The sequence below is a fragment of the Planktothrix sp. PCC 11201 genome, assembly GCF_900009135.1.
Taxonomy (GTDB): domain Bacteria; phylum Cyanobacteriota; class Cyanobacteriia; order Cyanobacteriales; family Microcoleaceae; genus Planktothrix.
This window is the reverse complement of record NZ_LT797701.1, coordinates 530,195-587,865: the sequence shown is the minus strand read 5'-3', so window position 1 is coordinate 587,865 and position 57,671 is coordinate 530,195. Positions and strand designations below refer to the sequence as shown.

Here is a 57,671-nt window from a genome sequence, read left to right as displayed (position 1 = left end):
AATATTAGTGATTCGCTGAAACCTGATTTCTTGAAGAAATTGGGTTTCTTTTTATTGCTTATTATTGAGACGGGTGAAAGATGATGGAGTTAGTTTAATTATAAGCGATCGCACCCAATCCCGGTAAAAATGGTTAAACTAGAAAATAAATCTCTATCTGAGGGATTAATATTAACTAATGGATTTCCAACTGTTAGTAGAGAACAAATTATTGCCTTGCTAGAAGAAGCTAAAAAACAACTGTTCAGCAGGGTAGCCTAATATGAAGATTCTCTTGGATGAGTGTATAGATCGTAGGTTGGCTAGAGAATTTGTTGGTTATGAGGTCAAAACAGTTCCCCAAATGGGATGGTCAGGAATTAAAAATGGTCAACTCCTTGGTTTAGCAGAGACAGAGTTTGATGTTTTTATTACCGTTGATCGTAACTTGTCATTTCAGCAAAATTTGCCACAGTTCAATATTGCTAATGAAGAACTAGCTATACTTAGAGATTGAATATCAAAAGCATAAAACAGAACTTTATCCTCACCAAGAGCAATCCTTATTAAAACTGCATGACTTAGCAGTTAAAGGTGAATTAAACCCAAAACGTAGTCAAGGGAGAAAGTCAGCTTTTCTGTTAATTGGTGTTGGATGTGGTAAAACAGTAATTCTACAATCTGCACCTTATATTTTAGGTCAGCGTCATAGAATAAATGATTGAATTTGTAACTAATCTGGAATAAAATCAAACTAACAGAAAAAAAGGGTTGGGTTAAACTTCGAGAAACCCAACCGACAGAATCCTTGATTTTAAAATAGCAAAAATAGAATCATTCCCCCCGATAAAATCACGATATTTGCGATTAAAAACCATCGGTCAAGTTTCTTGACTCGGACAATGGATTCGGGATGTTCACTTTTGATCCAATCTGCGGTAATAATAGTTTCTAAAATCCCGGCAATAATTAAAACATAGACTAAGGCATAGATTTTATCTAATAAAACCAAATACCCAACATCAGGTAAAGCATCGGAATAGGACTGTTGCAGAAATACAATCGTTAATAAAGCGGTGACGGGAAGAATAATTCGAGAGTCAATATAGATGGGATAAAGTAATAAGGAACCCCAACTAGAAAACAAAACTACAAATAACGGGAGTAATAATTTCCAGGTAAAGAAACTCAGGGGACGGGAAATGTGCATTTCAAACCGCAGGGTAGAATAAATCGAGTTATTTTTTCCTTCGTCTAAATCACCAAAATTAGAGGGATAGGGATGGGATAAAGTCTTAATTGCAGAATTTCTAATTTTCCATCCGGGAACAGTTAAATCGGCGGCATAACCGGATTCTTTTGTATCTGCGACATAGACTAACTGATTTAATGGATAAACGGCATTTTCAATTGTTACCCCTAACCGTTGTTCATCTAGGGGATAACGGGAAAATTCAAAGGGTTCTCGAAATCGACTTTCTACCCGCATAATTTGATATAAACTGCCATCTTTGAGTTTTTTGGGTTCGGGATAGGCGGGCTCGATGATTCTTCCCCAGTCTTCAACACCGTTCATAAATTCTAAGTTAGCAATGGGGTCAATTTTGCCTTTCCAACGTAACCATAAATAGAAATCCATATAATAAGTATTGCTCGAAGCATTCAGTTCATAAATATTTTGAGCAAAAACCCCAACGGTGACTTTTTGGGCGGTGGCGGGAATTTCGGTTAGGGGTTGATAAACGGATGAGTTTTTGGGCGGGGTCGGGGTACGGAAATGTTTCCCGATCTGTAAAATCAAGATTAGGGCAACAATACCCAAAGCGGGGAATAGAAATTTACGACTATTTTTTTTAAGGTCAATCCAGTGGGATAGAATGGGTGATGGCATAATATTTCTGACGGTTTGAGTCGTTTTGAGGGGTGAATCGCCCATACAGCAAGTGTTGGCTAAAGTTTATCCCAAACAAATGACTCGGTTGTTGAAAAATAGCTTACAATCCATAGAGAAGTGTTTTGCATCAATAATGATCAAACTGCGTTTAAAGAGATTCGGAAAAAAGCGGGAAGCTAGTTACCGCATTGTGGCGATGAATAGTTTGTCTCGCCGAGATGGTCGTCCCCTAGAAGAACTGGGCTTCTACAATCCCAGAACCGACGAAGTTCGATTGGATAAGGCTGGCATTATCCGTCGCCTACAGCAAGGGGCACAACCGACTGATACTGTGCGTGACATCCTGAGAAAAGAAAATGTTTTTGAACTACTCAAGTCTGGAGTCCAACCCGAAGCCACTGTCGCAGAATCCGCAGTCTAGTCCCAGTTATGACGAACTGGTGCGGTTTTTACTCAAGCCGTTTTTGGAATTTCCAGAATCCCTGAAGGTCGATTGTGAACGTTTTTCTGGCCTACGCAGAACTTGGATTCGGTTAGCTGTAGAAGCCGAAGATAAGGGACGGGTTTATGGTCGCGGAGGACGCAATATTCAAGCGATTCGGATGGTTTTAACGGCCCTGGCTGCATCTTCTGGTGAAACGGTCTATTTGGATATCTACAACAATGGCGAGTCCGATGAGCCCGCGAGTCCTAGGGAACCCAGGGAGAGCTTTAATCAGCGCTCCCCTGGTCAATATTCGGATCAAGCTCGTCCAGTCCGTTCAGCCCCTTCTAAGCCTCGTTTGAACCGAAGATATGAAGAATGAGGTGATCTTAATTTTGTTCTTAGCAGTGAAGCCCTAACCATTGCTCAAGGCGGGTTAAGTCGTTGGATTAGTTTTCTCCTGTTGGGCAGAATTGGGTTTAACCAACCCTAACAATTTTGCCCAACGTCTTCTCTTGCGAATTACGAATTGCGAATGGGTAGTGGTAATTTGGTTTTCAATTTTTATAATAAAAGTCATCATATTTTAGCTATATTTATACTTTATACCTTTTTACCCAACTTTTAAGTCTTGAAAATTAGTACCAAAAAAACCAATTTTGTAATATCTAATGACTGAGCGATTCACCCTTGGGTTACCCAGTATGGAAAGTGCCATGGCGCTTTCTGGTTATCAAGAAGATAATCTTAAAGTTCTATCTCAACAAACGGGGGCTGAACTAGTTATGCGAGGACAGGAATTGCTAATCAGTGGTACCGCCAGTCAGATTCAATTGTGTCAAAAATTAGTTACATCTTTGAGCGAGTTATGGAAAGATGGAAAACCGATTAGTTCTGTGGATATCCTGACGGCGCGCCATGCAATTAATACTCATCAAGAGGATGTTTTTAAAGATATTCAGCGTGATGTTTTGGCGAAGACCAGGCGAGGAGTAGAAATTCGGGCAAAAACTTTTCGTCAACGCCAATATATCCAGGCGATGCGTAGCAATGATTTAGTCTTTTGTATTGGCCCGGCGGGAACAGGAAAGACCTATTTGGCGGCAATTTTAGCGTTACAAGCCCTATTATCTGATCAGTATGAACGGTTAATTTTAACTCGCCCGGCGGTGGAAGCTGGGGAAAGATTGGGGTTTTTACCTGGAGATTTACAACAAAAAGTTAATCCCTATTTACGACCATTATATGATGCGTTGTATGAATTAATTGACCCGGAAAAAACGGCAAATTTAATGGAACGCGGGGTAATTGAAGTGGCTCCCATTGCTTATATGCGGGGTCGGACGTTAAACAATTCCTTTGTGATTTTAGATGAAGCCCAAAATACTACCCCGGGTCAGATGAAAATGGTATTAACTCGCTTAGGGTTTGGTTCTCGAATGGTGGTCACCGGAGATATTACCCAAACGGATTTATTACCCAATCAAACATCGGGATTAACAACGGCTTTAAAAATATTAAAAAATGTTGAGGGAATTGCGTTTTGTGAATTTTCTCAAGCGGATGTGGTGCGTCATTCCTTGGTACAGAGGATTGTGGCGGCTTATGAAAAGCATGAAAAGCCTAAGTAAAAATATATCTCAAAAAGATTTAAGTTGAAGTTCCCAAAAATCTAGTAAAATTAAGTCTTAAAAACTAATTAAATTGGGAACTTGAACCATGGGTAATCTCAAAGCGTTTTTAGAAGATTGTGAAAGTTTAGGAACTTTACGGTTAATTGTAACCAGTAGTTCGGCTGTATTAGAAGTACGGGGAAAGATTGAAAAACTATTTTATGCAGAATTACCCAAAGGAAAATATGCGAATATGCACACCGAGGGTTTTGAATTTCATCTAAATATGGATCATATTAAACAGGTAAAATTTGAAACCGGAGAAGCGAAACGGGGCAATTTTACTACCTATGCTATTCGGTTCCTGAATGAACAAAATGAAGTAGCGTTAAGTGCCTTTTTACAATGGGGAAAACCCGGAGAATATGAGCCAGGACAGGTGGAAAATTGGCAAGGTTTAAAAGAACAATATGGGGAAGTTTGGGAACCAACTCCCCTGGAAAGTTTGTAGGATTAATCATCCAAATTTTGGGATGTTTAAAAACGGCTATGGTTTTGGGCGAGAAAACCTCGCCCCTACAGATTATATGTTTCCTATTCCTTATAAAAAAATGAAAAAATTAATTCTGATTCTTAGTTTAATTGTGGGTTTAATCGTTGGAGAAACCCAAGCTCAAGCGGGACAGTTGGCAGACCGTTTGTCGGCGTTTCCCAATTGGAATCATAAACCGATGGTACAAGCGGTGAAAGAAGATTTGTATTATCCCGCATGGATGGAGGGGGAATGGGAGGTGACGAGTACGTTAGTAGATAAAGTGGCTCCCCTCGCGCCTAAAATTACCACTCCTGGGTTTAAAAATGGTTCCGAATTTCTGAATCAACCGCTTCAGTTTCAGGTTCGGTTTAAACGGGTGGAATCCTTACCTAAGTTACAGATTTTTCCCCTAACTTTATTTTTTCCACAACTAGGTTTAGACTCAGAAAATAATGATAAAATCTCTCTTAAGATAGTGGGCGATCGCGCTTTTAATAGCTTTAATATTGGCAAGGCAACTTTGGGAGAAAATGGGATTTTATCGGTTAGGATCGATCCAACTAATCCTAATCGTCAACTTACGGTTTTACCTGGAAATCTGGAATTAACTTCAACGGTGACGGGTCGAAGTAGTGAAATTCCCAGTGAGGATCGGTTTATTGCAACAGAAATCAGTCAACAATTGTTTGAAAGTTCCTCTCAAATTTATTTGAATGAAGTCGAAACCACCACAGCTTATCAAGTAAAATCGGAAGTGGGATCAATTGTTGCAGATCAGGTAACGGCGGTTTATTTATCCCCTAAAGATCCCAATTTCTTTGAGGCAAGTGGTCATCCGGTGGCGTTATATCGATATCAACTTAAGTTAGTTAAGAGGTAGGGAAATATGAAATTTAAAGTGGGTTGTCAACTAGAGTATGAAGTCAGGGACTATAGTACATTTATTTTTAATATTAATGTTGCTAAAACCCGCAATCAACGGATATTAGAAGAATCTCTAAAGTTAGATCCCCATCTCTATTATGAGGAATATTTGAATCCGGTTTTAGGCAATCGTTATCTGCGGATTAATGTATCCTCGGGAACCTTTTGCCTATCCTATCAAGCCCTTGTTGATGTGATTTATGAAGAAACCAATCCCACAACGATTCATGAAGTTCCGATCGCTCAACTTCCCCTAGAAATCCTACAATATATTTATCCCAGCCGCTATTGTCAATCTGACCGATTAATGCGGTTAGCTCAATCGGAATTTGGCTATTTACTCCCCGATTATTCCCGAATTACGGCAATTTGTAATTGGATTTATGATAATGTTATTTATTTGTCAGGGAGTAGTGATCAACATACTTCTGCCTTTGATACGGTAACTGAACGGGCGGGGGTTTGTCGAGATTTTGCCCATTTAGGAATTGCCTTTTGTCGAGCTTTAAATATTCCGGCTCGGTTTTCCTCGGGTTATGCTTATAAACTGCAACCGCCGGATTTTCATGCTTATTTTGAAGCCTATTTAGGCGATCGCTGGTATTTATTTGACGCAACCCGTCTAGCACCCCGCAATGGATTAATTAAAATAGGGACGGGACGAGATGCGGCTGATACGGCTTTTGCGACGATTTTTGGAGATGTGGAAATGACACAAATGAATGTCAATGTTGAGTGTTTAGAAACACTTTCTGACCATGATTCTTCTGAATATACGACTCAAGCTATTAGCCATTAAGATCACTTTTCTAGTATAATATCTCCTGAATAAACTTAAAATACTGTCAAAAATAACCGAAAAAATTATGGCTAAAAAACGATTTGTGATTGAAATGGGAATGGGTGTGGATCAACACGGACAGGAGCCCACCGTTGCCGCGGCGAGGGCGGTAAGAAATGCGATCGCCCATAATGCTTTACCCGGAATTTGGGAAGTTGCCGGGTTAGATCATCCGAATCAAATGATTGTAGAAGTGCAAGTGGCCGTTCCCTATCCTGAACAAGTAAGAACCGAAGAAGTGTTAGCAGTTTTACCCTTTGGACAGAAAACTCTTACCGTTGAAAATGGGGGAATGGTGGTACAGGGACGGGCAATTGAAGAATTTCAAGACAAAAATGATGAAATGTTGATTGCTGTTGCTGCGGTTACGGTTTGGGTAGAAATAGAGGATTAATAATCAGTTATGGTGTTACCTAAAATCAAAGGATTTTGACCACAAATTAATCTTTTAAGGCAATTATAAGGTTTAGTTGATCAGGGTGCAAACCCTAAACTTTGGCTACACCCTAATCATTCAAACAACTCATAATTTAATATTCCTAGTGGTAGCAGGTTATCAGAAAAAAATGCGAGTATGATGTGATTATTTAGACAGGATAGTACAAACCATCGCCCCGTCTGTGCCAACCAATACCACTGGGATCTTTTTGTTGACTCCAATGACTAAAATGTTCTGCACCTTTAGAAAATTCTTTGGCAACATTTCCTGTATTTACCCCTAAGCGACGAGTGAGTTCTTCCTCTGTTTTTGGTGTTAACCTCAATAAACTTCTGGGATGATTACTATTCACAGAATTTGAGGATCGACGGTTAGTTTCGCTGGAGTTTTTTTTGTCTAATAACTGCTGCATTAAAGACATTTGATCTTTTAAAAGATCAATATCTTCTTTGAACAGTTTCAGTTGCTCTTGTACAATTTCTTCGACCTCAGTTTTTAATTCAGAATTGAATTGAGGTTGTTCCCCATCAAAGAACTGTTTAATCATCTGAACTAAAGCGGCACTTTCAGTTAAGTTGTGCCGTTTCATGTACTGACGCAGTTTTTTATGATAGTCCGGTGGAACGTAAGTAACGGCTCTGATATTCTTTGTTACCATGAGTATAATTAAATTATGCTACCTCAACATTAACACTACTTGTAAACAAGTACGCTACCATTAGCATACTATTAATATTAAACCGATTAGCTCTATTTGGAAAATATCAGATCCAACCTATGACTGAAACCCCGGATACCCAACCCTCTAATCAACCGACATCGGCTAATCTCCCTCGGATCAATGGGGGTTGGCGTCGGACAACCCAACAATTAAAAAGACTATTCCCCACTGACCGAATCGCTAAAACCTTTGTCCAATGGTTTAATGTCAATGAAACACAAATTGCTGAGATTTTAGAAACAATTCGGGCAGAACTCCCCACGACAGAAGCCCTATTAATTGGTAAACCTCAAGCGGGTAAAAGCTCAATTGTTCGGGGATTAACGGGAGTTTCAGCCGAAATTATTGGTCAAGGATTTCGGCCCCATACCCAAAATACAGAACGTTATGCTTATCCGTCTAATGATTTACCTTTACTCATTTTTAAAGATACCGTTGGTTTAGGAGATATCAACCAAGATACTTCCATCATAATTGAAGAATTAATCGGCGATTTGCAGAAAGAAAGTCAAGGGGCTAGGGTTCTAATTTTAACGGTTAAAATCAATGATTTTGCTACCGATACCCTCCGCACAATTGCCGAAAGCTTACGCAAAACCTATCCTAATATTCCCTGTCTATTAGTGGTTACTTGCCTCCATGAAATTTATCCGCCCCAAACTGAAAATCATCCGATTTATCCCCCGGATTTTGAGGATATTATTCGGGCTTTTGCAGCCTTAAAAATAGCGTTTAAAGGCTTGTATGATCAGGCGGTTTTAATTGATTTTACTCTGGAAGAAGATGGTTATAATCCTGTACTTTATGGCTTAGAATCTCTACGGGATACCTTAGCTGATTTGCTTCCTGAAGCCGAAGCTCGAACGATTCATGAATTATTAAATGGAGAGGTTAATAATCAACTGGGAAACATCTATCGAGATGTGGGACGACGGTATATTTTAGCCTTTAGTATTATGGCGGCGACCGTTGCAGCAGTTCCCCTTCCTTTTGCCACTATGCCTGTCTTAACAGCCTTACAAGTTTCTCTAGTGGTGTTATTAGGAAATCTCTATGGAAAAATCTTAAATATTTCTCAAGCTGGAGGTTTAGTTAGTGCGATCGCTGGAGGGTTTTTCGCCCAAATGATCGGTCGGGAACTAATTAAATTTATCCCCGGTTTTGGGAGTGTTATTGCTGCGTCTTGGGCTGCCGCCTATACTTGGGCATTAGGGGAAGGAGCTTGTGTTTATTTCGGGGATTTAATGGGAGGGAAAAAACCTGATTCGCAAAAAATTCAAGCGGTGATGAAAGAGGCTTTTAGCACAGCAAAAGAAAGGTTTAAAGGGATCAATTCATCAAAATAAAGGAGGAAATATGACGGATTTATATGAAACCGATTTTTATGGTTGGATTCAAAATCAAGTTAATTTGCTTAAAACTAAACAATGGCAACAGTTAGATCATCTAAATTTAATTGAGGAAATAGAAGCTTTGGGCAGGAAAGAACGGCAAGAACTTAGAAATAGATTAGGGATTCTCTTAGGACATTTATTAAAATGGCAATTTCAACCTAATAAACGAACCAATAGCTGGTTAGGAACAATTCGAGAACAACGAGTACAAATTAAGTTTTTATTACAAGATAGTCCCAGTTTAAAGCCCTATTTGAATCAAGTTTTACCCGATGCTTATGAATTAGGATTAGCCTTAGCTATTCGAGAAACAAAACTCGGTGAACAAATCTTTCCCGAAGTTTGTCCCTATACCTTAGAACAAACCTTAGATCTTCAATTTTTACCAATTTAATTTCCTTATATCCGCCCGCACAAATACCGACAGAGTTTCGATGCAACCCAGAAACCTGGTTTTGCAATAAATCTTAATTGCAGAAGTCAAGCTAACAACAAAAACCCGGTTTCTATTTCTAACTCCGTCTTATTTTCTCAATCATACTATTTTCCCTAAAACTTGATCAACGCTAATACTAAAATCAGGAAAAAATTGTCTGCTTTTCGGAACCGTGCTGCTTAACAGTGGAATTTTTGATATCTTCAATTCTACAAATATCCAAGCGGGAAATAATCGCAGAACTTAAATTTTGTTGATCATTTTGCCAACTCATGATTTTATTTCTAAAATGAATAGTTCCCTGGGTATAAGGATGCCAAATTTTTTCTATTTTCCTTAAATCTTCACAGGGAAGTTTAGCAATATCTCGTTTTTTTAACTTAATTGGATCAGAATATTTCGGATTTTTTCCTAAAACCAACAGCATGATTCTATAGGTTTGTAGTTCAGCTTTTGTAAATTGTTTTGCTAATAATAAATGCTCCAATCGCTGATAATCCGGTTTCACCATAGTTTTTTCCGATACCGTAGCTGTCCTTGCCATCCCAATTATCAAAGATGTAATTGATGCAATTACACCCAGTGAAACAATAACTTTTTCTCGATGACCCATTTTTCATTCAAATTAATTTGTTATTGGGCTTTAGCCCTAATTCCCCAAATTATAAACCTTCAATCCCTTGCTGACATATAACCCGCTCCATATCGAGTTAAAGTTCTTGTAACTTTTGATAACGACCTAATGCTAATAATGGAAAATAATGTTGATAGTAATGATATTTTATATAAAAATGTCCCGGAAATCCAGTTCCCGTAAATTCCGATTCATCCCAGCGACCATCGGAAAGTTGTGTTGAAATTAAATAGTTAATTCCTGCTGTAATTATCTCCATTTCATAGCTTCCTGTTACTTGTCCCGTTGCCATTAAACCAATTAATGCCCAAGCAGTTTGTGAGGCGGTACTAACCCCTTTTCCTTTCAATTTAGGATTATTATAACTGTGGCAGGTTTCTCCCCAACCTCCATCAATATTTTGACAACTAACTAACCAATTTGCCCCTCGTTTCATCAAGGGTTGAAGACAACCATGACCCCACTGTTTATAAATAGGATTAATTACCGCTAATGCTGATAATACCCCACTGGTTCCATAAATATAATTCACGCCCCAACGTCCGAACCAACTACCATCGGTTTCTTGTTCCTGTTTTAAATAGGAAATTGCCCGTTCAATTGATGGTTTCAACGATTGAATTTTCAATTGAAATTCTGAGGAATTAGGATCTAATTCTCCTAACATTTCAATCACTCTCGCTGTAACATCCGCCGTATTAGGATCAATCATGGCTTTTAAATCCCCATAGGGAACTGCATTAATCCAATCCTGATCATTATCCATATCAAAAGCTGCCCAACCTCCGGCTTTGCACTGCATTGAAATCATCCAATCAATCCCTCTAGTTATCGTTGCTGTTTTCAAGGATTCATCGGCAATTTTAGCTTGATTTAATGCCATAACGACCACAGCAGAATCATCTAAATCAGGATAAAATTGATTCATAAATTCAAACGCCCATCCCCCAGGTTTTCCCTGTTTATTTTTAATATTCCAATCTCCATAGTCTAAGATTTGTTGACGAATTAACCACTCTGAACTTTGAGTAATAGCAGGATGATCAGGGTTAATTCCTGATTCAATTAAAGCTCGAATAACCCAAGCCGTATCCCAAACAGGAGATACACAGGCTTGCATCCGATAAGTTTCTTCTGTTTCTATAGCAAAATTATCTATAGCTTCTAAACCCCGTTGAACAATTGGATCAGATACCGAATAATTCAAGCATTTTAACGCCAATAAAGAATTTAACATGGCTGGGATAATTCCCGCCCAATCCCCAGTTATTTCTTGTCGTTCTAAAATCCATTTTTCGGCTGCTTTTAACCCCTGTTCTCGTAAAGGAATAATATTAAATAATTCGGAAAATTTGAAAATATGATCTAACCCGATAAATATATCTGTCCAATCATTATTTTTAGACAGTTCAAAGATGGCATTTTGTCGTCCTTCAGTATATAATTCATCTAAATTTAGACTAGAATCAAACCGAAAAATAGGTTTTTTATCAAATACAATCAACAAAGGGACGGTACTACTTCTAGCCCAACTCGACATTTCATAAATCGTAAATGGAGAACCTTCGGGTAACAACATAATCCAAGGGGGAATTGAGGGAATTCCTCGCCATTCATAACACCCAATTAAGGCTAAATGTAGCTTAGTAAAAATCCTGGTTTTGGTGATTCCACCCCGTTCTAAAATAAATTTTTTAGCTTTAATTAAGGCGTGATCTGTTTCAGATACCCCTAATATTTTTAATGCCATATAGGCTTCAACGGTGGTACTGAGTTCCCCGCCATCTCCATAAAATAATTCCCAACCTCCATGATCTCGTTGTTGGGAACGTAAGTAGGTTTCGGCTTTAGATAAAGGGCGAGTTTGATCGATTCCCCAAATCTTGTATAAAAGGATAATTTCTGATATAATTGTTACATTAGATTCTAATTCTGCCCACCAATAACCGTCGGGATTTTGTTGAGAGAATAGAAAGTTTTGACTGGCTGCGATCGCATCTTTTAATTGAGTTACAGAGACTTGATTTTCTATTTTCATTGTTATCTGTTTAACTCCTGCTACTGTTTTTGAGAATATCATTTTTTAATTGGTTACAGATATTATATCATATTTTTTGTTGAATTAATCAGAGTTTTATTATATAATAAATTTTAAAGCTAATTTTGTAATTTTTTGTTTAGTGCCGATTTAATGTTGTTATCGAGAAGGTGTTTATGCCAGAAATTAGCCGATTTTTTGGGGCTGTAATTACATTAATTTTAAAATGGAAAATTTAATTTTAACTTTAACGCTATTCTCTTTAATAATATGGATAATATTATTAGGATTTAGAGGTCAATTTTGGCAAGGAGATCAACGGCTTTCTGAGGTTCAAGAACCGTTATTAAATTATCCTTCTGTTGCTATAATTGTTCCGGCTAGAAATGAAGCCGAGTTAATTTCTACGAGTTTGCGATCGCTTCTCAATCAAAACTATCCTGGTTCATTTTCTATTATTTTAGTTGATGATCAAAGTAATGATGAAACAGCAAATATTGCCCAGGAAACTGCTCAAAGTTTAAATCAAACAGACAGATTAAATATTATTACCTCTCAACCTTTACCTGCGGGATGGACTGGGAAACTTTGGGCGATGGAACAGGGAGTTAAATATATTTCTATGTTAAATTATATCCCCCAATATATTTTATTTACCGATGCTGATATTGAACATTCTCCCGATAATTTAAAGCAATTAGTTGAAAAAGCCGAAACCGAAAACTTACAATTGGTTTCCTTAATGGTTTTATTACGTTGTCAAAGTTTTTGGGAAAAATTATTAATTCCAGCTTTTGTATTTTTCTTTCAAAAATTATATCCTTTTCGTTGGGTAAATCACCCTCAAAGTCAACTGGCGGCGGCGGCGGGAGGATGTATTTTAATTCGTCAGGAAGCATTAACTCGCATTGGGGGTTTATCTATTTTAAAACAAGCATTAATTGATGATTGTTCCTTAGCGCAAGCGGTGAAGAATACCCCCCCAACTCTCCTTGGTAAAGGGGGAGAAGAAGGGGAATTACTAACACCCGTAAATCAGGGTTTTTCTATAGGGAGTTTTATCTTTCCTTTTACATCAAAATCCTATTATCCGATTTGGTTAGGGTTAACAGAAACAACCCACAGTTTAAGACCCTATCCTAATTTATCAAGTATTTGGGATATGGTAGCCAGAACAGCATTTAGTCAACTGAATTTTTCGACTCTGTTATTAGGATCAACCCTAGTCGGTATGGTTTTAATTTATTTCATATCACCTCTAAGTTTAATCTGGGGAATGGTTCAGGGAAATGGGTTAATTATAGTCTTAGCTTTATTAACGGGGTTATTGATGGAAACCGCCTATTATCCTACCCTAAAACTCTATCAGCTTTCTCCAATTTGGGGATTAACTTTACCATTTATTGGATTTTTATATGCCTTAATGACTTTAGATTCCGCCTTGAGATATTGGCGAGGAAAAGGAGGAAGTTGGAAGGGAAGAACTTATTAAAAAACCCGGTTTCTAGGTCAGGTTTTAGCTTCAAGAGAATCTTTATTCCCTTCTTTAGATTGCATTTCTTCAATATCTAATAAATTAACAATCACGCCCGCAATAGGAACGGATAGAAATACGCCTAAAATCCCAGCAATTCTAGCCCCAATCATCAAAGCAAAAAACAAAACTACAGGGTTAATATTCACAGAACTTTGCATAATTTTAGGGCCAATAAAATTATCCTGAATTTGCTGTAAAATCACACTGACAACGACTACTTGTAACATCACAAACCAACCACTTTGAATTAAAATAATTAAACTAATGATTAAAATTCCCAAAGTTGCCCCAATTCCTGGGATGAAATCAAATAAGCTAATAATAATCGCTAGAGACAAAGAAAAAGGTATTCCCAAGATACTATAGACTATAAAACTAGATACTCCTAAAAAAACTGATAGTAAAAGTTGACCTCGAAAGAAGCCCAGAAAACTTCTTTGAACAGCTAAAGAAAATTGGTTACGATAGCTATAAGGAACTGTTTTTAATAATAAAAACCATAGTCTTTCACCATCAATTAGCATAAAAAATGAAATAACAAAAATGATAACGAATGAAAGGAATGTATTCGGTAAAGAAGAAAAAGTACCGACAAGAATACTCGCGAGTGTGACTAAAGACTTATTAAATTCAGCTTCTAGGGGAGCGAGATTAATATTAACTTTCCGATTGGTAAAAAACTCTTGTAAATTGTCAAAAGGATTATCTGTTGAGGTTAAATTTTCAACAACAAGAGAGAGAAGCTGTTGAAACTGATTGAAAAACATCGTTCCCAGGGCTAATCCTGTTGCAACTACGATGAATAGACTCAAAAATAGAACAATTCCTAACGCAAACCCTCGACCCAAATAGCGTTCTAAATATCGCACAGGATAGTTGAGAAGAAACGCAAAAATGGCAGCTAAAACAAAGGTAAAAAAGATACTTTCAAAATAGTTAAAAATTAAAATTAATGCCCATCCAGAGGCAAAAAACAATAAAAATCGCACTAAACCATTCGTGCTAATCTGGTTCCAAAAAGCACTATCTTGAGAATCTGGGGGTAAATTATCCATTGGAACGACTCAATTTTAGCCAACCTTAACATTTTAGCGGATCTTGTTGACTTACAATCGCACTTTCTTAATCGGTTAAATTCTGATTGAATGATCTATCTTTAACAATAGTCTATGAATTTTGAGGAAGCAACGATGATTAGACTCAAACTATGGCAATGGATGGTATTGATCGCACCGATGGCAATGATTGTGATTTTTTTGCTAACGGCGGCGGGGGTCACGATTCATGATTGGGGAATGAATTGGATTTGGGCGGTATTTACCTTGATTTTTGTGGGTTGGCGTTGGTTATTAGTCCAATGGACTCAACCAATGCTGAAAGAGATGGAAACCGTCACAGCCAAATTTAATGAGGAACTAGAATTATCCTTGGATCAATCGAGATTACAACCTTCTATAAATTCCAATATTACTCAAGTTGAAACAGCCCTACAAGAAATTTTAAAAGCAGCCCAGAATGATCCGCCAATTTGGGAAGATAGTTCGATTTTTTGGAAACGCTGTCAAGATGTTGTGACAACCGTAGCTAATATTTATCATCCTGAAGTTCAATATCCTATTTTGAGTATTTATATTCCCCAAGCCTATCAATTAATGCGGGGAACTATGGATGATTTGGATCAATTAATCCAAAAGTTATCTCCAGCTTTAAATCAAGTAACCGTTGGACAAGCCTATCAAACCTATCAAGTTTATCAGAAGTTAGAACCCTCGGCTCGTAAATTTTTAAAAGTCTGGAATTGGGCGCAATGGCTGTTAAATCCAGTATCCGCTTTAGCGCGGGTTTCGACCCAAAAAACTACCAATCAAGCCACACAACAATTATTAGTTAATTTGAGTCAATCTTTACGAGAAGTGGCTTTAAGAAATTTGTGTTGTCAAGCGATCACCCTTTATAGTGGAGACACCTTACCCGTAACGGAATTTTCTGTTAATAATCTTTCCTTTCCTCAAGCAAAAACCCAAGCCCTCCGGGATATTTTAACAACGACAGAACCGATTAAAACCTTAGAACAAAAACCCGTTAATTTGCTCTTGGTTGGACGTACAGGGGCAGGAAAAAGTAGTTTGATTAATACCCTATTTCAAATGGATCAAGCCATCGTCGATGTCTTACCCAGTACCGATCAGATTCAAAATTATCAGTGGCAAACAGACACCGGAGAGAGCCTGAATTTATGGGATACTCCGGGTTATGAACAGGTGAATCGTCCTGAATTACGAGAACAGGTTTTAGACTATGCAACTAACGCAGATTTATTATTATTAGTCACCCCTGCCCTTGACCCAGCTTTGCAGATGGATGTGGATTTTTTACGCGAGATCAAACAGCAGGAATTAGAGTTACCCATTATTACAATTATTACCCAAGTTGATCGCTTACGTCCCATCCGCGAATGGCAACCGCCCTATGATTGGCAATGGGGAAATCGTCCCAAAGAAAAAGCGATTCGAGAGGCTACAGAATATCGGTTAGAACAGTTAGGAGAATATTGCGATCGCGTGTTACCAATTGTTACCCAGGATAGTCAAACCCAGCGCCAACCTTGGGGAGTAAATGGGTTATCTATTGCTATTTTAGAAACGATTAATCCCGCTAAACAAATGCGTTTAGCTCGATTTTTACAAAATCAAGAAGCTCGAATTGTTGCCACGGCTAAAATCATTGATCATTATACCTTTCAAATGGCAACAACTCAAGGATTAGCGGCGTTATTAAAAAGTCCAATTCTGAGTTTTATTTCTACCTTAGCCACAGGATCTCCGACTTTAGCCTTGTTACTCGCAGAAAAAATTCCCGTCGAACAATTACCCGTTGTCATTGGTAAATTACAGATGGCCTATGACTTATTTTTATTATTAAATTCAGGAGAGTCTGATCCGATGAATTTTGATTTACTAATTCTCTGGCCGTTGCTTTTAGAAAATCCCAATCCCCCGGAAAAAAATGCTTGGGCATTTGGTCATGCTTTGGTGGAATATTGGACACAAAAACTAACCATAGAACAAATGCAGCAACGGTTTCAATTTTATTTAAAGTAGGGAAAAGTTTAACGGGTTAAACTTCAGAGATATTTCTCTCAAATAATCTGGTTCTAAAAGATTAGGTCAGGTGGGAAAAATAGTGAGACAATAGGGAAAGGTTAAGGTGATCGGACACATATTATGCAATCTTTTGATTTAACAACATTAATCGCCAGTTGTTGTGAACTGCGGCAAAACTGGCTTCCGGCGCGGTTAGAACAGGTGTATCAACGCGATCGCTTTACGATTTCTTTGGGCTTACGCACCCTAAAAAGTCGAGGCTGGCTTGATATTTCTTGCCATCCCCAAGCGGCTAGAATTTGCATCGGTGATCCTCCTCCTCGCATTCCTGATACCTTTACTTTTAGTGATCAACTTCGTCATCAATTGGCGGGATTAGCATTAGTTGAAATTCGGCAAGTTGACCCCTGGGAAAGAATTTTAGATCTGCAATTTGCCCAACGTCCGGGGGATACTCCCCTCTGGCATTTGTATGTGGAAATTATGGGGAAATATAGTAATGTAATTTTAACGGGATCGGACAATATTATTGTGACGGCTGCCCATCAAGTGAATCTACAACAATCAAGTGTTCGACCGATTTTAACCAATCAATTCTATGAACTTCCCCCCAAATTAACCGAACCAATTCCGAGTTTAAATGAAGATCAATCCCGTTGGCAAGAGCGGGTTAGTTTGATTCCCAGTGCTTTAAAACAACAACTATTAAAAAACTATCGAGGTTTAAGTTCTGGGCTAGTTCAAGCCATGATTGAAACTGCGAGTTTAGATCCAACTCAACCCACTAATAGTTTAAATTCAGAAGACTGGAATCGATTATTTAAAAGTTGGCAAACTTGGCTAAAAACCCTAGAAAATCAAGATTTTATTCCCAATTATACTACAAAAGGCTATGATGTTATCCCTTGGAATTTAGAAAATATTTCTGAAGTTAAATCGGTTCAAATTTTACTCAATACTTATTATACAAATCAGTTAAATCAACAGGAATTTCAGCAACTGCGTCATCAAGTCAGTCAAAAACTTAATAGTGTTTTAACTAAATTACAAGTTAAAGCGGATCAATTTATTCAACGGTTACAACAATCCGATGAAGCTGACAATTATCGGGCAAAAGCGGATTTATTAATGGCTTTTCTGCACGAATGGAAACCAGGCATGAAAGAGATTCATTTACCGGATTTTGAGACGGGAAACCCGGTTAAAATACCCTTAAATCCCGAGAGTAATGCCGTCCAAAACGCTCAAAGTTTATATAAACGACATCAAAAGTTAAAACGGGCGAGAATTGCCGTTGAACCCCTATTAAATGAAGTTAAAACCGAAATTAACTATTTAGAACAAGTCGAGTCAGCAATTAGTTTAGTTGAAACCTATCAAACCGCCGAAGATTTACAAACCTTGGCCGAAATTCGAGAGGAGTTAATTCAACAAGGGTATATTAATATTCCTGATTATCGCAGTCCTAATGCTACTTTATCTACAGAATTTCATCGCTATCAAACCCCTAACGGAATTGAGGTTTTAATTGGCAGAAATAATCGTCAAAATGATCAGTTAACCTCTAAATTAGCGACGGACTATGATTTGTGGTTTCATACTCAAGAAATCCCCGGAAGTCATGTTTTATTACGGTTAAACCCCGGACAGGTTGCTGATGATATTGATTTACAATTTACGGCTAATTTAGCAGCCTATTATAGTCGAGCTAGAAATAGTGAACAAGTTCCGGTTATTTATACTAAACCTAAGCACGTTTATAAACCTAAAGGGGCTAAACCGGGGATGGTGATTTATAAACATGAAACCGTGATTTGGGGGAACCCTCACCAGGCAAAAATCCCATTGTGATATTAATATTTTTGTGATTGTTTTTAATTGGAGTTTAACCAATTTTCTACTTGTAAATTAGGAATATTTTCAAAATGTCGAATATTATCTGTGATCAGAATAAACTGACGAGAACGAGCGACTGCTGCAATTATAGCATCCAGTTCTCCGGTCGGTTTTCCAATTTTTCTTAATTCAGCCTGTATCTTCCCAAATTCTAAGGAAGCTGGTAAATCAAATTCAATAATTGGGATTAAACTGATAAATTCATTTAAGGTTTTTAAATTATCCTCAACTCGACGAGAACAATACACCCCTTTATATAATTCGGCAATCACAATTGTAGACAAGTAGGATGTCTCTGTTTTGACAGTAAACTCAGAAACAGCCAGAGGATTATTTTTTAATAAAGCAATACAAATATTAGTATCTAGTAAATACATAATTTTAATCAAAATCAATCATTTTTCTACCTTGATAGTGATGGCGTTCTTGATCTATTTCTGAAAAAATCTCATCGAGTTCGGGTTGATTTTGCCACGCTCCAAAAATAGCTCTTAAACGGTTCAGGCGTTCCGATAAACTTAAAATTGGTACTGTTTTAACTTCAACGGTAATTTCTACGCCGTCAGGTAGGTCAATATCTTGAAATAATTCAATGGTCTTGCCTCTTTTTATCCCTTTAACTTGCATAGTATCCTTAAAAAGTTTTGTGGTTCAAAATTAGCTGTTCTCTGTTCTCTGTTCTCTGTTCTCTGTTCCCTGTTCCCTGCTATAACTATTTTAATTCAGATAGGCAGATTGACAACTAATCATAATTTCCTGAGTCCGGGGTATTGATTGTAAATATTGCGAAAACAGTTGAGCATCAAAACTTCTAGGATCTCGCCTTTCTCCCGAACGGTCAACCGCCGCATGGGTTGTAATTCGGGCATCAGGAACTCCGGTTTTTGCTATTAACCAGGCTAAAGATTGATATTGTGCGGTGGTATAACCACTGTGAGAATTGGCATTATTTCGACCATCTACAGGGGTTTCTAAAGAAACATGATAGGCAAAATTATTCACCGAAGGCGGACGTTTAGGATGGGTTTTTACGGTTTCCGTTCCCGTTGAACTAGCAAACACCGAATTTCCCGCACCAAAAGCTCTTAAATCCGGGGGAACAATATAAACAATATCCCCGGTTAACATAATTAAAGTATGATAACTGGCTTGATTATCCTCCGAAGCTTGGGCATTTTGGAACAAATTTACCGCACTATAAACATCCGATACCGTTTCATGGATGACCACAATCGGGGCATTATTCACCGCTTGGCCGTTAATATCATATAAAAACCGTTGTCCGTAATTCGTCCCATTCGCCATGGCTTGATACTCATTCGGAGTGTAACCCGCCCCCCCTGGAAGATTGGCCGTTTGCACATCCGTTGGTCGGCGAAACCGATATAACGTTACTGGATTAACGGGTGGCCCAGGTCTACCATTAACTGGGGGGTTCGGGTCGGGTTGTAGGGCGCAGGTTCCCGGCACAGGAATATTATTAACATTAACCAGGGTTTCTGGTTGTGGCTCCTTCACCTTGGGCGGTTCTGGGGGTTTCTCATCCGCTACCAGTTTAGTCTCTGCGGGTTCCGGGGGTGGAGAGACCGTTTCCGCCATCACCCGCTCCAAGGGCAAAGGGGCAGGCTGTTGTTGCCATAATGTCATCCCCTGTGCCACAATCCAATCTCGATTTTTCAGTCCAATTGTCGCCCCCACCGCTAGTAAATAGAGGGTTAACAGTAGAATCGGAGTCCATTTTCTCATGGGTGAGTTTAGCCAGGTTTAAGTGCAGTGTTTTCCAGTGTACTACGACAAATAATCAAGCAAAAAAAATCCACTGGTGATGAGCCAGTGGTGAGGAACGAAACGTGATTTGGGTGTGAGGAGTTAACTTGCCTTTGATTTATAGATTATCGTCAGGATATGAAGTTAATGTGTCAATCCGATGACATTAATATGAAGTTTTGCCCATCTAAGCCGGACAATGAATGGGAGAAGTTTCTAATACTTGACGAATTATATCAGAAGTGACAATATCTGTTACCGTTGCGGCTCCGATGCGGGTCGGTAAAACAAATCGGACTTTTCCAGCTTTAACTTTTTTATCCGTTTGTAGACTCTCTAAAATTTCATCAATCTTGAGTCCGGGGGGGAGTTGGGTCGGTAATTTTGCCTTTTCAATGATCTCAAATTGACGGCGATCGCTATCTTCATCCCATAATCCTAATTTAAGCGCAATTTGACTGGCGGCGACCATACCAATTCCCACCGCCTCCCCATGAATTACCACGGTATATCCGGTTAAACTTTCAACGGCATGACCAATGGTATGACCATAATTCAAAATTGCTCTTAACCCCGATTCTTTTTCATCTTGACTCACCACATCAGCCTTACTTTGACAGGAACGGGTTAAAATTTCTTGTAACAATCCACTATCTAAAGATTGAATATTATCTAAGTTTTGGGATTGTTCCAATTTATCAAATAATTTATGATCCCAAATCACACCATATTTAATCACTTCTGCCATTCCCGCCCGAAATTCTCGCTCAGGAAGGGTTTGCAAAACATCGGGATCAATTAAGACTAATTTCGGCTGATGAAACGCCCCAATTAAATTTTTTCCTTGGGGATGATTTACCCCGGTTTTACCCCCAATAGACGCATCAACCATCGCTAATAAAGAGGTGGGAACCTGCACCACATTAATTCCGCGTAACCACGTCGCCGCCGCAAACCCGGTCATATCTCCAATAATTCCTCCCCCTAAAGCAAGCATCGTGGAGGAACGTTCTAGTCTATTTTTTAACGCTGCATCATAAATTGTTTGCAGGGTTTGGGGGGTTTTGTATTCCTCTCCGGCGGGAAGGGTACAAATAGCCAGATCAAACCCGGCTTTTTCTAAAGCTGTGCAGGTGCGTTCTCCATAATAATTAAAGATTTCCGGGTTAGAAACTAATAATACTTTTTTGCCTAAATTTAAGGAGGTCATCTCCTCCCCTAATCTGTCTAAATTTCCAGCACCGATGGCAATATTATAGGATAATAAACCTAAATTTACCCGAATCAACGACTCCATATTTTTCCTTGATTAACTCACTCTTAAAAATTGTATGCCATTTTTAACCCGTTACGGATAGTCACAGAATGATCACTCATGATTCAATAGAGTAATGTTTATGGAGATGTCTAATGATTACAGCCGATGGTGCGATCGCTTACTTGGTCATCTATGCGGGTGCTTTAGTCACAGCAGTGGGAATCCTATTTACCCTGCGTGCAGTTAAACTCATCTAATTCTACCCTGTAGAGACGAGCCACGGCGCGTCTCTACCCGTTGTTGCGCTTCAGCGCATCTTCTCTTAATGAGAGCCGGTGAAGGGCTCACTACGTTGTTGCGCTTAAGCACATCTTATCGGCGTAAAGGGCTCACTACGTTGTTTAATTAAATCTCCTCCCCCTTCAAGAAAATTCGAGTTTGATCCGATAATCCCGCATTGTTCCCTAATTTAACCCCTACAATTTGTGCCTGGGAAATCCCACTGCGAAATAGATTAGCACCCTGTAAATCTGCATATAATAAAATAGCATCTTTGAGATTAGTATGACGAACAATTGCATCTCTTAAAGACGCATAAGTGAAGTCAACCTGCATTAAATTAGCCCGAGTTAAATCTACTTTAGTTAAATCAGCATAACTCAAATTACTTTGAGCTAAATTGGTATCTCTCAGTTGGGCATTAATTAAAATCGCTTGATTTAAATTGGCTTGATTAACCATTGCACCCATGAGATTTACATTAGATAAATTCGTGGATTGCAAGTTAGCTTGAGATAAAATTGCTCGCTCTAAATTAGCTCCTTCCAGATTCGCCCCTTCCAGATTCGCCCCTCCCAGATTCGCCCCTTCCAGATTCGCCCCTTCCAGATTGACTTCTTCGAGATTAGCTCCTTTTAAATTAGCTCCTTTTAAATTAGCTCCTTTTAAATTAGCTCCTTTTAAATTAGCTCTATTCAGGTTAGCCCATTGTAAATTTGATGCCGATAAATCTACCTCAGTTAAATCAGTATTTTCTAAATTCGCTTCTTGTAAATTCGCTTTTGTGATAATTGCTCCTCTTAAATCAGCACGATTAAAATTAGCGTTTTGCAAATCCGTAGCGGTTAAATTAGCGTGCTTCAATTCAGCCCGACGAAAATCTGTTTTAATTAAATTAGCATCCGTGAGATTCGTATAATTAAGATTAGAAATAAAGAATTTAGTTTCTGTAAAAATTCCTCGACTTAAATCTGCATGGCTGAGTTTAGCCAGACTCAAATCTACTCGAATGAGTTTAATAGATTTCAAATCCATATCGCGCAAATCTGCACCGCGTAAATCCCGACCTTTTAACTCAATTTCTTTGAGATTGGTATGGCGTAAATCTGGCCCCTTAAATTGACAAAATAAACGATAGGTGTCTAATTCTGTGTCCGACCGAGTTCCGGGGTCTAAATCTTTAGTTTTGACTAAAAAATATTGGACATTTTCTGTAAATAAGGTAAAGACCAAATTAAAGATTTCTAAAAATTGAATTAAGCCCTGACACCGGAATTCCGCATGGTCTTGATAGAATTGAACCAAATTGGAAATACAAATCTCTAAATAGGTTCGACAGGGACTCCCTAATAATACCAATTTCAGCAGTAAAATCACTAAAGTTAGTTGACTTCCCTGACGAATCATTAAATTAAATAAAAATGAGGGGGCTTTCCCATGTTCAATCAGTAAAAACTCTAGCAGTCGGTTACAGGTTCTAATAATTAGAGCCTTATTAACAGTTTTCTCATCATGGAGACGGTACAGAAATTGCAATTTTTCTTCGATTTTTTCCCTCAGAATATTTGCCGGATATTGCTGACTTAGATTAAACATCAAATATTGTGGCAAACATTGTTTGAATTTTTGATAATTAAAATCTTGAGTATTTTGTAAAAACAAGTTAGCCTGAGTACCATAATTAAACACACGCTGAGTAGAAATCGTTTGTTTAATTAAATTTATGACTTCATCCCCGAGTTGGGTGGGATTATTCAGTTTACGATTTTTACCCGTGGGAGAGTCTAAACGGGTAATATACATCGCCAAATCAAATTTATATTTATCTTTAAGCTGTTTTGCTAAATTGCGAGCGACTTCTTTTTGTTCCCTGGAACTGCGAGGATTAAGATATTGAGGAACTAATAAATAGGATTGATAACGGCTACTCCAATTATTGCGATCAAAATTCGCACATTGGAGTAAATTTTGATAATCTTCACTATTTAAAAATTGGTTCACCCATAGAATTAGTCGGCTTTCTTGAATGGATAAACAAGTTTGATCAACATTGGGAGGGTTTGATAATCTTTGAATCAGGTTTTTAATTAACTTTTGTTGACGTCTCAGTAGCCAATTATTAATTAGAATATAGCAACATCTTTGAATTGTCGAGTGAAAGCAAGATTCCCCGGTTTCCACACTCAGAATAGTCTCTAAAGCCCTTTGCACTTTGGGCTGGCTTGGACACAGCAGGTAAAAGAATAGTTGTTCAAAGCTATCTAAAACAGCTTCTGGACTGGAGGTTTGTACCCCATGTAGGAAAAACTCATAGATCACTTCTGCTGTCACTCCCAAAGAAGCAGAAAAGGAGTGACCCGTGGAAAGGTCGGAAGTGTGATAAGATTTGCTAATCAATTTTTTCCTGACCCAATAAACTGTTAGATGCCCTGAGTAATAACACTCCTGGCTCGATTATAGCTTGATTTCAGATAATTGGCAATATTTGATCATTGCTTTACGTTAATTTTACAATTACATAACAGCCCCTTTATATAAACACTAGATTTGTGAAGATCATCAAATATTAGCAAGAAATTTTCCTCTTTAATTTAATAATCTCCTCCTGTACCGCCTCTCCCTACTATAGTGCTACGCACTCTTAAAACACTAAAATATCGGAACGCCGGAACAGTAAGCATTAAAAAACGAGTCTAAAAATAAATTCCAGATGATTCCTAAGATTGTAGATATTATTAATAATTTAAACCTGTATATCTGAATTATCTCCCCGGGAGCTATCATATTTTAGCTACATCTATTCCCGCCAAAATATAACAAATCATTAAGAAATTCAAACTTTTATTGGCTTCCCGAGTTTTTATTGACAATTTTTCGGTTTAAACTAAATAAATTTGCTTGAAAAATCTACTCCGGTTTAATCTTGGAGAATGATTAACTTTGCTTGTGTTCAGAACAGATTGAGATAGAATAAATAAAACCAGGGTCTCTAATCTGGGTATAATAGAGAGTAATCTCAGACCAGCGGATTAATGACAGTTTAATCTGAGGTTTATTATGTTAGCTGAACTAGCGCGAATGTATGTATCTTATAATTTTACACCTAGGGCAGATTTGCTAGTTATTGATGATACACTAGCGAATTTGAGGCTGTTAGTCAATCTCCTTCGAGAAAATGGCTATAAAGTTCGAGCTGTTAGTAATGGTTACGAGGCTCTGGAGACCATTCAAAAGAGTCCTCCCGACTTGATTTTACTAGATATTCTTATGCCCGATTTGTCGGGTTATCAAGTGTGTCAAATCTTAAAGGAGGATATTATAACTCGGGATATTCCGATTATCTTTCTCAGTGCTTTGAGTGATGGCTTAGATAAAGTCAAAGCATTTAGTGTAGGAGGTTCAGATTATATTACTAAACCTTTTCAGGTTGAAGAAGTGTTGGCTCGGGTAAAAAATCAACTCACCATTCAATGGCACAAAAAACAACTGGAGCTAGAAATTTTAGAACGGGAACAGGCTCAAGAGGCTTTAAGGTTACAATATCAACGGGAACAAGCCTTGAATCGAGTCATTCGGGCGATTCGTAATTCCCTCGAAATATCAACCGTATTTTCCACGGCGGTCACCGAAATTGGTCAACTGTTACAAGCCGACTGGGTGGCGATTGTTCAATATTTATCTCAATCCAATAGCTGGCAACCCGTTGTTGAATATTCCCCCAATTCTGATCTGGCTAAATTAATCAATAATAAATTATCTAATTCTAGTTGTTTATTAACAGAACGTCTACAATTATTACAAACCTTTTGTGTTAAAGATCCAGAAACAGTTATTGATCCCTTTAATCAGGATTTAATAGAACAATATTCCAGGATTTGGTTGCCAATTCCTGTCTATTCTGATGGAGATGCTTGGGGAAGTTTAAGTATTGTTCGACATTACTCTATTCCCTGGTCAGAAACCGATGTAGAATTAGCTGTAGTGGTCACGGATCAATTAGCGATCGCGATCGAACAATCCCAACTCTATCAACAACTACACCAAGTTAATCAAGAATTAGAAAATCTAGCTAATTTAGACGGTTTAACTCAAGTAGCAAATCGGCGAAGATTTGATCAAGTTTTAGAACAAGAATGGCTAAGACTTCGACGGGAAAAACTGCCCCTCTCTCTGATTTTAGCTGATATTGACTATTTCAAATTATATAACGATACCTATGGTCATTTAGCCGGGGATGATTGTTTAAAACAAGTTGCCCGTGCCCTTCATCAAACTCTCAAACGTCCTGCGGATTTAGTAGCCCGTTATGGGGGGGAAGAATTTGCCGTGATTCTTCCGAATACCTCCCTAACCGGGGCGATACAAGTGGCAGAAACCATTCGAGACTCCGTTTATAATTTGCAATTATGCCATGAAACATCCCCTGGACAGGGTGTAATTACCCTAAGTTTAGGGGTTAGTAGTTTAATTCCTCTGGAGGCTGAAGCGCCACAAATATTAATTAAAAAGGCAGATCAAGCCCTATATCAAGCCAAAAATAAAGGTAAAAATATTGTCTGTTATTTTTAATTTTAACGGATTTTTTCACTCAGATAATTCTAACCATAATCACCAAAAATGGCAGGTGTTCTGATGAGTAATAAACGATCATTTTCATCAAATCCTACTCAGTTTTTAGCAGATCTAAAAGTTTTTCATATCCCGATTAATGTATTAATTTTTTGTTTAGGATTTATGATCTTTGCCAGTGGTATTAGTCAATTTATTTTTACCGATTATATTCTAGTTTATCTGATTTATAACATTATTATTTTAATTTTGAGTGGCTTAATTTTATTCATCTATAAACGAGAAACCCATCTGCGCCAAAGTGAAGAACAATTTAGAAGTACCTTTGAAAGTGCCTCAATTGGTATGGCAATTTTGGGTCTAAATGGTCAGTGGTTACGGGTTAATCAAGCCCTATGTGAAATTGTCGGCTATACTCAATCAGAATTACTAAATTTAAGTTTTCAAACCGTTACCCATCCCGATGATTTAGTGACAAATACCCAGTATCTTCATAGCCTATTAAATAATCAAATCCAAACCTATCAGATTGAGAAACGATATATTCATAAACAAGGACAGATTATTTGGACTTTACTTAATGCCACTATTGTTCGAGATCATCAAGCAAATCCCTTATATTTTATTACCCAAGTTCAAGATATCACTCACCGTAAAAAACTGGAAGAAGAATTACTCCAAAAACAACAATTATTAGATGCTTTTATTACCAGCGCACCCGTAGGAATGACCATTCTGGATACGGAACTCAAGTTTACTTTTATTAATCAAGCCCTGGCAGATATTAACGGGGTTTGCGTGGCAGATCATATTGGTAAAACCCCCTTAGATATCATACCTCAAATCGCCATTCAACAAGAAAAGATATTCCAAGAAGTTTTGAATACCGGGAAAACAATTTTGTCCGTTGAAATCACCGGAGAAACCCCCAAACAACCCGGGATTAATCGCACCTGGTTAGTCTCCTATTTTCCGATCAATTCACACTCTCAAAAACCCATGGCTCTAGGAGTAGTGGTGGCTGAAATTACTGACCGCAAACAGGCAGAAGCAGCCCTCAGAGACAGTGAAACCCGTTTTCGAGGGATTTTTAATCAAACCTTCCAATTCATGGGACTATTAACCTGTGAAGGCGTGATTTTAGAACTTAATCAAACTGCTTTAGACTTTTCCGGTTTACAACTGCAAGAGGTCGTAAATCGACCCTTTTGGGAAGAACACTGGTGGACAATTTCCCCCGATGTTCAAACCCAACTCCAAGACACAATTGTTCGGGCTGCTAGGGGAGAATTTATTCGCTATGAAATTGATATTTTAGGTCAAGGAAATCAAATTACAACCATTGATTTTTCCCTCCGTCCCTTATTAGATGGAGCCGGAAATATTAAACTTTTAATTGCCGAAGCACGAGATATTACGGAACGCCAAATCCTAGAACAAGAATTAGCTCAACGAGAATCCTGGTTGGATGCTTTTTTTGCTTGCGCTCCCGCCGGATTATTAATTTTAGATGATCAAAAAAAGTTTATTAAAGTTAATGATTCAATCGCCAAAATGCACCGAATTCCGGCTCATACTCATATTGGTCAATCGATTCAAGATGTATTTTCTGAATATACCACAATTTTAGAATTTGTCTGTGATGAAGTATTAAGTAAAGGAGAGCCAATTTTAGATTTAGAAATTAGTGGTGAATATACTTATTCCGGGGTTCGTAGTTATTGGATGGCTTCATTTTTTCCCCTATCTACTAATATTAATAGTAGTGCTTCTGGTGTTGGTGGAGTGTTATTAGATATTACTGAACGGAAACGAGTGGAATTGGAATTACGGTCTGTAAGTGAGCGGTTACAATATTTACTTACCGTTAGTCCGGCTGTGATTTTTAGTTGTCAACAAGAGGGAGAGTATCAAATTACTTTTATCGGTGATAATGTCCATCGTTTATTGGGTTATTACGCCCATGAATTTATCAGAAATCCTGGTTTTTGGTTACACCATGTCCATCCTGATGATATCAAACTTTTACGTTCAGGATTAGAGCATATTTTAAAGCGGGATGTCTTTAATTATGAATATCGATTTCTACACGCAGATCATACCTATCATTGGTTAGATATGCAAATGCGATTAGTTAGAGATAAAAAAGGTCAACCCTTAGAAATTGTGGGATATTGGGTTGATATTAATGATCGCAAAAAAGCCCAATCTGAACTTCAAATTACCCAAAGACGCTTACAAACGGTGATTGAAACTATTGGCAACGGGATTACATTAAGTAATTCTAAAGGAGAATTTTTAATCTTTAATTCTCAAATGGAAATAATCACTGGATATGGTTTAGAAGACACGGAAAGTCATCCCGATTTTATGCGGTTACTTTATCCTAATAATCTAGCTTATCAACGGGCGGGGGAACGGTTACAACAGGTGATTCATCAAGGGAATTTACATAATATTGAAACCACGATTATTACTAAACTAGGAGAAACCAAAACCCTGTTGATTTCAACAGTATTATTAGAAGATGAATGGGGAGAACTATTTTTAACAGTTTATCAAGATATTACGGAACGTAAACAAACTGAAGCCACTTTACAAGCGATTAATGACTTATTACAAGCAACCATTCAAGCGGCTCCCGTTGCGATTGATGTCATTGATCATAATGGTAATATATTAGTCTGGAATCCGGCGGCGGAAAAGATTTTTGGTTGGAATTTTCAGGAAGTAATGGGCAAAAAATTACCGATGATTCCGATGGATTCTCAAGAAGAATTTCAACAAATAGTGGAAAATACTTTTTTAACTAATACTTTAAGCCAAGTGGAAACCAAACGTCTACGCAAAGATGGATCTTTAATTGATATTAGTTTATCGACCGCTTTAGTGAGGAATTCCCAAGGTCAAATTATTGCCGCTATGGGAATTTGTGAAGATATTAGTGAACGCAAACGGACGGAGGAAGCCTTACGCCGTTATGAGAGAATTGTGGCGGCAACAACGGATCAAATTTGTTTAATTGATCGGAATTATAGCTATCAGTTAGCAAACCCGGCTTATTTGAATCTTTATCATCAAGTTTTAGAAGCATTAATGGGTCGTCCAGTGATGGATTTTGTCGGTCAAGACCAATTTGAACAGATTATGAAACCCAACTTAGAAAAGTGTTTAGAAGGAGAAGTGATTCACTACCATTGTTGGTCAGATTTACCCTGTCTAAAACATCAATTTTTGAGTATTACTTACGCACCTTATTATGAATTAAATCAGAATATTTCTGGAGTTGTGATTAGTATTAGAAATTTAACAGAACTAAAAATTGCTGAAGAAAAATTGCGACAAAGTGAGGAAGCATTAGTGGAAGCTCAACGCATTGCTCATATTGGCAATTGGAAATTTGATGTCGCCACTCAGAAAATGAGTTGGTCAGAGGAAATGTTAAGGATTTTCGGATTGGAAAAATCCCAGACTGAATCGAGTTATGTGGAGTATTTACAGTATGTTCATCCTGAAGATCTTCGGAATATTGAACATCATGTTAAACAAGCCATTCAATCGGGAATTTCCTATGAACTCGATTATCGTATTATTCGCACCGATGGTTCAATTCGATATTTAGAAGTTCGGGGAGAAGGAGTCAGAGATGAGCAAGGAAATATTGTACAACTGTTTGGTACGGTTTTAGATATTAGCGATCGCAAACAAGTAGAATTAGAACTGCAAAAAGCCAAAGAATCCGCCGAAGTTGCGAATAAAACTAAAAGTATTTTTATTGCCAATATGAGTCATGAGTTAAGAACTCCTTTAAATGCAATTTTGGGATTTGCTCAACTAATGAGCCATGATTCCGCCCTTCCTACCTATCAACAAGAAAATTTAGAAATTATTCGTCGCAGTGGTGATTATCTGCTCCATTTAATCAATAATGTTTTAGATTTATCCAAAATAGAAGCTGGGCGGATGACCTTCGACGAAAGTACCTTTGATCTGAATTATTTAATTTTATCCATTTGGGAGATGTTCCGTTTACGAGTAGAAACCAAAGGATTAAAATTTTGTCTGAATATTCAACCGAATGTTCCTCAATATATCATCACAGATCCCAATAAACTTCGCCAAATTTTAATTAATATTTTAGGAAATGCGATTAAATTTACCCAGAAAGGTAGTGTGAATTTAACTGTATCTTGGGTTCAGGGGGGAGTAGGGGAGCAGGGGAGAAGGGGGGGCAGGGGAGCAGGGGGAGTAGGGAAGGCAGGGGGATATCAATCTTCAATCGCTAGAGTTCAAAGGTCAATAGTAAATAGCCAACCCTCACTCCTCAACGGTCAAGGTCAAAACCTAATTCTTAGATTTGAAATTGAGGATACGGGAGTGGGAATTGCTGAAGCGGAATTGAATCATATTTTTGATGCTTTTATTCAAAGTCAATCGGGTAAGAAAGCCCTAGAAGGGACAGGTTTAGGATTAACAATTACGCGGAAATTCGTTGAGTTAATCGGGGGAAATTTGGGGGTGAAAAGTACCCAGGGGGTCGGGAGTATATTTTGGTTTGAAATTCCCATCTTAGTGACCCAGAGAAGCCAAATTCAATCCCCAGAAATTAGTCGCCAGGTCTTAAGTTTAGCTCCAGGTCAACCAGAATATAAAATTTTAGTGGTGGATGATCAACCCGAAAATCGCCAACTGATGATCAAATTATTAACTCAAATCGGTCTACAGGTTAAAGAGGCTGAAAATGGACAAGAAGCTCTGCATTTATGGCAAGAATGGCAGCCCCATTTGATTTGGATGGATATTAGAATGCCGATTATGAATGGTTATGAGGCGACTCAACGAATTCGTGCCAGTGTAAAGGGTGAAAATACTGTGATTATTGCCTTAACCGCCTATGCTTCCAAAACTGATCGCAACTTAGCTTTATCGGCGGGATGTAATGACTACTTGAGTAAACCTTTCCAAGAAGATGAACTATTCAGTACAATGGCTGAATATTTGAAATTAAAATATGTCTATGCAGACTCCACCACTTCTGCTCCCGGTTCCTCTATTCTTTCATCTTCGGTTAACCAGCCCTTAACCCCTGAAAGTCTGTTAGTGATGTCGAAGGAATGGATTATCGCCCTACAGGAAGCCTGTCTCCTCTGTGATGAAGAAGAAGTTCTGCATTTAGTCCAACAAATTCCCTCCGAACATCAAGCCTTAGCCACCAGTCTGAGGACTTTAGCCCGGGATTTTCAATTTCAACAGATTCGACAGTTGACCTTTGGTCATTGATCTCCCCATCAAGATAGATCGCGGCAAAGACCCAAAAGACCGATAATCGTTAATAATAGGAAAAAGAAACACCCAAGAAAAAAAGGAGACTGGACGCTCTGTGTTCCAACGCTTGAAGCAGGACTTAAAAAATGACTTAATTGCAGGTCTGTTAGTCGTGATTCCCCTAGCAACCACGATTTGGTTAACCATCACCATCTCCAGTTCCGTAATTGAGTTTCTGACCCGTATTCCTAAGCAAATTAATCCCTTTGATGGTTTGCATCCGATTTTAGTTAACCTACTAAATGTTTTGGTCGGGTTAGCTGTACCCCTATCGGGGATTTTATTTATTGGTTTGATGGCCCGGAATATCGCGGGACAATGGCTTTTGGGCTTTGGTGAAAAAATCTTACAAGCCATTCCCCTAGCGGGTTCGGTTTACAAAACCCTGAAACAACTTTTAGAAACCCTTTTACGAGATTCTAATGATAAATTCAGTCGTGTTGTCTTAGTAGAATATCCCCGTCGAGGTCTTTGGTCACTGGCTTTTGTTACCGGGTCGGTGAGCGATGATATGCGGTCTAAATTGTCTGAGGAAGTGGTTAGTGTGTTTATTCCCACGACCCCGAACCCCACCAGTGGATGGTATGCTATTGTTCCACAGCGCGAGATCATCAACCTGACCCTCTCGGTAGAAGATGCGTTTAAAATTATCGTATCGGGTGGAATTGTCAATACAACGTCTTCAACGACGGTGAAAGCCCTTAGCCCTAAATCTGAACTCCCATTAGAATCGATGGTTAACGGCGAAAATAAAATTCCAGTTATTGTCCTGGAAGATGAGGGCATTGGGGTCAGCGAAAATTAAACGGACAATCTTTATTCTTAAATTCTTAAACTTATGCAAGCCCGTCGTACTGCTCGTGAACTCGCTTTACTTGGAATTAGCCAACTTCCTGCGACTTCAGAGCGCCTAGAAACTCAAGAATTACATGATGTTTTAATTGCCGCCGTCAGGACGTTAACGGCTGAAGGTCAGGAGTCTTTAGAAACGGCGGTTTCTGAACTACAACGGAGTAGCGATCGCCTTTTAAGTAGCCAAATTCGAGCCAATGATTTACAAAGTGCCAGAACAATGGTTTATGAAGCCATTGAATTAGTTCAAGGGGCAATTAATCGTTTAAGTACCGCCATTGAATTACCGGAATTGGTACAATTAGCCAATCAACAAGAAGTCTGTAATTATGCCCTTGATATTCTGATTCAAGTTAATACCCATAAAGCTGAAATTGATCAGTTATTAACCGATGTCTTGGTAGATTGGCAACTCAACCGACTCCCCCGCATAGATCGCGATATTCTCCGCATCGCCGTTGCCGAATTAATGTATTTAGATTTAAAAGAACAAGTGGCAATTAATGAAGCTATTGAACTGGCAAAACGCTACAGCGATGAAGAAAGTTATCGCTTTGTTAATGGCGTTCTCCGTCGATTTGTCGATAAATTAAAAGCTGAGGAACAGGGAACAGGGAACAGGGAACAGGTAATAGGTAATGGGTAATAAGTAATGGGTAATGGGTTTAGAAAGAGTTTACCTCCCCTGCCTCCCGGTGCTCCTTAATAACTAATATTTAAAAAAACTATGGTATTCAATTGGTTTCGTCGTCAATTTAATGAAAAAAACGATCAGAATCAAGAACCGGAAAAGGAGGTTCAATCTGAACCCGTCAAGGTAGATCAACCGGCGGAAATTGCTGATATTTCTGAAGAAAAACCTCAAATTTCTGAGGATTATTTACAGTGGGCAAAAGCAGCTTATAAAAATATTCAAAAACAACAACAACTGGAACCCGAAGTTGAACCCGAAGTTGAACAGACGGTTTTAACCGATGAAACTCCAGAGGTGGAAACGGCTGTAGAAACCCCTGTAGAAGCCANGCCTCCCCTGCCTCCCCTGCTCCCCCTGCCTCCCCTGCTCCCCCTGCTCCCTTCTGGGCTGCATCCACCACAGAACGTCAAACCCGCCTAGAACGACTGAAAGAAACCGCCATTGAACCGGAACCCGAAACCAGCGAAACAGCCTCTGGGGAAGCGGGAATGGTGTTTGATGAGATCTTTATGTGGTCGGCTCAGGTCTTAGCTGATCAAGGTCGGCGTCCCGATCAAGTGGCCCTAGAAGAAATTACCTGGTTACAAAAACTCTGGAAAGCCCTAGGACGGACACGGCGCAACTTACTCAACCAATTAAAAGCCATTGTCGGTCAGGGGCCATTAAATCAACAGGCCGTTGATGAAATTGAATCCATGCTCTTACAGGCCGATGTCGGGGTGGCAGCAACTGATCGCGTCATTGAAGCCCTACAAAATAAACTCCGTCAAGAAGCCCTGCCCCCAGAACAGGCGATCGCCTATCTGAAACAAATATTAAGAGGAATTTTAGAAGAACCCTTTTCCCAGGGCTATCCTATCAGCTTCGCACCGGAAAAAGATACCTTAAATATTTGGTTAATTACTGGAGTCAATGGGGCGGGTAAAACCACTACAATTGGCAAAATCGCACATTTAGCCCAAAAATCCGGTTATCGTTGTTTAATCGCCGCCGGGGATACTTTTCGGGCGGCGGCCGTTGATCAGGTGAAGGTCTGGGGAGAACGCACGGGTGTAGAAGTCGTGGCGAACCCGGGAAAAAATACCGACCCGGCGGCGGTGGTTTATGATGCGATCGAAGCGGCCCGCTCTCGCAATACGGAATTGTTAATTATTGATACAGCCGGGCGCTTGCAAAATAAAAAGAATTTAATGGAGGAACTCAATAAAATTCGTCGAGTCATTGATAAGCGCGCTCCATCCGCCAAAATCCAATCTTTGTTAGTATTGGATTCTACCCTGGGTCAAAATGGTTTACGCCAAGCCGAAGTTTTTTCAGAAGTGGCTCAATTAAGTGGGGTAGTCTTGACAAAACTCGATGGAACTGCTAAAGGTGGTGTTGCCCTAGCGATTGTCCAGCAACTCGGCTTACCGATTCGGTTTATCGGAGTTGGGGAAAGTATCGAAGATTTACGTCCCTTTTCCAGCTACGAGTTTATCGAAGCCCTCCTCAGTGGCTAAATCGCAAATACCCCCCGTCCTTTATTTATCCGAACACCGGAATAGGGAATAGGGAATCGGGAATCGGGAATCGGGAATCGGGAATCGGGAATCGGGAATCGGGAACAGGGAACAGGGAATCGGGAATCGGGAATCGGGAATCGGGAATCGGGAATCGGGAATCGGGAATCGTTTGCCTCCCCTGCCTCCCCTGCCTCCCCTGCCCCCCCTGCTCCCCTTCCTTTCCCCCGTGAGGTTTTAGATGACAGCCTTGCCCCTCCCTAGACGCTCTGATCAATTTGCTGACTCGATTACGGGTTCTGCAACACCAGAAACGACGCCAGTTTTTGCCCTCAAGGAAATGGTGGCGCGTTTGCATCGAGAACAGCAAAATGTGAACGAGTTGTTAAGTTCCTTGGGGTATGCCCTGCGTAGCTTCAACAACCTGAATCAATTTTTAGAGTTAACTCCCCTGGTCGCTAGTCGGGTGACGGATTCCGATGGGGGGGCTTTGGTATTATTTAAACCTAATGGACAAGTCCGGTTTCAACGGCTCCATTGTCAGGAAGGACGCCAATGTCAGGATATTCGGCAAGCGATCGAAGCCGTAACCCGACAAATTACCGCCTTCTCAACCACAGGAAGGTTAGAAGACCTCTCGGAATCTGCCTTACAAACCTATACAGCCAATTTAGATTATCAAGTTAGTCGCTATCTTGGCCCCGATGTACAGTTATTCGGGACACCGATTTTGGTGAATAATATCGAGCGGGGACGGTTATATGTTTTTAGTCATGATGTCAATTATGTTTGGACACCGACCCGACAAAAATTAATCCGGTTGGTGGCGGATCAAACGGCTGTTGCCATTGCCAATGATGAGTTAGCAACTTCCCTACGGGAAAAAGAACGGTTAGATCGGGAATTAGAAATTGGGGCGGAAATTCAGTTACAATTATTTCCTCGAAAATGCCCCACCATTCCAGGTTTAGATATTGCCGCCAAATGTCAAACCGCGAACCGAGTGGGCGGGGATTATTATGATTTTATTCCCTCTAATTTTGACAAACGTAGTGATCATCTTTCTGTCTATACCGATGAACGCTGGAGTATTGTGATTGGCGATGTCATGGGTAAAGGCGTTCCGGCGGGTTTGATTATGACCATGACCAGGGGAATGTTAAGGGCAGAGGTGTTAAACCGCCATTCTCCCTCCTTGATTTTGGGACATTTGAATCAGGTTATGTATGCGGATTTGGAAAATTCTAACCGCTTTGTGACGTTATTTTATTCGGAATATGATCCGGCAACTCGAATGTTGTCCTATAGCAACGCAGCCCACCATCCCCCGTTATTATGGCACAGGGCAACGAATACGATTAGAAGGTTGGATACATTGGGAATGTTGATTGGGTTAGATGCGGATAGTCGCTACTATGAAGATAAAATCCAACTTTATCCCGGGGATACAATTATTTATTATACCGATGGATTTACGGATGCGATGAATCAACGGGGCGATCGCTTCGATGAGGAAAATCTTAGTCAAGCATTTCATTGGGCGTGTCAGAATTGTAGAAATCCCCAGGCGATTTTGGATTATTTATTTGAACAAGTTCAACAATTTATTGGTGCAGAAAACCGAAATGGGGATGATATGACCCTCGTGGTATTGCAAGTAAAATCTAGCAAGGTCGGCGATAATGATGATTGTTCTAATACTGAATCCTCTTGACGGGTTTCATTTTCTTGATCACGGTTTAAATTTGTTCGCCCACGGAACAATTTTAGCTCAACAAGTGAATGTGGATATTATTGGCGATTTCGTCAGAACCTGGAACCATATCGTTAAAAGCGGGCAAATTTGGGCATTTTTTGCCGGTGTTTTTGCGGGATGGGGAATTAGAAGTTTGTTACCCTGAACTATCGGGTTAAGAAACCTAGCTAATAACCTTTGAATAATCTCAAAATCTCTATGTTTTAAGGGGATTAATTCAGATTATCCCAGAATCGATCTAAAAAAGTTTCAACTTCTGTTAAGTTGGGTTGGGCTGAAATAGCACCTGGTTTTGTTGTGGTTAATGCTCCTACGGCACTAGCAAACCTAACTATTTGTTCAGCTATTTTGGCATGATTAATTGATTCTATTCCTAATTTACAGAATTGATGAAGAATTCCGGCGGTAAAACCATCTCCGGCTCCGGTTGTATCGACCACATTAACAGAAAATGCGGGTATTTTCCCATAATTTCCCGCTAAATAATAGGTACAACCCCTTTCTCCGGCGGTGACAAATACTCCTTGAATTTGTAACTGTTTAGCGATCGCTACTGGATCTATGGTATTAAATAATAGTTCTGCTTCTTCGCCGGTTAATTTCAAAAAATCGGCATTTTGAACAAAGTTTAAAATGAGTTCTATTGCTTGATCGCAATCTTGCCAAAACATCGGTCGCCAGTTAATATCAATAAATAATTTAACGTTATAATTTTTAGCTAATTCAAGGGCTGTTAATATAGCCTCTTGACTGTGTTGATAGGCTAATTCTAATGTCCCTAAAACCAGAAATTGTGCAGTTTTAAATAAGTCTCTTGGAAGTTGTTCTAATTGTAAATAAGTATCAGCAAATTCTGTGGTTTTTCGCGCTCCAAATCCTGCAAAACTGCGATCGCCCTTTTCATCTCTAACCACATAAACAATCCGAGTCGGCGCGTTAGAATGACGTTGAACTCCGACAATATTAACCCCAGTTTGAGTTAATAATTCTACTAATTGACCTCCAGGTGCATCTTCCCCAATACAGCCTATAAAAGCCGTAGGAATCCCTAATTTCACTAATCCACAAGCCGTATTTGCCGGAGCACCGCCGGGGTAATCTGTCCAAAATTTAACGGTTTCTAAGGGTTTTCCTAATTCATTTGATAACCGATCAAACAATATTTCACCAATACAAATCACTTGAGGATGAGTCATAATTTTTCACAATAATAGACATTCTAAACTATTGTAGGGTGAGTCAGCAACGCGCACGAACTAGCATCCACACTTACATTTTCTTATAAAAATAACAGAGAGTTTGACTCATTCCATCCAGGTTATAATAAGTTGTCACTTGACAATTTTATCAGAATAAACTATAGTGAATACAAGCTCGGAATTTTATGTCTAGGAAAAAACATTCTAAGCCAGAAATTGAAGCAGCCTTGAAGTATGCTGAACAAAATGGATGGCGTATTGTAGAGGGTGGCTCTCATGCGTGGGGAAAGATTTACTGCCCTTATAATAACAATGATTGTCGCTGCGGAGAATTTTGTATTGCCAGTGTTTGGAGTACCCCTAAAAATCCAGGCAATCATGCTAAACTAATCCGTCGTGTTATCGATAACTGCACTATTCATAATCAAACAAAACAGAAAGAGGAGAAATAAAAAGATGTCAGAATATGATTTTATTTTAAACTTTAATCTCCCAGATACTCACGTCAATCTCGATAATTACCTAGAGAGTTTGGCAACAGAAGGCTGTGATGATGCCTTAATTGGAATTGGTAAAAAGGGGAAAATTGCCCTCAATTTTATCCGTGAATCTTCATCTGCTAGGAAAGCAGTTTATAGCGCAATTCAGGATGTTAAACGGGCTATTCCCCAGGCAGTTTTGACTGAAGTTAGCCCGGATTTTGTTAGTTTAACCGAGGTTGCTAAATTGCTCGGATGTACACGGCAAAATATTCGCAATTTGTTGGTCAAAAATGAACTAAAATCTCCAAAACCTATCTATAGTGGGACTCCTTCTATCTGGCACTTGTCGGATATATTGAACTGGTTATATGAGGAAAAAAAATATAGAAATAGAATTGATCCGACTTTATTAGAGTTATCTAAGGTTAGTAAGGATTTTAATATTGTTAGGGAGTTGGAAACAGTTGATTCTAAAGAGAAGGAAAAGATTCAATTATTATTAGAATTGGATACAGGCGGAAGACTGAAAACAACGAAAATACACATCTAAAGATATAATTAAACTTTGTCGCGTCATCTGGGGAATCGTTCAATGCCTCCCAAAAACCCACTATTCCAAAAGTGTCTTGCCTACCTTGAATCATTACCTAATATTAAGGCAACTCTAGGAGAATCTTATTTTTCTAGTGAGGTTTTGGCAGATGGAGAGCTAACAATTAGCAACTCTCATAATACTGTCAATTATGTCTGTGAAATTAAAACGGGTGTCACAAATGATGTCGTTGAACAAGTTGCAGATTATTTGACTCATTTAGGTGGCAGACTAAAGCCCGGTCAAAAACCTCTACTTGTGACACGCAGTTTGTCTAATCTAGTTGTGGATCAACTCTTAGAAAGAAATATTGAATTTATTGATGTTGATGGAAATATTTATCTTAATAGCCCAGGAATTTATGTAGTAGTTCGTAACCAGACTTCAAAAGATAGTAAAAATAAGTCTTTAGAAATTACTAGCACTGCTTTGCAAGTTATGTATGCCTTACTCAGCCAGCCCAATACTTTAAAGGGGGATGATATTGAACAAATTTCTTACATTTCTGGTGTTAGTACAAAAACGGTGAAAAGCACCCTAAAAAAACTTCACGAGTTAGATTACATAACTTACAAACACGGAAGATACGAAATCATTGATTATGTCAAACTTCTTGAAAGGTGGGAGTTAGGATACTCTGAAACATTACGTTCAAAATTACTAATCGGAACATTTAGTCCCATTGGAAAACGGAATTTTTCAGAAATCGAAGATGACCTTAAAAAATACGCAGATCAATATGGCTATCTAATCGGTGGTGAGCTTGCCGCCTCAATTCTAACTGAATATCTTCGTCCCATTAGTGCAATACTGCATCTTGGTGAAAATGTTGATTACCGCCAGATAGCAGTTAAATTAAAGCTAAAACCTGATCCTGAAGGAAGTATTGCGTTGCTTGAAAGTTTTGGACATGACAAGTATGATCAAAACGAATTTGGAGGATTGAAGAATATTGTTCATCCATTATTAATTCACGCCGAGTTAGTACGGACGGGTAATAGCCGATTAAAAGAAACTGCTCAACTGATTTATGATCGATATATTGACGAGATAGCGCAAAAGAATGATTGGTTCTAAAGAGAAGCAGGTTTTGGCTGATTTAGTAAATATAGTCAGTGCATTAGAGTTACCTATGATTCTGGTTGGCGCGGGAGCTAGGTTATTGATCTTTGACCAGAAATTCGGGGAAGGTAGGGGAACTAAGGATTGGGATGTGGCGATATCTATAGAGAGTTGGGAAGCCTATGAAAAACTTCAGAACAATCTAATCGGTGGTAATTCTCCTCGTTTTAAACCCACAAAAAATGCTCATAAATTTATTCATATAGAAACCAATATTGAGGTTGATATAGTCCCCTTTGGAGAAATTGGTGAGCCTAATCAAGAAATTGTTTGGCCTGATAGTCGTAACCCCATGAATGTTTTAGGTTTTTCTGAAGCTCTCTTATCTGCAACAACCGCTCGTATTGATGACTTAGAAATTCCAGTGATTGATACGCCAGCTTTTATCGTTCTCAAAGTTTTTGCTTGGGGAGATCGGGGAGAACGTACTAACAAAGATTTAGAAGACATTGAATTTATCTTATCAAGGTACGAAGATGAAGATCGTGTATATACAGAATTAGTGGATGAACTTGCAGGGGGAGTAATTGACTTTCTTGATGCCAACATCTACTTACTGGGGCAAGATATTAATAGAATACTTCAAGAAAAAACTAGAGTTGAGTTAAATTTATTGTTGGACAAACTGATTGAAAGTTTAGAGGTTGATCAACCAGGAACTTTGGGTTATAGGCTAAAGGTATTACAGCAAGGAATTAGGTCTTTATCCTCAGAAACGTAATCTAAGAATACGTTTCTGCGGGCAGTCTGAATTACCAAATTAATGAAAGATTTAAAACAAATCCAGGTAAAATATCTTCTCCTGATAATGTGGTTGGATTTTCTAAAATTTCTTTTTCTCTGCCTTGATGATAAATTTCGACTTGACGGTTTTGGCGGTTAATTAACCAACCTAAACGAGAACCATTATCAATATATTCCTGCATTTTATCTTGTAGGGGCTTTAAAGAATCACTAGGCGATCGCAATTCTATGACAAAATCGGGGCAAATGGGCAGAAATTTCTCTTGCTGTTCGGGGGTGAGAGATTCCCATTTTGCTAGAGGTATCCAAGCTGCATCTGGAGAACGATCTCCACCATGAGGAAGTTTAAAACAAGTAGAAGAATCAAAGACAATTCCTAATTGAGTTTGTCGATTCCACAAACCCAAATCTAGGTTAATATCTGAGTTTCGTTTTCCAGTTCCCCCTCCGGTGGGTGGCATAATAATTAAGTCTCCTTTGGCGGTTCGTTCTAATTTTAATTCGCGGTTGGCAACACAAATTTGATAAAATTGCTCATCGGTAATCGGGGCAGTTTCTGGATTATTTAAAATTAGTGCTGCCATATTTTTATCTCCTTGATTTAACCTTATTTATCTACACAGTTGTGTTAGAAACTGGGTTTCTGTTAGAAACCCAGTTTCTAGGAATTAAACAATATAAGGAGAATCCACAGCTTGCGCCCGATTAACGGCCACTAAAGTTTGATAGAAAATCGCCGCAATTTCCCCACGGGTGACATCTTTTAACGGGTTAAAAACCTCCTTTTTCGGGTAATTAACCACTATATTTAATTCCGTCGCCGTAATTACTGCATTAGTAGCAAAAGCCGGAATTTGAGCACGGTCAGTATAAACGCCCAAACTATTAGATGTTCCCCCGGTTAATTTCAACCCATTAATTAAGGAAACAACCGCTTGAGACCGAGTTAAATTTTGATTTGGTCGGAAAGTTTTATCGGGATAACCTGATAGGAAACCCGCCCGATTTGCTTTATCAATTGCCTCTTTTCCCCAAAAATCCGCCGCCACATCAGTAAACACAATTCCTTCCCGAATGGGTGTTAATTCAAACGCCGACTTTAACATCGCCGCGTGTTGGGCGCGGGTTAAGGTGGCATCGGGTTTAAACGAACCATCGGGGAAACCGCTAATAATCCCCATATCCGCTAACCTTTCTATAAAAGTTCTCGCCCAATGGGAGCCAATATCGGTGAATTTCGCCCCTCCGGGAACCGGAGTTGGTGTGGGGGTGGGAGTAGAGCCGCCGGGGGTTGGGGTTGGGCTGGGACTTGGGCCAGGAGTTGGGGTTTGATTGGCGGTAAACTCAATACTTCCCAAAGTTCGGGTCGGGTTAATTTGATTTCCCACGGAAACTAAGGTAAATTTACTGGCATTCTGCACATCATATTTGCCATTATCAACAAATATATTCCCCCCATTATCTTGAGGGCTACCCATATCGGGGGCAGAATCCGCAATTACCGTTAAACCATCTTGCAGGTTTTTCTTAATTTGATTTTTTCGTAATACCGGTTTAGACTGTCCTGATAACACAATCCCAGACCGATTTTCCAGAATTTCGTTTTCAATAATTAAGGGCGACGCTTGGGCTTGGACAGAAATTGCATATCCGGTATTTTGGAATTTATTTCCCCGAATTTCTCCCTTAGCATTCCCCCCTAAAGCAATTCCATTACCCACATTTTCGATAAAATCACTATTCGTCACCGCAGCAATGGCCGTTCCGGTGGCAAAAACCCCTTCCCGTTTGGATTTGGTCAGGGTACAACTACCGATATTACAGTAAACCGATTCCACCCAAATTCCCGTTCCTCGGGTTTGGTCATTGGTAACGCTTAACCCCTTCACCGTTGAGTTATTTTCCATCAAAATCGTCACATTCTGGGCCGCCGAACTGGGACTACTGAAGCGACCACTTCCCAGAATCACCACATCTTTGCCCTTGGTCGTCTCATTCCCAACAATGGTGACTCCTGAGCGCACAATCAGGGGAAATACTTCTCCCGTAGTGGCGTTATAGCTTCCGGGAGCGACTTGAATCAGGGTTCCCGACTGGGCTTGACTAATAGCTTTGGCAATGGTTTTTAGGGGGGTAGATTGCCCGCCAGAGGCTGAATCATTCCCTGTGGCCGAATTAACAAACAGAGTTGCAGAGGCGGCGGTTGGTACGCTTTGAGTCACGACTTGTATATTTCCTTTAACGCGAGTAGGACTAAGAAGATTTCCAAAGGAGGTTAAGCTGGCAGTTCCAGCATTCTGGACATCAAAACCGCCATTATTGCGAATCGTATTTCCCCCGGGGGTTTGGGCGGTTCCTAAATCCGGTGTGGCTTGATTCATAATTACCACCCCATCCCCGCTATTGCGTTCGATTAAGTTTTGACGCAGAATCGGTTGGGAGTCCCCGGCAATTAATATCCCGGAACGGTTTTCGACAATGGCATTATCCCGAATTAACGGAGCGGCCTGATTTTTCAGGGAAATCCCATATCCGGTATTTTCAAAGGTATTTCCTCCGATTTCTCCTTTGATATCCCCTTCAATGGAAACTCCATAGCCTTCATTTTGCACAAAAATACTATTGAGAATTTGAGGATTTCCCGAACCTACGGCATAAATCCCTTCTCGTTTGCATCGGGTAAAGGTAGAATTAGCAATGATTGGAGATTGGGATTCAATCCAAACTCCCGTCCCTCGGGTTTGGATATTGGTAACGGTGACGCCTCGCAATTGGGCGTTATCTTCCATCAAAATCGTAATGTTTTGACTCCCCGCACTACTACTGCTATGGAGTCCATTGCCTTCGATTAAAATGCCACTCCCTTTACCGGACTCATTGCCAATGACGATGACTCCAGAAGCGACAGTCAGGGGAAACACTTCACCACTTAAACTACTATAGGTTCCGGGTTCGAGATAAATTGTGGTTCCCGACTGAGCTTGGGAAAGGGCTTTTTTTAGGGTTTTAAAGGGTTTATTCGACTCCCCGGAACTAAAATCATTGCCAGTGGCGGGGTTGACGTAAAGAGCTACCATAATTTTGTTTGTGATGAAACCATCTGCGCTTTATTCTAAACTTTAGTTACACCTCCCGGGTTAGGGATTCGGTCGGAAAACCGGAAAATTTTAATTTATTTTAATAATAAGCACCCAAACATAATTATTTACATATTTCTAATTCCCTGTTCCCTGTTCCCTTTTTTAACTCGGTAATTTATTTTGCACAAGCACTTATTAGTTTGGGAGTTCTGTCTTTAGAGGGTGAAACCCTTGGGGGGTTTTGGGGTCAAGATGGGCATAGCCCATCCTAAATTGTTGGCTTTGATTTTAACCGTTGAAGGTACGATTTCGCCATTTAGAGAGTTGAGATTCTCCAAAGGAAGCTAACCCTTGCAGTTCTGAAACCCGTTTTTGCAAAACGTTAATTAAATCATCCTGTTCTTGCAAATAGTTTTTTAGGGCATCATAATTAGCCGTTTCTTGATGTTGAGTTTTAGTGGAAATTAAACTTGCTAATTTTTGTTCAAGAGTTGCCATTTGTGTCTTTTGAGCCGCACAGAGATATTCTAAGTTATGATAATTTTCTTCTGAAATCCCGTTAGCTAATTTTACTTCTAATTCGGCAATTCTCTCTTGTTTAACTTGCATTTGAACTAGAGCACTATTGCTTTTTTCCACTTCTTTTTCCAGGGTTTCAATACGCTGATTGAGTTGGGCTATGGTTTTTTGTTCCTGTTCTAACTGGCTTTGTAAGGCCTGGTGGGTTTCTGCGGAAATAGTTGCTGTTAATTGTTGCTCTAACTCAGGAATTCGATTTAATTGAGTCTGTAATTGAGCAATTGTTGATTCTTGTTGTTTAGAGGTTTCTTGTAAAGCCTGATACGTTTTAGGATCAATAGTTTGTGTTACCTTTTGTTCTGCTTCTTGTTTTAAGGCTTCATGGGTTTGGGCTAGTTGCTGTTTTAACTCTTGAATCGTATTGGCTTGGGCTTCAATCTGCTGTTTTAAGGTTGTATCATCGGTGGCTGGAGTTTCCGAGGACGTTTTTTCCCCCTGGGTTGGCTGATTTAACTGGGATGCTGCCAAACGTTCAAATAATTCTGATTTTGATACTCCTAATTCCTTAGCGAGTGCTTCCACCTGTTGAGCAACATCAGCCGTTAAAGAAACCGTAACTTTTACTTTGTCACTAATGGCAGAAGCGGGACGGGTAGCAGGAGTCGTGCGTTTTTTTCTATTAGTGGCCATGAGAATATATTCCTTATAAATTTCACTGAGAATGCAAGGATTTAGGATTGGGGATGTTCTATGAACTAAACCCGAAATTTAAAATCATTTATCCTAAATTAATTTGAGGGTTGTAGACTTTCCATCATGAGGGGGTCTGGCTCACTTTTGGGGAGGATAGATGTTTCTAAGGGTTTCAGCTTTCATCTGCTACTAAATTTAACCCTCTAAAGTCTTTAACGGGTGAATACCCAGTTAATACCGAGGGTTAGGTTAGATTGGGTTGTGGCGGGATGTTACAGTATCCTTTTGCCTGCTGGTTCAAAACGTTCACGCTTTGAATTCCTGTTCAACATTATCCTGCAATAGCCTACATTTAGCAGTATAGGTTGGTGCAAACACAAAAAATTGTAAATTTTGTAAAGAATGAAGAAGGTGGTCTCTGGAGCGGGTGTCGTCGCTTGCTAAGGGTGTAGGGAAGATTATAGCAATCCGTGTATGAAAAAACCATGTCGGGTAATGCTTTGGAGGAACGCCACCCCGATGATAAAATATTACCACCTCGGCGGGGATTGCTATATAATTATTAGTCTAGGCTTCTTGTGGGGACTCACCAGAATTATCAACTTATTAATTAGTGAAAAAATCATGCTAAAAACTTTCAATGCTATTTTAAAAAACAATTCTATTCAATGGCTGGATCAAACTCCAGATATCAACTTAGATAATTCAGTTGAAGTTAAAATTACTTTTTTAGAAGAAGAAATATCAACGAATCCAACTAAATCTAATGGTCAAAAAATGTCTGAAGCCTTAAATAAATTAGCAAAAATGAATAATTTTAGTTTTTACAAAAGTTTCTGACATATTCCCCAAAAACAGAAGATAATTTAAACATAATCTGATCGTGTTTTATTTTAGTTACTAAATACCGTTGTTGTAAAGATTGTAACCCATTAATTAAATCCGTTGATGATAACTCTACACTTTCTCGCAATGTTTCTCTGGATAAGGGTTGCTCAAATTGACTTAATTTTAAAACGATTTGTTGTTCAATAGGTGAAAGTCTGTGAAATAGCTGGTTAAAGTGCGATCGCATTTCTTGAGTAATGACTAATTCATTCTCAGCTAAAAACTCAGCAACATCACCATCAAATATATTTTTAATTAAAATAGCAATACTTTTTAAATAAACGGGATTTCCTTCATATAAATTAATTAAATTTAACCAAGATTCGTGATTTTTTAATCCTTTATTATTCATGATTTCCAGATCATATAAACCTGATAACTCTAAACATTTAATCGGATATAATTCGTTTTCCCAACCTTCCATTTCTGGACATTTTTCTTGACCAATTAAAATCAAACTGCTCTGATGTTCAATTTCTGTTACCAGGGTAAAAAAGTTTTGATAACTTTGATATTCCGGTTGATATTGTCCCGCAAATTGACCCGGAGTAAAGATATTCTGCACATCATCAAGGATAATTAAACATTTTTTATTAATGAGTATATCTAATAATTGTTTGACTTGATCATCTATAGTTTGTTTGTCTTCTGGTTTAATAATATTCAATAAATCCTTAACCAGCAAATCTAAAGGTTTAGGATATTTTAAACTTCTCCAGATAATAACTTCAAATTCATCTAAATTTAAATCAATAAATCTTTTAACCAAGGCGGTTTTACCCATTCCCGATAATCCTAATATTGAGATTAAACGAGTATTTTGTTTGAATATCCAATTAGAAAGGGTTTCAAGTTCTGTTTCTCGGTTATAAAAATTTATAATTTGAGGAGCTAGGGTTAAATCATATTCAGGTTTTTTGAAGTTATCAATATTAGTGCTTTGTTGATGTTCTGGCTGATTTGATGATGCGTAGTTGGGACACCAGTTGATATTATTGTTTTTAAAATTATTTTCAAAATTAACTATTTTAGCAATGCTAGAATTTGTAAATCTTTCTATAGTCCAACAAAAATTAGATTTATTAATATTTTCACCTAACTGTTCAGATAAAATTTTAAATAACTTCCTACATTCATCACCAATATAACCCTCATCATAATCATAAATGTCTGCAATTTGCTTATAAGTTTTACCTTTAAATACTTCTTCAACAATCTTTTTTTGCAAATCATCTAAATGCTTTTCTGTCTCAGTAAATACTAAGCTATCTACAAATTGTAAAATTTCTGTAACAGTCATAAAAGTTAGACGAGGTAACACTTTTCGTCATTATAACTCAATTTTATTCCAGATTATCAGGTTTTTTCAGATATTGTATTAATACTTCTTAATAAAATATCAGGTAATATCAGATATTATCCGCCATGACAAAAAATCAATTTAGTATAAAAATGATTAATCAAGTTTAACTCAAGCAAAATAATTTGCTAAAAATAATGGTTAATCAACTTTATTATGGCGATAATTTAGAAGTTTTAAGACGTTACATTAAAGATGAATCAGTTGACCTATGTTATATTGATCCTCCTTTTAATTCTAAACGCAATTATAATCAAATCTATAATAATATTGGTGGCGATGATAAAGCTCAAGCACAAGCATTTATTGATACTTGGGAATGGGATGATCACGCTATTCATGGAATAGAGGAAATTACGACTAATTATCATGGTTTATTTACTCAGCAATGTATTGATTTAATTATAGGTTTAAGGAATGTTTTAAAAACAGGAAGTTTACTTGCTTATTTAGTAAGTATGACTTTAAGGATAACAGAAATTCATCGAATTTTAAAACCTACAGGTAGTTTTTATTTACATTGTGATCCGAGTGCTAGTCATTATTTAAAGTTAATATTAGATGCTGTTTTTTGTTCTCAGGGTGGAGATTATAAAAATGAGATTATTTGGTGTTATGGTTCAGGGGGAGCTAGTAAATATCATTTTTCTAAAAAACATGATATAATACTATATTATTGTAAATCAAATAATAACTTTACTTTTAATGTTGATTTAGTAAGAGAAGCTTATTCTTCTCCAGAAAAAGTTGAACACAAAATTATCAATGGTAAAGCATATCAAAGAAAACATGAACTTGGACGTATACCTTTTGATTGGTGGCAAATACCAATTTTAACTAATACTGCGAAAGAAAGATTAGGTTATCCAACACAGAAGCCAGAAGCGTTATTAGAAAAAATAATTAAAGCCAGTTCTAACGAAAATGATATAATATTAGATGCTTATTGTGGATGTGGTACTACTGTTGCAGTTTGCCAAAGATTAGACCGAAAATGGATAGGAATTGATATTACTTATCAAAGTATTAGTTTAATTTTAAAAAGATTAGAAGATAGCTTTGGAAAAGAGGTTTTACAAACCATTAAACTCCATGGTATTCCTAGAGATATAGAAAGTGCAACAGCATTAGCAAATAAAGCAGACGATCGCACTCGAAAAGAATTTGAAAAATGGGCAATCTTAACTTATACTGATAACAAAGGAATCATTAACACTAAAAAGGGTTCAGATCAAGGTGTAGACGGAATTGCTTACTTTCAAGGGGATCAAAATGAACCTGAAAAGATAATTTTTCAAGTCAAATCAGGAAAAGTAAAATCAGGAGATATCCGAGATTTAATAGGAACAATGACCCTAGAAAATGCCAGTATAGCCATATTTATAACTTTAGAAAATCCCACTAAAGATATGATCAAAACGGCAAAATCTGCTGGTTTTTATCAGAGTAAATTTATGAGTCAAAGTTGTGATAAGATTCAAATTGTTACAGTACAAGATATTATTGAAAATCAAAAAAGATTAAATATTCGTTTGAGTTTTGAAGTTGTTAAAAGTGCTGATAAACAAAAAGAAGTGAAAGTTAATCAGATGGAGTTATTTGATAATTAGTGTAGGAGTGTTGAAGGTGCGATCACTTTTTATTCTAGGATAATTGAGGGTGCGATCGCTTCTTGGGGTGTAAGGGAGTTAGGAGTGCGATCGCTCATTTTAAATCTCTGAATGGATTGATAATCTGTAAACTATCTTCGATGATTAAACTATCTTGCATATCTTCTGAATATAGAACAGTTATATCGCCTAAAATTGCACTAGCAATGATTATACTATCCCAAAAAGAAAATAAATAGCAATCCCGCAATTTTACAGCATACTGAATTGTTGCAAAGGAAACAGGTAAAATTTCACAGCCCGATCCCAAATCCTCAATTAGACTTTGAATCTGTGAATTATCAAATTTGGCTTTGCGAATTAAATTTGAGCAGACTTCATTGACAACCTGCGTGCTAATAACTAGGTTTTCTTGACTGGTAATACTTGTAGCTATTTGTTGTTTTGCTCTAGCATCTGAATCATTAGGATTAACGATAAAACGATAGAGCCAAATATTAGAATCAACAAAAAAACGTTGAGGTTTACCAACGCTCATTCGCTTCCTCTCTTGTCAAGGAATGAAAGTTAGGAATCACAATAGGATTTGCTGTTAGTTTAGCAATAATTCCCGTTGTAGGAAAGCCTTTCATTTTTTTCATAGATTCCGATTCTATAATCAGTTTTACGGTTTGACCTTCTGTTAATTGAAAATCAGCTAAGGGGCGAAAAACCCCGTTTTCAAAAATTGCATCAAAACTTTGTTGTTGCATAATGAATTAGGTGATTATTTAACTGCTTTCTATTGTAACCTATTTTATTGTAGGGTTGTTGAGGGTGCGATCGCTTTTGCTATTTTGTGCTAACATTAAATTTAATGCAAATTTAGTGCTAAGTCCCCAACCATGATTAATCTAAATCGAGATATTCAATCCCTCTCAACCTTTAAACGGAATACCAATGAAATGATTACCCAGATGAAAGAAACAGGTAATCCTATCGTTTTAACTATTAATGGGAAAGCCGAATTAGTAGTACAAGATGCTGGATCTTATCAAAAATTACTAGATTTTATCGAGAAATTAGAAACTATTATTGGGATTAAAAAAGGATTAGAAGATATAGCAACAGGTGACACACAACCCCTAAATCAATTCATCGAAGAAATGCAGCATAAACATGGAATTTCAAGTTAAATTAACCCAGAATGCTAAACTGGAAATAGAATCTGCTTATCTTTGGTTAAAAAATCTTAACCATAATTATGCTGATCAATGGTTTAGAGATTTAATGAATACTATTGCTACTTTGCAATATAAGCCTAAACGTTTTGCTTTAGCTAGAGAAAACGATGATTTTCCTGAAGAAATCAGACAAATTATTTATGGGAAATCAAGGAATAAATACCGGATTATTTTCACCATTCGAGAGAATATCGTTTATATTATTTATCTTCGTCATAGCGCACAATCTTCAATTACTTTTAATCCCCTTGATTTGGAGTAAAATTATTAATGCGATCGCTTTTTATTTTAGGGTTGTTTAGGGTGCGATCACTATATAACACCTCCAACAAAACTTTAACTTATCACTCTACCCAATTCTATAAATTTAATCATTCAACTCTCAATCAATCACTGTCAGTCGTGTTGATGAACAAAAAATGGTGCGTGGGGCAAATTGTTAATTATTGGATTTCCCAATAAATTAATTACGCCTTACGCACCCTACAAATTATGGGAGCAATAATATGGATGGGGACTTTATTTTGACCTTAATCCTCATCCCAATAAGATTGGTTATAACCGAGTTTTGTTGCTGCATCACGTTCCTTTTCGGTTAATTCCTCCCAATATTTCTCATTAGAATCGGGAGCGTCAGAGTCTTCTTCCCAACTGGCTTGATTCCAGCCTAAAGTAGCCCACAACGCTTGCTCATCGTTGTTCAGATCTGTCCAACTTAAATCATCCCAAGTGTCCCCTGGATTCCCTAAAATTTTCCGAATATTTGACATACATTACCTCTTATAAATTATGTCGAAACAACACTAAGTTAACCCAAACTGGCTGAGTACAAAAATTCGGGGTTGCTTTAATTTAGATTGTAACAAAAAAGGTGGGCATAGCCCACCCTAAAATTAAGCTCCTACGGCTTCTTTGGCCGCATACATCACTTCTAAGGAAATTTCGTTTAAACCTCGTTCACGGGCAAATTTTTCGGTATTGCGTTTAACTTTACCGCGCACAAACCCAGGAATTTTATTCAGTTCGGTTTGAGCTTCTCTTGTCCAATTCAAATCAGAACCCGCCGAAATTCCTTTGGTAATCACTTCTTTGGTATCATGTCCACCAAAGATTTCCAAGAGGTGATCTTCCATTCCCAAGGTAAAGGAATTATAGATTAAATCGGTAATTTGATTGGTTCCTTCATAGCCTAAAAATGGTTTATAACCAATGGGGAAATTCTGAATATGAATCGGAGATGCAATCACACCACAGGGAATATCTAAACGTTTCCCAACGTGGCGTTCCATTTGGGTTCCAAAAATAGCAGAAGGTTCAATCCGGGCAATCATATCTCCAATTTGACCGTTATCTTCACTAATCAGAACTTCATCGCAATATTCACTGACTTGTTCCTTGAACCAATCACCATCATATTTGCAATAGGTTCCGGCACAAACGACATGAATTCCCATTTCTCGCGCCAGAATTTTTGTCATCGCGGCGGCGTGGGTATTATCCCCAAAGACAACGGCTTTTTTTCCGGTTAAATTCTGACAGTCAATGGAACGGGAAAACCAAGCGGCTTGAGACACATACAGGGTTTGATTATCAATATATTCACTATAATCAACATTCGCCCCTTGAGCATTAATTACTTGTTGAATTTTGCGAATACAACGGGCGGTTTCCACCACTCCCATCGGCGTAATATCAACTATAGGTGTCCCAAATTCTTCTTCTAAATACTTGGCTGCCATTAACCCTAATTCTCGATAGGGAACCAGGTTAAACCAAGCGCGAGGCAGGTTTTTTAAGTTGTGAACCGATGCCCCTTCGGGAATCACTTCATTAACTTCAATTCCTAAATCTACCATTAGCCGTTTTAATTCGGTGCAGTCATGGTGGTGATGGAAACCGAGGGTAGAGATTCCAATAATATTAACGGAAGGTTTTGCGGTTTTGCCTTCAGGAATATCGCCTTTTTTCTTGGCTTTTTCCAGATAAAACTGAACCACTTGTTGTAATGTCCGGTCAGCCGCTTGCAATTCATTAAAGCGATAATGATTAACGTCCGCTAACATGACATCGCCTTTAGCATCGAGTTGGGCGCGTTCCACAAAATTGTGTAAATCTTCTTGTAAAATACTGGAAGTACAGGTAGGAGTTAATAAAATTAAATCGGGATGTTCTTCTCGATCTTTTCTAACAATATTGTCAACCACTTTTTCTTGGGAACCCCGGGCTAAAACGTTCCGGTCTACGACACTAGCGGTCACAGGTGTATAGTCTCGTTCCCTTTCTAACATAGACCGCATGACGTTGAAGTAGTCATCTCCTAAAGGGGCGTGCATGATGGCGTGAACGTTTTTGAAGGAACTGGCAATTCTCAGGGTACCAATATGGGCGGGGCCAGCATACATCCAATAAGCTAATTTCATAGCGTGTTTCTCCGTTGATAGGTGATGAGGACAGCTTGTTTTATGTTCTCAGAAATTGTGCCAATCGCTAGGAGTATTTATACATAGCGATCGCAATTTAATCTCTATTTTAGAATTCATTTTGACACTAAAACAATAATAACATTGTTTAACTGTAATGATTCTTAAATTTTAAGCAATATTTTGTTAAATTAAATAGAAATGTTAAGTTGAGTTCCCAAAACTTGACATAAAATTAAAAGTATGATCTCAGTTATTTTTTGTTGAGGTAAAAATGAGAACATCAGAAGATTGGGAATGGTTGGCGGCGAGTTCTGAATATTTAGCCGCGGTGGCCGTTCAAGAGTTATTAGAGGAGCAAAAATTAATGGAAGCCGGAGAAGGGTTAGCGGTTTTAATTGAATCCATGGGAAAATCAAAGAAATTAGCTTTAAAAAGTCAATTAACCCGGTTAATGATGCACATTATTAAATGGAAATGTCAACCGGAAAAACGGACTTCCAGTTGGGAAACTACGATTATTTCCACCAGAGATGAAATTGCTGATATTCAGGAGGAAGTTCCCAGTTTAAATCGAAACTACCTTGAATCAATTTGGGAAACTTCTTTTAAAAAAGCCATCAGACAAGCAGAAAGTGAAATGGGAAAGAAATGTCAATTAACTGCCTTATCTTGGCAGGAGGTATTTGAGGAAGAATATACTTTATTTGATTATAATTAAACTTATAGCAAGAGGCAATAGGGAATAGGCAATGGGCAATAGGTAAATACTTACTGTGAGCAGCTTTTAGCTTTTAAGAATGTCCTAATAGATGTGGCGACTGCTATAGAAGTTATTATGGAAACTGGAAAAGATTGGGAATGGTTGGCGGCGAGTTCTGAATATTTAGCCGCGATCGCAATTCAAGAGTTATTAGAGGAGCAAAAATTTATGGAAGCCGGATCTGGGTTAGCGGTTTTAATTGAATCTATGGGAAAATCCAAGAAATTAGCTTTAAAAAGTCAGTTAACCCGGTTAATGATGCACATTATTAAATGGAAATGTCAACCGAAAAAACGGAGTGGTAGTTGGTCTATTAGTATTCGTTCAGCGCGTCAAGAAATTGCTGATATTCAAGAAGAAGTTCCCAGTTTAAACCAAAATTTTATTGATTCAATTTGGGAACAATGTTTTCAACGGGCTGTCAAGGATGCTGAGGATGAAATGGGAAAAAAAATCTCATTAATATCTTTATCTTGGCAAGAAGTATTTGAAGAAAAATACACTTTATTTGATGATTATAATTAAATGTAGTGCGAGCGTCATCGCTTACTGATTTTACAACCCTACTCTAAATATCCACTTGTCTACAATTAAAAATAGTTGTATAATTCAGATTATCTCTTGAGTTAAAAACAACTCACTATTTTTATATAATTTTACTGCCATGATTAAAAGAAAACAATTTATCCCTCTATTGTTATCAGGAATAACCGGGGCTTTAGTATTAGCCTGTAGTCCCTCTCAACCTTCGGGAAATAACACCGCTTCCAATCCTAATTCCACGACAAATACCGTTGAAAATTCTAAAGGAATTCCGATTGGAGTCGTTCTCGCCCAAACCAGTAACGCCGCCTTATTAGGACAAGAACAGGTGATTGGCGCCAAAATGGCTGAACAATATTTTAATCAACAAGGAGGCGTGAATGGAACCCCAATTAAATTAGCCCTTCAAGATGGGGGAGGCGATGAACAAAGTGCAATTAATGCCTTTAATACCCTAATTACTCAACAGAAAGTTGTCGGCATTTTAGGCCCTTCTTTATCTCAACAAGCCTTTGCCGCTGACCCCATTGCAGAGCGGGCAAAAGTTCCGGTTTTGGGCCCTTCTAATACCGCGAAGGGAGTGCCTCAAATTGGTGATTATATTGCCCGGGTTTCTGCCCCGGTTGCAGTTGTCGCCCCGAATGCTGTAAAAGCGGCATTAAAAATCAATCCTGATATTAAAAAAGTAGCGGTTTTCTACGCTCAAAATGATGCCTTTAGTAAATCAGAAACCGAGACTTTTCAACAAACAGTTAAAGATTTAAACCTGGATTTGGTGACAGTTCAAAAGTTCCAAACCACCGACACCGATTTTCAAAATCAAGCCACCGCTACGATTAACTTAAACCCAGATTTAATTATTATTTCGGGACTGGCTGCGGATGGAGGAAATTTAATCAAACAGTTACGACAATTGGGCTATCAAGGATTAATTATTGGAGGGAATGGTTTAAATACCTCTAATATTTTTTCCGTCTGTCAAAAAGAATGTGATGGAGTAATTATTGCCCAAGCCTATAGTCCTGAAATTGATAATCCGATTAATAAAACCTTTCGGGAAACCTACGCAGCCCAAAATAAAAAAGAACCTCCGCAATTTACCGCCCAAGCCTTCGCCGGAGTTCAAGTCTTTGTGGATGCTTTAAAAGCGGTTGACCAGAAAAATAAACTCGATAGTTTATCCTTAGAACAGGTAAGAGAACAATTAAATCAAGCAATTTTATCGGGAAAATATGAAACGGTTTTAGGTAATATTGCTTTTACTCCCGAAGGTGAAGTGGTGCAAGAAAAGTTTTATGTTGCCCAAATTAAAATGGATGAAACGGGAAAAAATGGTAAGTTCACCTATTTAAAATAGAAAAAAAATGGGTCACTTTTATTTAGGCTGTGCGGTTTGGTCGTATAAAAATTGGGTGGGAGAATTATATCCTTTAGGAAGTCGTCCGGCGGATTTTCTCTCCCTCTATAGTCGTCGCTTTACCGCAGTAGAAGGAAATACTACATTTTATGCCATTCCTAATGCAGAAACGGTAACTCGTTGGATACAACAAACACCATCGGATTTTAAATTTTGTTTAAAATTACCCCAGGAATTAACCCATCAAGGGTCACTAAACCTGGCTATTCCAGGGGCGTTAAAGTTTGTTGAACAAATGCAGTGTTTAGGAACTCGTTTCGGCCCTATTTTTGCTCAATTACCGCCGAGTTATTCTCCCCATTTATTAGAAGATTTGCAAGATTTTCTTCAAGTTTGGCCGCATCAAATCGTGCCTTTAGCAGTAGAAGTGCGTCATCCCGATTGGTTTCAGCCAGATAATTTTAAGCGGTTAAAACAGCTTTTAGAATCCTTTAATGTTGGACGAGTGATTTTAGATTCCCGTCCTATTTATAGCGGTGAGGATGACCCGCAACTACATTCAGAACGAAAAAAACCTCAAGTTCCGGTAGAATTTAGTGTCACAGCTTCCTTGGCTTTAATTCGGTTTATTTCCCATCCTCAATTATCGAGGAACCAACCCTTTTTAGAAGATTGGATTACACCGATTCATCATTGGTTAAATCAGGGCAAAGATGTTTATTTCTTTGTGCATTGTCCTTTGGAGGAGCGATCGCCTTCTACGGCAAAATATGTGCAACAATTGTTAGAATCCCATCATCTGCCCATTTCTCCCCTACCCTGGAATCAGTTGGAACCCATCCCCACCCAATTAACATTATGGTAAATTAGCGTAACGGAAAACAGGGTTGAGTATTAAATCCCGAGTTATTATTAACTTCAATGGAACAAGAATACTCTAGTTTTCCGCTTTGGTTTCCTCTATTTCCTGAAATTTCATTCCCCTGACCGCCTAAACTGGCTTTCACCAGAATATTCCCAGAAACTTGATTATTAATAATTTTAACCTGATTCATTCCATAGGGTTGATTATTTGTATCTGCCATGACAAAAATATCAGAATTCAGGACTTGATTATTTTCAATAGTTGTATGATTAATTTCTTGAACTTTATAGAGTCCAATATAAGCATTTCCCTGATTGTTTTTAATCATAACATTTTTAACCGTTGTTCCCCCACAACATTCTTGCATTAACATCCCTTCTCCATCCACACTTAAATATTTTGTATCTCCAATTTGATGTCGATAAACTTGATAATTATTCCCCTCAACTAAAACATTCCATCCTGAAAAGTCAATTCCTCTATTTTCTAAGGTAACTGCCCCCGTTGCTTCTCGAGTACCCGTGGGGTCTGTCCACCATTTTTTATTGGGTTGGTCTTGAATATCATTATTTTGGATAATTAAACCATCTCCCGCCGCATGAATTCCCACTCGCATGGTATGGTAAACCCAATTATCTCGAATCACAATGCCTTTTCTAAAAAGTCCGGGTTCAGTGGTGGGAGTCCCAGCTAATTTAAACCCGCCTTGTTTCCCACCTCTATTAACAACAATTCCATAATGATTGCTATAATTAAAGGGAACTTTACTACCCTCTTGATAGGTTAAAATTGTCTTTTTATCTTTGGACTGTAACTTGTATCCAGGTTGTTCATAATTATCAGTAATATTATCATTAATTCGATTATTAGCAACTAAAATATTTTCATACCCAGTAAGTTCAATATTAGAAGCAAAGCGATGACTATAGCGTTGCCAAGGGTTCTGAAATTCGAGTTTTGGAACTTGTGGGTCGGGTTTTGCTACGTTATTACTACGAACCCCAAAAATGATAATATTACTATTTTTATGGGTATCTATATTTCCCACAATATTAATTGCAGCCCGATTAATCTCTAGGTTAATAATTCCAATATTGCTATCTTGGTCGGGGGTCAAGGTTTGAATACTTTTGAAGGCGGTTTCATTCGGGGTTCCGTCTCCTGAAAGTTGGGGTTCATATTTAGGAAAAACTAATTTTGAGGAGGGATTATAATTACTGGCTTTTGCCGATTTAACCGCAGGAGTTTCTCCGCGAATGACTACACCAGACCTAAGTTTTATGCTATCATTAAAAACATAGGTTCCTGATGGAAAATAAACTATTCCTCCACCATGCTTAAAGGCTGCATCTCGCGCAGCATTGAACTGTTCTACTAAATTTGAACCGGAGAAATCTTTAATATTATAAACACAATTCCACTGGATTTTATTAACCCAGGTAGGGGCGAGGAAACCTCGCCCACTGTTGCCATAAAAAGTTGCAATCGCATTATCCTTTTCGCCTCCCTTGGGACTCCCACAGTCAGCTAAACCAATCGGGGATTCTGTTGTAAGAGTATTAGATAAAAATAGGGTTGTAAAGGCATAACCAGCTACGGTTAATCCCATAACAATTAGAGTTCCCAGGAAAAAAATAATAAACCGTTTAATTCGTTGTTGACTCAGCATAAATTCACTCCATTAATTTTTAACTAAATCTTCTATCTCCTGAATAGATGTGGGTAAACTTTTGGTTAAAATTTCTGTTCCTGTTTCCGTGACTAAGACATCATCTTCTATTCTAATGCCTCGAACATCAGCAA

The 57,671-nt window shown here is 38.3% G+C and carries 54 protein-coding genes and 1 pseudogene (1 of these 55 cut by a window edge); 33 read left to right on the top strand and 22 right to left on the bottom strand.

The window, feature by feature from the left end:
* Positions 1-129: 129 nt before the first annotated feature.
* Both PL11201_RS27345 and PL11201_RS12840 read left to right on the top strand, forming a co-directional pair.
* Entirely contained in the window at positions 130-261 is a 132-nt protein-coding gene (locus PL11201_RS27345) for a hypothetical protein (protein WP_255377643.1), read from the top strand.
* A 1-nt stretch (position 262) separates the two neighbouring features.
* The gene (locus tag PL11201_RS12840) at positions 263-496 is read left to right on the top strand and encodes a DUF5615 family PIN-like protein (RefSeq protein ID WP_200816762.1); all 234 of its coding nucleotides are present in this window, start codon (positions 263-265) and stop codon (positions 494-496) included.
* A gap of 297 nt (positions 497-793) precedes the next feature.
* Here the strand turns inward: PL11201_RS12840 and PL11201_RS12835 are convergent, their stop codons facing one another.
* Positions 794-1,915, bottom strand: a complete 1,122-nt coding sequence (locus tag PL11201_RS12835; protein WP_234996681.1) for a ligand-gated ion channel — start codon at positions 1,913-1,915, stop codon at positions 794-796.
* Between the two features lie 91 nt (positions 1,916-2,006).
* On the opposite strand from PL11201_RS12835, the gene rpsP reads away from it, so the two are divergent.
* Positions 2,007-2,294 carry a 30S ribosomal protein S16 gene (gene rpsP, locus PL11201_RS12830; protein ID WP_079679590.1) on the top strand — a complete coding sequence of 96 codons (288 nt, stop codon included), beginning with the start codon at positions 2,007-2,009 and terminating at the stop codon, positions 2,292-2,294.
* Positions 2,295-2,313: 19 nt separating this feature from the next.
* Entirely contained in the window at positions 2,314-2,679 is a 366-nt protein-coding gene (locus PL11201_RS12825) for a KH domain-containing protein (protein WP_234996680.1), read from the top strand.
* 54 nt (positions 2,680-2,733) lie between these two features.
* On the opposite strand, the gene PL11201_RS26490 is transcribed toward PL11201_RS12825, so the two are convergent.
* Complete coding sequence (locus PL11201_RS26490; RefSeq protein ID WP_159451539.1) at positions 2,734-2,880, bottom strand: hypothetical protein; 147 nt, start codon at positions 2,878-2,880, stop codon at positions 2,734-2,736.
* Between the two features lie 88 nt (positions 2,881-2,968).
* Here PL11201_RS26490 and PL11201_RS12820 point away from each other — a divergent pair, with 88 nt between their 5' ends.
* The 5 genes from PL11201_RS12820 (at position 2,969) to PL11201_RS12800 (ending at position 6,604) form a co-directional block, all read left to right on the top strand.
* Positions 2,969-3,928 carry a PhoH family protein gene (locus PL11201_RS12820; RefSeq protein ID WP_079679182.1) on the top strand — a complete coding sequence of 320 codons (960 nt, stop codon included), beginning with the start codon at positions 2,969-2,971 and terminating at the stop codon, positions 3,926-3,928.
* An 88-nt stretch (positions 3,929-4,016) separates the two neighbouring features.
* Complete coding sequence (locus PL11201_RS12815) at positions 4,017-4,421, top strand: ChuX/HutX family heme-like substrate-binding protein (RefSeq protein WP_079679180.1); 405 nt, start codon at positions 4,017-4,019, stop codon at positions 4,419-4,421.
* A gap of 100 nt (positions 4,422-4,521) precedes the next feature.
* On the top strand, positions 4,522-5,325 hold the full coding sequence (locus PL11201_RS12810; protein WP_079679589.1) for a DUF6816 family protein: 804 nt from the start codon (positions 4,522-4,524) through the stop codon (positions 5,323-5,325).
* Positions 5,326-5,331: 6 nt separating this feature from the next.
* Positions 5,332-6,168, top strand: a complete 837-nt coding sequence (locus PL11201_RS12805) for a transglutaminase-like domain-containing protein (protein ID WP_079679178.1) — start codon at positions 5,332-5,334, stop codon at positions 6,166-6,168.
* Positions 6,169-6,235: 67 nt separating this feature from the next.
* Positions 6,236-6,604, top strand: coding sequence for a Lin0512 family protein (locus tag PL11201_RS12800; protein WP_079679177.1), 369 nt, complete (start codon positions 6,236-6,238; stop codon positions 6,602-6,604).
* A gap of 193 nt (positions 6,605-6,797) precedes the next feature.
* Here the strand turns inward: PL11201_RS12800 and PL11201_RS12795 are convergent, their stop codons facing one another.
* On the bottom strand, positions 6,798-7,307 hold the full coding sequence (locus PL11201_RS12795) for a hypothetical protein (RefSeq protein WP_079679175.1): 510 nt from the start codon (positions 7,305-7,307) through the stop codon (positions 6,798-6,800).
* Positions 7,308-7,426: 119 nt separating this feature from the next.
* Here PL11201_RS12795 and PL11201_RS12790 point away from each other — a divergent pair, with 119 nt between their 5' ends.
* Both PL11201_RS12790 and PL11201_RS12785 read left to right on the top strand, forming a co-directional pair.
* The gene (locus PL11201_RS12790; protein ID WP_079679173.1) at positions 7,427-8,716 is read left to right on the top strand and encodes a YcjF family protein; all 1,290 of its coding nucleotides are present in this window, start codon (positions 7,427-7,429) and stop codon (positions 8,714-8,716) included.
* Positions 8,717-8,726: 10 nt separating this feature from the next.
* The gene (locus PL11201_RS12785; RefSeq protein WP_079679171.1) at positions 8,727-9,158 is read left to right on the top strand and encodes a DUF29 domain-containing protein; all 432 of its coding nucleotides are present in this window, start codon (positions 8,727-8,729) and stop codon (positions 9,156-9,158) included.
* A 184-nt stretch (positions 9,159-9,342) separates the two neighbouring features.
* Here PL11201_RS12785 and PL11201_RS12780 read toward each other — a convergent pair whose 3' ends face one another.
* Positions 9,343-9,813 (bottom strand): GUN4 domain-containing protein, encoded by a 471-nt coding sequence (locus PL11201_RS12780; protein WP_079679170.1) that lies wholly within the window; start codon positions 9,811-9,813, stop codon positions 9,343-9,345.
* Positions 9,814-9,910: 97 nt separating this feature from the next.
* On the bottom strand, positions 9,911-11,872 hold the full coding sequence (gene shc, locus PL11201_RS12775) for a squalene--hopene cyclase (protein ID WP_079679168.1): 1,962 nt from the start codon (positions 11,870-11,872) through the stop codon (positions 9,911-9,913).
* Between the two features lie 226 nt (positions 11,873-12,098).
* On the opposite strand from shc, the gene PL11201_RS12770 reads away from it, so the two are divergent.
* Positions 12,099-13,364 (top strand): glycosyltransferase, encoded by a 1,266-nt coding sequence (locus tag PL11201_RS12770; RefSeq protein ID WP_079679166.1) that lies wholly within the window; start codon positions 12,099-12,101, stop codon positions 13,362-13,364.
* A 17-nt stretch (positions 13,365-13,381) separates the two neighbouring features.
* Here PL11201_RS12770 and PL11201_RS12765 read toward each other — a convergent pair whose 3' ends face one another.
* Positions 13,382-14,464 (bottom strand): AI-2E family transporter, encoded by a 1,083-nt coding sequence (locus tag PL11201_RS12765; RefSeq protein ID WP_079679164.1) that lies wholly within the window; start codon positions 14,462-14,464, stop codon positions 13,382-13,384.
* Positions 14,465-14,599: 135 nt separating this feature from the next.
* Between PL11201_RS12765 and PL11201_RS12760 the strand changes: the two genes are divergently transcribed.
* Together PL11201_RS12760 and PL11201_RS12755 are read left to right on the top strand one after the other, a co-directional pair.
* The gene (locus PL11201_RS12760; protein ID WP_079679588.1) at positions 14,600-16,510 is read left to right on the top strand and encodes a GTPase family protein; all 1,911 of its coding nucleotides are present in this window, start codon (positions 14,600-14,602) and stop codon (positions 16,508-16,510) included.
* Positions 16,511-16,633: 123 nt separating this feature from the next.
* Positions 16,634-18,364, top strand: a complete 1,731-nt coding sequence (locus PL11201_RS12755) for an Rqc2 family fibronectin-binding protein (RefSeq protein WP_079679162.1) — start codon at positions 16,634-16,636, stop codon at positions 18,362-18,364.
* 23 nt (positions 18,365-18,387) lie between these two features.
* On the opposite strand, the gene PL11201_RS12750 is transcribed toward PL11201_RS12755, so the two are convergent.
* The 4 genes from PL11201_RS12750 to aroB form a co-directional block, all read right to left on the bottom strand.
* Positions 18,388-18,786 (bottom strand): type II toxin-antitoxin system VapC family toxin, encoded by a 399-nt coding sequence (locus PL11201_RS12750; protein WP_079679160.1) that lies wholly within the window; start codon positions 18,784-18,786, stop codon positions 18,388-18,390.
* Between the two features lie 4 nt (positions 18,787-18,790).
* On the bottom strand, positions 18,791-19,036 hold the full coding sequence (locus tag PL11201_RS12745; RefSeq protein ID WP_079679158.1) for a hypothetical protein: 246 nt from the start codon (positions 19,034-19,036) through the stop codon (positions 18,791-18,793).
* Positions 19,037-19,126: 90 nt separating this feature from the next.
* Entirely contained in the window at positions 19,127-20,155 is a 1,029-nt protein-coding gene (locus PL11201_RS12740; RefSeq protein ID WP_234996679.1) for a peptidoglycan recognition protein family protein, read from the bottom strand.
* Between the two features lie 208 nt (positions 20,156-20,363).
* Positions 20,364-21,473, bottom strand: a complete 1,110-nt coding sequence (gene aroB, locus PL11201_RS12735) for a 3-dehydroquinate synthase (protein ID WP_079679157.1) — start codon at positions 21,471-21,473, stop codon at positions 20,364-20,366.
* Positions 21,474-21,586: 113 nt separating this feature from the next.
* On the opposite strand from aroB, the gene PL11201_RS26055 reads away from it, so the two are divergent.
* Positions 21,587-21,691, top strand: a complete 105-nt coding sequence (locus PL11201_RS26055; protein WP_200816761.1) for a cytochrome b6-f complex subunit PetL — start codon at positions 21,587-21,589, stop codon at positions 21,689-21,691.
* A 148-nt stretch (positions 21,692-21,839) separates the two neighbouring features.
* Here the strand turns inward: PL11201_RS26055 and PL11201_RS12730 are convergent, their stop codons facing one another.
* On the bottom strand, positions 21,840-24,110 hold the full coding sequence (locus tag PL11201_RS12730) for a pentapeptide repeat-containing protein (RefSeq protein ID WP_079679155.1): 2,271 nt from the start codon (positions 24,108-24,110) through the stop codon (positions 21,840-21,842).
* Between the two features lie 660 nt (positions 24,111-24,770).
* Here PL11201_RS12730 and PL11201_RS12725 point away from each other — a divergent pair.
* The 6 genes and pseudogenes from PL11201_RS12725 to PL11201_RS12695 all read left to right on the top strand — a co-directional run bounded on the left by PL11201_RS12725 (position 24,771) and on the right by PL11201_RS12695 (position 36,366).
* Positions 24,771-26,282 (top strand): GGDEF domain-containing response regulator, encoded by a 1,512-nt coding sequence (locus tag PL11201_RS12725; protein WP_079679153.1) that lies wholly within the window; start codon positions 24,771-24,773, stop codon positions 26,280-26,282.
* 63 nt (positions 26,283-26,345) lie between these two features.
* Positions 26,346-31,562, top strand: coding sequence for a PAS domain S-box protein (locus PL11201_RS12720; RefSeq protein WP_159451538.1), 5,217 nt, complete (start codon positions 26,346-26,348; stop codon positions 31,560-31,562).
* Positions 31,563-31,662: 100 nt separating this feature from the next.
* Positions 31,663-32,412 carry a DUF502 domain-containing protein gene (locus PL11201_RS12715; RefSeq protein WP_079679149.1) on the top strand — a complete coding sequence of 250 codons (750 nt, stop codon included), beginning with the start codon at positions 31,663-31,665 and terminating at the stop codon, positions 32,410-32,412.
* Positions 32,413-32,445: 33 nt separating this feature from the next.
* Positions 32,446-33,105, top strand: coding sequence for a transcription antitermination factor NusB (nusB, locus tag PL11201_RS12710; RefSeq protein ID WP_079679147.1), 660 nt, complete (start codon positions 32,446-32,448; stop codon positions 33,103-33,105).
* Positions 33,106-33,186: 81 nt separating this feature from the next.
* Positions 33,187-34,652 (top strand): annotated as a pseudogene (gene ftsY / locus PL11201_RS12705) (signal recognition particle-docking protein FtsY).
* Positions 34,653-34,893: 241 nt separating this feature from the next.
* A complete protein-coding gene (locus PL11201_RS12695) occupies positions 34,894-36,366 on the top strand; it encodes a GAF domain-containing SpoIIE family protein phosphatase (RefSeq protein WP_079679145.1) in 1,473 nt (490 codons plus the stop codon).
* Between the two features lie 254 nt (positions 36,367-36,620).
* Here the strand turns inward: PL11201_RS12695 and PL11201_RS12685 are convergent, their stop codons facing one another.
* A complete protein-coding gene (locus tag PL11201_RS12685) occupies positions 36,621-37,604 on the bottom strand; it encodes a carbohydrate kinase family protein (RefSeq protein WP_079679142.1) in 984 nt (327 codons plus the stop codon).
* Between the two features lie 188 nt (positions 37,605-37,792).
* Here PL11201_RS12685 and PL11201_RS12680 point away from each other — a divergent pair, with 188 nt between their 5' ends.
* Genes PL11201_RS12680 through PL11201_RS12665 form a run of 4 tightly spaced genes read left to right on the top strand, consistent with a single transcriptional unit; the run spans position 37,793 to position 40,524 of the window.
* Positions 37,793-38,059 carry a hypothetical protein gene (locus PL11201_RS12680; protein WP_079679140.1) on the top strand — a complete coding sequence of 89 codons (267 nt, stop codon included), beginning with the start codon at positions 37,793-37,795 and terminating at the stop codon, positions 38,057-38,059.
* A gap of 4 nt (positions 38,060-38,063) precedes the next feature.
* Positions 38,064-38,639 carry a helix-turn-helix transcriptional regulator gene (locus PL11201_RS12675; RefSeq protein ID WP_079679139.1) on the top strand — a complete coding sequence of 192 codons (576 nt, stop codon included), beginning with the start codon at positions 38,064-38,066 and terminating at the stop codon, positions 38,637-38,639.
* Positions 38,640-38,681: 42 nt separating this feature from the next.
* Positions 38,682-39,758, top strand: coding sequence for a type IV toxin-antitoxin system AbiEi family antitoxin (locus tag PL11201_RS12670; RefSeq protein WP_079679137.1), 1,077 nt, complete (start codon positions 38,682-38,684; stop codon positions 39,756-39,758).
* Positions 39,745-40,524 (top strand): hypothetical protein, encoded by a 780-nt coding sequence (locus tag PL11201_RS12665; RefSeq protein WP_079679135.1) that lies wholly within the window; start codon positions 39,745-39,747, stop codon positions 40,522-40,524. The genes PL11201_RS12670 and PL11201_RS12665 overlap by 14 nt, the downstream gene beginning before the upstream one ends.
* Before the next feature lie 31 nt (positions 40,525-40,555).
* Here PL11201_RS12665 and PL11201_RS12660 read toward each other — a convergent pair whose 3' ends face one another.
* The 3 genes from PL11201_RS12660 to PL11201_RS12650 form a co-directional block, all read right to left on the bottom strand.
* Entirely contained in the window at positions 40,556-41,131 is a 576-nt protein-coding gene (locus PL11201_RS12660) for a Uma2 family endonuclease (protein ID WP_079679133.1), read from the bottom strand.
* 84 nt (positions 41,132-41,215) lie between these two features.
* A complete protein-coding gene (locus PL11201_RS12655) occupies positions 41,216-43,624 on the bottom strand; it encodes a DUF1565 domain-containing protein (protein WP_079679131.1) in 2,409 nt (802 codons plus the stop codon).
* Between the two features lie 291 nt (positions 43,625-43,915).
* Positions 43,916-44,836, bottom strand: coding sequence for a ribbon-helix-helix domain-containing protein (locus tag PL11201_RS12650; RefSeq protein WP_079679129.1), 921 nt, complete (start codon positions 44,834-44,836; stop codon positions 43,916-43,918).
* A 627-nt stretch (positions 44,837-45,463) separates the two neighbouring features.
* On the opposite strand from PL11201_RS12650, the gene PL11201_RS12645 reads away from it, so the two are divergent.
* Positions 45,464-45,679, top strand: a complete 216-nt coding sequence (locus tag PL11201_RS12645; RefSeq protein WP_144017741.1) for a hypothetical protein — start codon at positions 45,464-45,466, stop codon at positions 45,677-45,679.
* Here the strand turns inward: PL11201_RS12645 and PL11201_RS12640 are convergent.
* Entirely contained in the window at positions 45,657-47,027 is a 1,371-nt protein-coding gene (locus PL11201_RS12640) for an NB-ARC domain-containing protein (protein WP_079679126.1), read from the bottom strand. The two genes, PL11201_RS12645 and PL11201_RS12640, sit on opposite strands and share 23 nt — an antisense overlap.
* A 197-nt stretch (positions 47,028-47,224) precedes the next feature.
* Between PL11201_RS12640 and PL11201_RS12635 the strand changes: the two genes are divergently transcribed.
* Positions 47,225-48,697 (top strand): DNA methyltransferase, encoded by a 1,473-nt coding sequence (locus PL11201_RS12635; RefSeq protein ID WP_079679125.1) that lies wholly within the window; start codon positions 47,225-47,227, stop codon positions 48,695-48,697.
* A gap of 94 nt (positions 48,698-48,791) precedes the next feature.
* Here the strand turns inward: PL11201_RS12635 and PL11201_RS12630 are convergent, their stop codons facing one another.
* Positions 48,792-49,235 (bottom strand): PIN domain-containing protein, encoded by a 444-nt coding sequence (locus PL11201_RS12630; RefSeq protein WP_079679124.1) that lies wholly within the window; start codon positions 49,233-49,235, stop codon positions 48,792-48,794.
* Positions 49,222-49,449, bottom strand: coding sequence for an antitoxin family protein (locus tag PL11201_RS12625; RefSeq protein ID WP_079679122.1), 228 nt, complete (start codon positions 49,447-49,449; stop codon positions 49,222-49,224). The genes PL11201_RS12630 and PL11201_RS12625 overlap by 14 nt, the downstream gene beginning before the upstream one ends.
* A gap of 132 nt (positions 49,450-49,581) precedes the next feature.
* Between PL11201_RS12625 and PL11201_RS12620 the strand changes: the two genes are divergently transcribed.
* Together PL11201_RS12620 and PL11201_RS12615 are read left to right on the top strand one after the other, a co-directional pair.
* On the top strand, positions 49,582-49,872 hold the full coding sequence (locus tag PL11201_RS12620; protein WP_079679120.1) for a type II toxin-antitoxin system Phd/YefM family antitoxin: 291 nt from the start codon (positions 49,582-49,584) through the stop codon (positions 49,870-49,872).
* On the top strand, positions 49,856-50,182 hold the full coding sequence (locus PL11201_RS12615; RefSeq protein WP_079679119.1) for a type II toxin-antitoxin system RelE/ParE family toxin: 327 nt from the start codon (positions 49,856-49,858) through the stop codon (positions 50,180-50,182). The genes PL11201_RS12620 and PL11201_RS12615 overlap by 17 nt, the downstream gene beginning before the upstream one ends.
* Before the next feature lie 268 nt (positions 50,183-50,450).
* Here the strand turns inward: PL11201_RS12615 and PL11201_RS12610 are convergent, their stop codons facing one another.
* Together PL11201_RS12610 and bchB are read right to left on the bottom strand one after the other, a co-directional pair.
* A complete protein-coding gene (locus PL11201_RS12610) occupies positions 50,451-50,690 on the bottom strand; it encodes a hypothetical protein (protein WP_079679117.1) in 240 nt (79 codons plus the stop codon).
* A 123-nt stretch (positions 50,691-50,813) separates the two neighbouring features.
* Positions 50,814-52,340 (bottom strand): ferredoxin:protochlorophyllide reductase (ATP-dependent) subunit B, encoded by a 1,527-nt coding sequence (gene bchB, locus PL11201_RS12605; protein ID WP_079679115.1) that lies wholly within the window; start codon positions 52,338-52,340, stop codon positions 50,814-50,816.
* Between the two features lie 274 nt (positions 52,341-52,614).
* On the opposite strand from bchB, the gene PL11201_RS12600 reads away from it, so the two are divergent.
* From PL11201_RS12600 to PL11201_RS12585, 4 genes are all read left to right on the top strand, one after another.
* Positions 52,615-53,061 (top strand): DUF29 domain-containing protein, encoded by a 447-nt coding sequence (locus PL11201_RS12600; protein ID WP_079679113.1) that lies wholly within the window; start codon positions 52,615-52,617, stop codon positions 53,059-53,061.
* 93 nt (positions 53,062-53,154) lie between these two features.
* Positions 53,155-53,628 carry a DUF29 domain-containing protein gene (locus tag PL11201_RS12595; RefSeq protein ID WP_234996678.1) on the top strand — a complete coding sequence of 158 codons (474 nt, stop codon included), beginning with the start codon at positions 53,155-53,157 and terminating at the stop codon, positions 53,626-53,628.
* Positions 53,629-53,767: 139 nt separating this feature from the next.
* Positions 53,768-55,003 (top strand): ABC transporter substrate-binding protein, encoded by a 1,236-nt coding sequence (locus tag PL11201_RS12590; protein WP_079679112.1) that lies wholly within the window; start codon positions 53,768-53,770, stop codon positions 55,001-55,003.
* Between the two features lie 7 nt (positions 55,004-55,010).
* A complete protein-coding gene (locus PL11201_RS12585; protein ID WP_079679110.1) occupies positions 55,011-55,868 on the top strand; it encodes a DUF72 domain-containing protein in 858 nt (285 codons plus the stop codon).
* A gap of 1 nt (position 55,869) precedes the next feature.
* Here the strand turns inward: PL11201_RS12585 and PL11201_RS12580 are convergent, their stop codons facing one another.
* Positions 55,870-57,537, bottom strand: a complete 1,668-nt coding sequence (locus PL11201_RS12580; RefSeq protein ID WP_079679108.1) for a glycosyl hydrolase family 28-related protein — start codon at positions 57,535-57,537, stop codon at positions 55,870-55,872.
* A 12-nt stretch (positions 57,538-57,549) separates the two neighbouring features.
* A protein-coding gene (locus tag PL11201_RS12575) for an aminopeptidase P family protein (protein WP_079679107.1) crosses the window boundary here: on the bottom strand, positions 57,550-57,671 show its end. Its footprint extends 1,258 nt past the window's final position; the window shows 122 of its 1,380 coding nt (coding positions 1,259-1,380); its start codon lies beyond the right edge, outside the window; its stop codon occupies positions 57,550-57,552.

Coding starts and splice junctions, on each gene's coding strand:
- PL11201_RS12630 (WP_079679124.1), bottom strand. CDS start 49,235: ATGAGCGTTGGTAAACCTCAACGTTTTTTTGTTGATTCTAATATTTGG.
- PL11201_RS12790 (WP_079679173.1), top strand. CDS start 7,427: ATGACTGAAACCCCGGATACCCAACCCTCTAATCAACCGACATCGGCT.
- PL11201_RS12635 (WP_079679125.1), top strand. CDS start 47,225: ATGGTTAATCAACTTTATTATGGCGATAATTTAGAAGTTTTAAGACGT.
- PL11201_RS12835 (WP_234996681.1), bottom strand. CDS start 1,915: ATGGGCGATTCACCCCTCAAAACGACTCAAACCGTCAGAAATATTATG.
- PL11201_RS12650 (WP_079679129.1), bottom strand. CDS start 44,836: ATGGCCACTAATAGAAAAAAACGCACGACTCCTGCTACCCGTCCCGCT.
- PL11201_RS12600 (WP_079679113.1), top strand. CDS start 52,615: ATGAGAACATCAGAAGATTGGGAATGGTTGGCGGCGAGTTCTGAATAT.
- PL11201_RS12685 (WP_079679142.1), bottom strand. CDS start 37,604: ATGACTCATCCTCAAGTGATTTGTATTGGTGAAATATTGTTTGATCGG.
- PL11201_RS12610 (WP_079679117.1), bottom strand. CDS start 50,690: ATGTCAAATATTCGGAAAATTTTAGGGAATCCAGGGGACACTTGGGAT.
- PL11201_RS12760 (WP_079679588.1), top strand. CDS start 14,600: ATGATTAGACTCAAACTATGGCAATGGATGGTATTGATCGCACCGATG.
- PL11201_RS12780 (WP_079679170.1), bottom strand. CDS start 9,813: ATGGGTCATCGAGAAAAAGTTATTGTTTCACTGGGTGTAATTGCATCA.
- shc (WP_079679168.1), bottom strand. CDS start 11,872: ATGAAAATAGAAAATCAAGTCTCTGTAACTCAATTAAAAGATGCGATC.
- PL11201_RS12615 (WP_079679119.1), top strand. CDS start 49,856: ATGGAATTTCAAGTTAAATTAACCCAGAATGCTAAACTGGAAATAGAA.
- PL11201_RS12660 (WP_079679133.1), bottom strand. CDS start 41,131: ATGGCAGCACTAATTTTAAATAATCCAGAAACTGCCCCGATTACCGAT.
- PL11201_RS12840 (WP_200816762.1), top strand. CDS start 263: ATGAAGATTCTCTTGGATGAGTGTATAGATCGTAGGTTGGCTAGAGAA.
- PL11201_RS12695 (WP_079679145.1), top strand. CDS start 34,894: ATGACAGCCTTGCCCCTCCCTAGACGCTCTGATCAATTTGCTGACTCG.
- PL11201_RS12645 (WP_144017741.1), top strand. CDS start 45,464: ATGCTAAAAACTTTCAATGCTATTTTAAAAAACAATTCTATTCAATGG.
- PL11201_RS26490 (WP_159451539.1), bottom strand. CDS start 2,880: ATGATGACTTTTATTATAAAAATTGAAAACCAAATTACCACTACCCAT.
- PL11201_RS12655 (WP_079679131.1), bottom strand. CDS start 43,624: ATGGTAGCTCTTTACGTCAACCCCGCCACTGGCAATGATTTTAGTTCC.
- PL11201_RS12665 (WP_079679135.1), top strand. CDS start 39,745: ATGATTGGTTCTAAAGAGAAGCAGGTTTTGGCTGATTTAGTAAATATA.
- PL11201_RS12620 (WP_079679120.1), top strand. CDS start 49,582: ATGATTAATCTAAATCGAGATATTCAATCCCTCTCAACCTTTAAACGG.
- PL11201_RS12795 (WP_079679175.1), bottom strand. CDS start 7,307: ATGGTAACAAAGAATATCAGAGCCGTTACTTACGTTCCACCGGACTAT.
- PL11201_RS12800 (WP_079679177.1), top strand. CDS start 6,236: ATGGCTAAAAAACGATTTGTGATTGAAATGGGAATGGGTGTGGATCAA.
- PL11201_RS12585 (WP_079679110.1), top strand. CDS start 55,011: ATGGGTCACTTTTATTTAGGCTGTGCGGTTTGGTCGTATAAAAATTGG.
- aroB (WP_079679157.1), bottom strand. CDS start 21,473: ATGGAGTCGTTGATTCGGGTAAATTTAGGTTTATTATCCTATAATATT.
- PL11201_RS12750 (WP_079679160.1), bottom strand. CDS start 18,786: ATGTATTTACTAGATACTAATATTTGTATTGCTTTATTAAAAAATAAT.
- PL11201_RS12640 (WP_079679126.1), bottom strand. CDS start 47,027: ATGACTGTTACAGAAATTTTACAATTTGTAGATAGCTTAGTATTTACT.
- PL11201_RS12755 (WP_079679162.1), top strand. CDS start 16,634: ATGCAATCTTTTGATTTAACAACATTAATCGCCAGTTGTTGTGAACTG.
- PL11201_RS12670 (WP_079679137.1), top strand. CDS start 38,682: ATGCCTCCCAAAAACCCACTATTCCAAAAGTGTCTTGCCTACCTTGAA.
- PL11201_RS12815 (WP_079679180.1), top strand. CDS start 4,017: ATGGGTAATCTCAAAGCGTTTTTAGAAGATTGTGAAAGTTTAGGAACT.
- PL11201_RS12740 (WP_234996679.1), bottom strand. CDS start 20,155: ATGAGAAAATGGACTCCGATTCTACTGTTAACCCTCTATTTACTAGCG.
- PL11201_RS12720 (WP_159451538.1), top strand. CDS start 26,346: ATGAGTAATAAACGATCATTTTCATCAAATCCTACTCAGTTTTTAGCA.
- PL11201_RS12675 (WP_079679139.1), top strand. CDS start 38,064: ATGTCAGAATATGATTTTATTTTAAACTTTAATCTCCCAGATACTCAC.
- PL11201_RS12745 (WP_079679158.1), bottom strand. CDS start 19,036: ATGCAAGTTAAAGGGATAAAAAGAGGCAAGACCATTGAATTATTTCAA.
- PL11201_RS12810 (WP_079679589.1), top strand. CDS start 4,522: ATGAAAAAATTAATTCTGATTCTTAGTTTAATTGTGGGTTTAATCGTT.
- PL11201_RS12625 (WP_079679122.1), bottom strand. CDS start 49,449: ATGCAACAACAAAGTTTTGATGCAATTTTTGAAAACGGGGTTTTTCGC.
- PL11201_RS12725 (WP_079679153.1), top strand. CDS start 24,771: ATGTTAGCTGAACTAGCGCGAATGTATGTATCTTATAATTTTACACCT.
- PL11201_RS26055 (WP_200816761.1), top strand. CDS start 21,587: ATGATTACAGCCGATGGTGCGATCGCTTACTTGGTCATCTATGCGGGT.
- PL11201_RS27345 (WP_255377643.1), top strand. CDS start 130: ATGGTTAAACTAGAAAATAAATCTCTATCTGAGGGATTAATATTAACT.
- bchB (WP_079679115.1), bottom strand. CDS start 52,340: ATGAAATTAGCTTATTGGATGTATGCTGGCCCCGCCCATATTGGTACC.
- PL11201_RS12805 (WP_079679178.1), top strand. CDS start 5,332: ATGAAATTTAAAGTGGGTTGTCAACTAGAGTATGAAGTCAGGGACTAT.
- PL11201_RS12820 (WP_079679182.1), top strand. CDS start 2,969: ATGACTGAGCGATTCACCCTTGGGTTACCCAGTATGGAAAGTGCCATG.
- PL11201_RS12785 (WP_079679171.1), top strand. CDS start 8,727: ATGACGGATTTATATGAAACCGATTTTTATGGTTGGATTCAAAATCAA.
- nusB (WP_079679147.1), top strand. CDS start 32,446: ATGCAAGCCCGTCGTACTGCTCGTGAACTCGCTTTACTTGGAATTAGC.
- PL11201_RS12590 (WP_079679112.1), top strand. CDS start 53,768: ATGATTAAAAGAAAACAATTTATCCCTCTATTGTTATCAGGAATAACC.
- PL11201_RS12680 (WP_079679140.1), top strand. CDS start 37,793: ATGTCTAGGAAAAAACATTCTAAGCCAGAAATTGAAGCAGCCTTGAAG.
- rpsP (WP_079679590.1), top strand. CDS start 2,007: ATGATCAAACTGCGTTTAAAGAGATTCGGAAAAAAGCGGGAAGCTAGT.
- PL11201_RS12765 (WP_079679164.1), bottom strand. CDS start 14,464: ATGGATAATTTACCCCCAGATTCTCAAGATAGTGCTTTTTGGAACCAG.
- PL11201_RS12770 (WP_079679166.1), top strand. CDS start 12,099: ATGGAAAATTTAATTTTAACTTTAACGCTATTCTCTTTAATAATATGG.
- PL11201_RS12580 (WP_079679108.1), bottom strand. CDS start 57,537: ATGCTGAGTCAACAACGAATTAAACGGTTTATTATTTTTTTCCTGGGA.